Genomic DNA, 51663 nt, shown 5'->3' on the forward strand with positions numbered 1-51663 from the left:
CACCTGTATCTGTGCATAAAATCTTAGGCTATTTAACTAATTATTTTAGATAGCTTACTCTATACAAATACGTTAATAATATTTTCGAGAATCGCATGCTATTTTCTTCAATAAATCGGAAAAATTCCTTAGCAATTAATTTTATTGACTTACTTTTGACTAGCTTGAATGATTAGCAACTCTATTTCATTAGCCGAAGTGTTTACTAAACTATGTGTTCCGAATCGCTTGTTGACGACCATATCACCTGAAGTAACTTTTTTTTCTTTACCTTCGATCATCATCGTTCCCTCCCCTTTTAAGATGATATACATTTCTTGATCATCCCCATGAGTATGCTCTCCCATTGAACTCCCAGGTGGCATAACGACACGAATAGCAAAGTCCCAAGCGCCGTCAAAGTCCTTCCGACGAAATGCTCGATAAATATCAATCTTACCATCTCCTCCATGACTGTTATGGTCGACTTCTTTATCGCACGTGTAAAAATTACGTATCATTTGTTCTGAATCCTTTAAGCAGCATCTTCAGCAAATCTCGAGTACCCCATAGGAGCCGTCAAGAAGCATAGTTTTCACACTTCAATATGAAGTTATTCGTATCTAATTACTTCTTTTGATTAGCTAAATTTTTTTGGTTTGATTTTCAATAATGCATATTTATAAATTAATGCTTCGCAATCAACCAAAATATACGTGTGGTATTGCATAACATGAAATACCGCACATTTAGGAACATGGATTCTTTTTGAAAGAAGAGCTACACCGCTCTTGGAGTGGTATTAAAGTGACGCTTAAATTCGCGGCTAAATTGGGATGGGCTGGAGTAGCCGACCCGGCGTGCAGCGTCGTTAATTCGCAGGCCTTCTGACTGAATCAGCTCTTTGGCTTTGTTGAGCCTTACCTTCTTCAGGTATTGAAGGGGTGATTCAAAGGTGACATTACGAAACGCATTGTGGAAGGCAGACACACTCATGTTGGCTTCGTCGGCAAGCGATTGAACGGTAATGGTTTGATCATACTCTTCATGTACTTTAGACAGCGCTTTAGCAACACGTGCATAGTGGCCGTCGTGATGGGCGAGATCGAATAACACACGCCCTTCAGACCCTGTTAATGCTCGATAAACAATTTCGCTAACGAGCGCATCACCGAGTATGTTGGCTTCAATGTCGCAATGCAGCGTTTTGATCAGTCGAGTAAAGCTGTCTAGCATCTGCTCTTCCATGGGTGTCGACTCTAAACCACTCGATTTCTGTTTATGCTTATTACAGTAGCTTTCGAGAAACCCTTGGTCTTCTAGCTTTTTCACTAAGCTATGTAAGCGCTGAGAGTCGATGTTGATCGACAAACCAAGTAAGGGTTCACCATCGACAGGCAAGGCTTCGCACTCTAGTGGCATTGGCACGCCAACGACGAGGTAATCACCCGCGGCATAAGTTACTGGCCTTTCGCCGATATAGATGTTCTTCTGACCCTGTCCAAGCATGATGATCCCAGACTGATAGGTAAAAGGTTGGCGTTGGTTACCACCACTGCTTCGGTAAAACCAGACATCCTCGATCTCAGTTTTTCGGATCCCTTCGAGATCATTCCAACCTTTGTATTCAACGTAAGACTGCATTAACTGGGCGAGTGTATTCATAACGGGTGATATTCCATTCAAGGTGCGGAGTGTATTTGCACAAAAGCCCAAAAAGAATAACAACTTTGTAGAAATAGGCAATTAATTTAGAGAAACTGGCCTTCACCACCCTAAACTCCTGTACTAATATGCAAATATACATATTGAGCAATACATCAGAATAAAAATCTAGCTTTACACAAGGAACCTACAATGCAATTTACTTATGTTAACCCTACCGTAATTCACTTCGGCCAAGGTCAAATCAACGCTATCAGCCAAGCGGTTGATACTTCAAAGAAAGTACTTGTCATCTACGGTGGCGGTTCAATCAAAAACAATGGCGTTTACGACCAAGTCGTCGCTTCTCTGAAAGATCACGCTTGGATTGAGTTCGCTGGTGTTGAAGCAAACCCTACCAAAGAGACACTCGATAAAGCAGTCGCTCTTGCTAAAGCAGAAAATGTAGAATTCATTATCGCGGTTGGCGGTGGTTCGGTCATCGACGGTTCTAAATACGTTGCTGCAGCCGCTAAATACGACGGTGACGGTTGGGACATCCTAGCAGGTAAACACCAAGTAACAGAAGCAACACCAATCGGCGCAGTATTAACGCTTCCGGCTACGGGCTCTGAATCTAATATGGGTGCAGTAATTACTCGTAAAGAGACTCAAGAGAAGCTGGCATTCATGAACCCAGCAGTACAGCCTAAGTTTGCGGTAATGGACCCAGATGTAATGAAGTCTCTGCCTGAACGTCAACTGATTAACGGTCTAGTTGATGCTTGGGTACACGTGTGTGAGCAATACATCACAATGCCAACAGACGCGATGGTTCAAGACGGTTACGCAGAAACACTGCTGAAAAACCTACTTGTACTGGGTAAGCAATACGATGATCGCGACAACGACGCATGGCGTGCGAACCTAATGTGGACAGCAAACCAAGCGCTTAACGGCCTGATTGGTACTGGCGTTCCTCAAGATTGGGCAACACACATGATTGGCCACGAATTCACAGCACTGTGGCATGTAGACCACGCACGTTCACTGGCGATTGTTCAACCTTCACTACTTCGTAACCAAATCGAAGCGAAACGTGGCAAGCTAGAGCAAATGGGTCGCAACGTATTTGGCCTAGAAGCAGGTGCTGACTTAGCAGAGCGTACTATCGATGCAATCGAAGCGTTTTACCACAGCCTAGACGTGGCAACGATGTTCGACGATTACGAAACAAACAAAGAGACAGCAATCGACAATGTTGTTGCTCAACTTGAATCACACGGTTACCTAGAGCTTGGCGAGAACAAAGCCATCACGCCAGCAAAAACACGTGAAATCCTAGAGTCTGCGATTCACTAAGAGTCGCTTGAACTTAAAGAAAGCAAAACAGATCGAAATACAAAAGTAATTTGAATGGGAGAAGTACCTTAAACAATATTTATGGGGTTACACTGAACCTAATTCTTTGTTCTTTCGTATATCAAAAGCAGCGTTCATTTTGGCGCTGCTTTTTATTTGCCCTACAAGATGCTATTAAATTCTCATAAGCTCTTATTTTTATGTGCAATCATATTTCTATATTGGTAAGGTAAACTGCTCAATTACAAGGTATGTAAGACAATTTGAAGTCTCTGAAGGAAATGGTTAAGTTTAAGTCACTTAACAAGTGGTATGGTGATTTCCATGCCCTAAAGGATATCGATTTAAAGATTGAACAGGGAGAAATTGTGGTGATTTGCGGGCCGTCTGGTTCTGGTAAATCAACCTTGATCCGCTGTATCAACCAGCTAGAGCCCTTCGAAAGCGGTGAGCTTTCTGTGCTAGAACAAGCGCTTCCGTGCAAATTCAGCACTCCAGGTCAAGTCGGTATGGTATTTCAACACTTCCACTTATTCCCCCACCTTACGGTGCTTGAAAACCTGACTTTGTCTCCGACCCGTACGCTCAAAAAAAGCAAACAAGATGCAGAGAAAATAGCGATGCATTATCTTGAATGTGTGCATATTGCAGAGCAAGCGAATAAGTACCCCGCTCAGCTTTCTGGCGGCCAACAACAACGTGTTGCGATTGCTCGTTCTCTTTGTATGAAACCTGAATTATTGTTGTTTGATGAACCAACATCTGCCCTTGACCCAGAAATGATCAACGAGGTGCTCGATGTGATGGTTGAACTTGCAAGCGAGGGGATTACCATGGTGTGCGTGACACACGAAATGGGCTTTGCGAAACGAGTTGCTGACCGTGTCATTTTTATGGATGAAGGGCAAATAGTGGAATCCAATACGCCTCAAGCGCTTTTTGAAAACCCTCAACATGAACGTACTCAAGCGTTCCTAACTCAGATTTTGACTTACTGATGCTGCTTAAAATAGTGAAACCCGCCCTAGCCGCTTTAGTACAAATTGTTGTGCTCGCGGCTGCTGTTGTTTGGATTCTCGATTCTGGCGCACAAACCATGGGATACAGCTGGCAATGGGAGCGCGTACCGGACTATATTGCTTTCTATGAAGATGGCGAATGGTGGCCTGCAGAACTGATGGAAGGGTTACTGGTTACTATCAATATCTCTTTGATCTCTTTAGTCGCTACACTAATTATTGGTTTAACCACAGCCCTATTACGCAACTCTAATTCCGTGGTTGGTCGTACCTTAGCCACCAGCTATGTTGAGTTGATACGTAACACGCCGTTATTAGTACAAATCTATTTGCTCTATTTTGTGTTTGGCCCCGTACTAGGGTTGGACCGCTTTAGCACGGCTGTTTTAGCCTTGGCACTTTTCCAAGGGGCATACACTGCCGAAATCTTCCGTGCCGGTTTAAATGGCATTGCTAAAGGACAATTTGAAGCGGCTCAATCTTTGGGCTTATCAAAGACCTATACTTATTGGGATGTGATTCTTCCTCAGGTGATTCAACGTACGTTGCCGCCTTTGACGAATGAAGTTATCTCTCTTATTAAAAACTCTTCGATTGTGAGTGTCATGGCGATTTTCGACCTGACAACTGAAGCCAGGAACATTGTTTCTGAAACCGCGATGCCATTTGAGATTTGGTTCTCTGTGGCGATCATTTATCTTGCACTTACACTTTCACTTTCTGCCGTTGCTGCTTGGCTTGAGCATAAGCTCGGGGCTAACTGGCGAACACAATAAGGATTTATCAGCATGAAGCTATTTAAAACCGCAATTACAGCTCTACTTGCGCTTGCCGTCAGTTTGCCTGCACTTGCTTCTGAAACGCCTAACCTAGATAAAATCAACGATCGTGGCTCTCTGCGTGTTGGTATGTCGACTTTTATACCTTGGGCAATGCGTAACAAACAAGGCGACCTTGTTGGCTTTGAAATTGACGTGGCGAAGCGTCTTGCCAAAGATTCAGGCTGGAAAGTCGAATTTGTTCCTACGGCGTGGGACGGCATCATCCCTTCTCTATTATCGAAGAAATTTGATGTGATCATCGGCGGTATGTCTATCACTGAAGCGCGATCTAAAAGCGTACTGTTCACTGAACCTTACTCTCACTCTGGCGTTCAGCTAGCTGCAAACAAAGATCTGGCTGAAGGCTTTACTCAGCTCTCTGATTTCGATTCTCGTCGTGTGAAGATAGCTGCTCGTCGTGGTGCTTTCACGGTTCAAGTCGCTCGTGAAACCTTCCCGAAAGCTAAGGTTCTACAGTTTGATGACGACGCTCAAGCGTTCCAAGAAGTGTTAAACGGCAATGCACACGCGGTTATCGCATCTAGCCCAAAACCAGAACACGAAACAATCAAAAACGCAGACACGCTATTCATTCCATTTGAAGAGCGCCTATCAAAAGGTAACGAAGCGTTTGCTGTGCGCCTAGGCGAAACAGACAAAGCAGAGTTTTTCAACGCGTGGATCAAAGCTCGTACTGAAGACGGTTGGTTGAAAGAACGTTACGAGTACTGGTTCTCTACGCTGGATTGGCAGGACCAGATTGCTCAAGGTCAGTAACCTGAAGCCGAGCGCACTTTTTGAATATGGGCTCGCTATTGGTTGATTAATCAAGGCAGTGCGCTGTTTGCACTGCCTTCTCATCGACAACTTAAATCGCCTTTAAGTAGCTTTATTTGATTCGCTTTAGATCCAAACATCAAACCAATAATAATTAATGTTTAAACAGGAATAACGTGAGTAGTACTAGCGCATTATCAACGCCCAAGCCCAACCTTCACATAAAGCCTTGGTATCAACGCCTCAATCTATTAGATGGAGTGTTGTTTGCCATCATTTGTGCATTCGCAGGTTGGCTTTATTATCGCTCTGCTGTCGGTATTAATTACCAGTGGCGCTGGGAAGACGCGTTCACACTGATTTTTATTCCACCTTCTCAAGGCAGTGTCCCTTATTTCTTCCAAGGCTTGGTCGCAACACTGCGTTTAAGTTTATGGAGCATGGTGTTAGCGCTCTCTTTCGGCACACTGTTAGGGGTGGTAAGACACTCTAAGATCGCTTTATTCAAAACACCGGCGCTGATTTTCATCCAGTTGGTTCGAAATATTCCGCCATTGGTATTTGTGTTTATCTTTTACTTCTTTGTCTCCAACCAGCTGATCCCTCTGCTTGGCTTAGAAAACATTTTACGTGAACACAATGGTGAAATTAATGCTGTTCAAGCGTTTCTGTTCGGACCCGCAAACCTTTGGGAAAACTTAGCCTCTGGTGTTATCTGTATTGGCTTGCTTTCTTCGGCTTATATCGCTGAAGTGATTCGGTCTGGTTTAGAAAGCATTCCTAAAGGGCAATGGGAAGCAGCTGACTCTCTCGGTTTATCTACGCTGTCTAAGTATCGATTTGTGGTTGGCCCACAGGTATTAACCGCGATTACGCCACCTTTGGCTGGCCAAGCAATCTCTTTGGTTAAAGACACGTCGATTGTCTCACTGATTTCGATCCAAGAGATGACGTTTGTTGGTACTGAAATGGCGAACTCTTCCGGTTTGATCTTCGAGATCTGGCTGATTGTTGGCGCGGTTTACTTCGCGCTGTGTTTCACCCTCTCACGTATTTTTAAAGTCATTGAACAACGATCGAGCGTTTACCTTAACCGCTAGTGTAATAGATTGTTTGAACGTGAATTCGAGCATCTGTTCGATTATCAAGATCATGATTCACTGTGCCACCGAGTCTAAACCTAACCAGCCCTTATGGTTACTGATGCCACATATAAACAAACTGGTCGTTTTGCGAGGTGATTTCAAAACCAAATCTTAAGTACAGCTCTCCAACTCGATTACCTTGCAGATAACACAACTCAACCGGTTTATTGAGCTTGTCTGCGTAAACTAAGCAATCGGTGAGAACCTGACTACCGATACCCTTGCCATGATATTCAGGCAGCAGGAAGAAACGGCAAAAGTAGAAGTGGTCACCTTTGTCTTGCAGTAACACACTGCCAATCGATTTACCTTTATATTCAATAATTTCAGGCCGTTCTTCTACCCACTCTTCGGCGTGTATATCTCGTTGAACTTGTTCATCCCAGCCAAAAACAGCCTTGATTGGCTCAAATTCAGCCGCCTTTTTTAGCTCGAACAAAAATTCATAATCTGATGCCTGAGCGGGTCTTGTCGAATACTTCAAAATACCTCCAACAATAAATGAATGGTTACTGCTTTTTCACGTATTTCGCTGTCACCAACATCTCCCCGCCACCATCAAGCTTACAATCCAGCTGATGATCTTTGCCTTCGTTGATGCGTCTAATCACAGCTTTAGTACCAATTTTCAAGACGCTAGAGCTGCCTTTTACTTTTAGATCTTTAATAAAAGTTACTTTATCGCCAGTTTCTAGAACGGCACCGTTAACATCCTTAACGCGCGCTGCTTCTCTTTCTAAACGCTCTTCTTCTGGGTTCCACTCATAAGCGCACTCAGGGCAGATTAGGTTGTTTTGGTCTGGGTAGACGTATTCAGATTGGCATTGCGGACAAGGAGGTAAAGACATACGTTAATCCTTCATTTAAATGGAATTTGTGCTCATTTTAATGGCTCTTGCTAGGCTTAGCGAGCACAAATCTAACAATTGCTCCTAAGTGAATCTAACGCAAAAAAGAGCTGCGCCTAAAACGAACAAACACAGCCATGGGCTGTGTTTGTCTATGATAGTAATTTGTTTAAAAGGCAGCCGTAATCTAAAAAGGTCAATGTTCTACTTTTGGCGAGTAGATTGAATACGCTGTGATTTGCCCAGCCACAATCGCGGAGAACATAAACAGCGCCGATAAGCCGATACTTGGGATCGGCAAGATAGACTGCTCAAAAACCGATTGGCTAGCACTTACCAACACGCGACTACCCGGGACCAAGATAATGATCCCTTGCACGATATAGATCGATCCAGTGAGATCCATTTTCTTCGCAATCCAAGTACCATAAAGAGTAATCAACACAGTAGTTACCCAAGTACCGACAACCCAACCACTATCAAAACCTAGATAAAACGGGCCCCACATACCGAGAACAGCGACGGGTAAACCTAATAGAATGTCCGTTGGGCGCGCATTAAACATCACACCGATAGAGACAGAAATCAGCACCAATCCAGAAATGTGCATCCATATCGGCACTGCATTGATATAAGAAATAGAAACGGCCTGCCCCCATATCGCTTCGCCAATATTGAGCCCCATGACAATGCCAACAAACAGCTTAATGAGGGTTAACGCACTTTGACCGAGCAAACTAGTGCCGGAGACTAAGTCATTAAACGCCAAACACTCTAATGCGTTGGCTATTGATAATCCGGGGACGAACAAGACTATTGAAGCAATACACAATGCCCAAACAGGAATGGGCAGACCTGTACTCGCCAAGAAAGCGACGAAAATACCGGTCAATAACGCCGAAATGAATTCAACCGCGATGGCACGACGTGAATGTAGAACTTGCTGACACACCCAAACCATCAAACCCAAAAACACCGAGAAAGCAACCGCTTCTAGCGTACTGCCTACAAGCATCAAATACGCGGGCGGAATGCCCATATTGGCAAGAGCTGTGACCCATTTAGAATAACCTACAGGTTCTGGCACCGGTTCACTACTCGGTTGATTAATACGAATAATGGTATTTGCCAACAAACTCAGATTAATTGAGGCCAACTTTTGGCGTTTTAGAATAACGGCGTTGTTATCATCTGGAAACTGATAGTTAATCGCAGTTGGCGTTGCTTGGATCATCACATCAACACCATGCTTTCTTGCATAGTATTGTGTGTACTTTTCAAGCTTATAAGGAGCACAACCACTGCGGTGAAGAGTGTCCCCAATTTCAACAATTTTGTTAATTCGGTACTGAGAAGGCATGAGTGCGCTAAAGGTGGGAGACAAAATATGCGATAAATGTACCAAACGGCGGACGGAATGACGAGAGTTTTGCGCAAATTATCAACTAAATTTGTTACTTACTTCTCCAAACGATCATGATTACTTATAACGCTACTATTTTGGGATTAGTTTAATGAATTATGTAATTTATGCTCAAGTTGTATTTATGCATCTAAATTGTTATCAGAAATTCGATAATTTGGATGAAGCCCCCTTTATTTTAACATACGGATTTTCATAATTTGCTCACACCTTGAACGAAACGAGTACTCATTTAAATTTACAAATCGTAGGCTAACGCCTTCACCAAAGATATAGGTTATCTGTTATTTTAGACCTAGACTGAATAAGAGTTTAATCACACTTTACTCTTTCTAGAAGCACAAAAGGCGAGTAAAAAACTATCGGAGTGGTGATTATGCGAGCACTTAGAATAAAAATGAAAGAAAAAGGTTTCGTTTTCAGTTAGATGTGGCATTATCAAACTCGTTAAGACGATGTGCGTGCATCGTATAATGGCTATTACCTCAGCCTTCCAAGCTGATGATGCGGGTTCGATTCCCGCTGCACGCTCCAGTCTTCTTGATGCTTCAGTCTTACTCTTAAGACAGTGTGCGTGCATCGTATAATGGCTATTACCTCAGCCTTCCAAGCTGATGATGCGGGTTCGATTCCCGCTGCACGCTCCAATCCTATTCAAGCTTTATTCAGCCGAAATTCATATCCTAATAATACCTCTTCAACACAAATTTTATTTGCATCTAGCTCTATTAGATTAATCTCTACAGCGTTATCGACTTCGCCATGCCCGCTTCTGCGTGATCTGGAATATTACAAGCAAACTCGACTTGATTATCACCATGGAAATGCCACAGTAATTGCTTCGCTTTGCCCGATTTCACCGTCACTGTACTGCCAGAATCATGGTGGTGGTTACCCATCTTTTTCATCATTTCACGATGCTCTAACTGCTCTGCTGCAGAACCAATCGAGAATTCGTGGTCAATCTTGCCTGTATTCATTACTACAAACTGAACTACGTCATTGGGCTCAATATCGACCTTGTTCTTAAACGTAATTCTCATGTCGTCACTCAATAAAACATGAACCACTTTATCGGGTTTAGCGCCTTGAGCTGGCATGCCAACTTCCGACATACCTTCCATATTCATCATCTTCGAATGGTCCATAGCTGAATGATCCATTTCAGCAAAAGCGGTTGCAGTAGTCAGTGTTAGAGCGATAGCAATTAGTGTCTTTTTCATGGTCGTTCCTTAGATTAATTCAGTTTTTGATTTGTTAGTTTCACATGTTTATGTGGTGCGCCCTTACCTACTCCTTTTTCGCAAGTAAGGGCTTTATATTCAGTGCTTTATTTACTTATCTCGTTTTGGCTGTGCGTAATCTCACGCAGCTTCCAGAGCTTAAAGATCGCAGGTAGCACCAATAATGTGAGCAATAACGCAGACGCCATTCCGCCAATCATTGGTGCAGCGATTCGTTGCATCACTTCTGAGCCCGTACCCTCGCCATACATAATTGGAATAAGGCCAATGATCACGGTAAGAACCGTCATCATCACTGGGCGAACACGCAGTCCTGCGCCCTCACGAATCGCATCCGTTAAGTCTTCACTCTGAAGTGCTTGCTGGTCCTGCTCCGCATCCAATTTTTTGTAGTGCCATGCTTGGTTTAGGTAGACCAACATGATCACACCTATCTCAACAGCAACCCCGGCAAGAGCGATAAAGCCAACACCAACCGCAATGGAGAAGTTGTAATTGAGGTAATGCATCAACCACAGACCGCCCACCATGGCTAACGGCAATGTCAGCATGATCATCATCACTTCACCGACACGGCGGAAGCTCAAATACAGCAGCAACATGATGATGGCGATGGTGATAGGCACTACCACACTTAGGCGATCTTTGGCCCGTTCCATGTATTCGTATTGACCAGACCACGCCAGTGAATAGCCCGCAGGCAAGACGATCTGATCTGTAACGACTTGTTGCGCTTCTGCTACGTAAGAACCAAGGTCACGACCATCAATGTCCACGAATACCCAACCGTTAGGACGCGCATTCTCTGTTTTGATCATCGGTGGGCCGTCTTCATATCGGATATCCGCGACATCAGACAAAGCGATACGAGCACCGTTTGGCGTAACGAGTGGTAAGTTCTGCAACTTGACGACAGAATCACGATAATCTTGCGGGTAGCGGACGTTAATCGGGTAACGCTCAAGCCCTTCAACGGTTTCACCCACATTCATCCCACCCACCGCAGTCGAGATAGCCTGCTGCACTTCTTTGATGCTTAACCCGTAACGAGCAGCAGAACGGCGTTTGATGTCGATCGTGACATAACGACCACCAGCCACACGTTCGGCATATACAGAAGCCGTACCACTCACACCGTTCAAGATAGGTTCAAGCTGAGAACCAATATCCTCAATAACACTCAGATCTGGCCCTGCTATCTTGATTCCGATTGGCGTTTTAATACCGGTCGCTAGCATGTCGATACGAGTCTTAATTGGCATGACCCATGCGTTAGTCAAACCCGGGAACTGAATCAGATCATCGAACTCTTTACGTAACGACTCTGTAGTGACGCCGTCACGCCACTCATCTCGAGGTTTAAGCTGAATTACCGTTTCAATCATGGTCAGTGGCGCAGGATCGGTTGCGGTCTCTGCACGTCCGATTTTGCCCCATGTGGTTTCAACTTCTGGGATGGTTTTGATTAACTTGTTGGTTTGCTGTAGCAGCTCACGCGCCTTACCTATCGAGATCCCCGGATAAGTGGTCGGCATGTACATCAAATCACCTTCATCCAAAGGAGGAATGAACTCACTGCCAAGCTTGCTGGTTGGGTAGTACGCAGATGCCATTAAGCCAAGTGCGATAACAATCATCACCTTTGGATACTTTAGGCTGAGGTTCAGAAGCGGTTTGTACATCGCGACCAAACTACGGTTCACTGGGTTTTTATGTTCAGGTAGCACGTTGCCACGAATAAAGTAACCCATTAACACCGGCACAAGTGTGATAGCCAAACCAGCAGCAGCCGCCATTGCATACGTTTTAGTAAACGCGAGTGGCGAGAACATCTTGCCCTCTTGTCCTTCTAATGCGAATACAGGAACAAAGCTTAAGGTAATGATAATCAGCGAGAAGAACAGCGGCGCACCCACCTCTTCTGCCGCTTTACCAATTACTTGCCAACGGTTCTTATCGGTTAGAGGCGTTCGCTCAATATGTTTGTGAACGTTCTCTATCATTACAATCGCACCATCGACCATGGCACCAATCGCAATCGCGATACCACCTAGGGACATGATATTGGCGTTAATCCCCTGCCAATGCATCACAATGAACGCCCCTAAAATACCGACAGGTAAGCTAAGCGCGATAACCAGCGATGAGCGAATATGGAACAGGAACAACGCGCACACAATCGCAACCACGAAGAACTCTTCAGCCAGTTTCTTCCATAGATTTTCAACCGCAGAATCAATCAAGGTTGAACGGTCATAAGTTGCGACAATCTCGACACCATCAGGTAAGCCCGCTTGCAGCTCTGCAAGTTTACTCTTAACAGAATCAATTACTTCACTGGCATTTTCACCAAAACGCATCACGATAACACCGCCAACCGCTTCACCTTCACCATTCAGCTCAGAGATGCCACGACGCATTTGTGGGCCAAGGTTTATGTCAGCAATATCACCCAATAGCAGCGGTGTACCTTTGTCGGTCACTTTTAGCGGCAGTGATTGAATGTCTTCAATGCTTGTCAGGTAACCCGTAGTGCGAACCATGTGCTCCGCTTCAGCAATCTCAACCACTGAAGCACCCGTTTCTTGGTTGCCATCTTGGATCGCCTTATTGACCTGTTGAAGGGTTAAGTCATAAGCACGTAATTTAGCAGGATCAATCTGTACTTGATACTGCTTCACCATGCCGCCTACCGTTGCGACTTCAGATACGCCCTCAACGGTTTGCAGTTCATACTTCAAAAACCAGTCTTGCAGGCTACGAAGCTCTGCTAAGTCGTGCTTACCGGTTTTATCTTGCAGTACATAGCTGTAAACCCAGCCCACACCGGTTGCATCTGGTCCTAATGTTGGTTTAGCACTTGAGGGCAAGTTAGGCGCGACTTGGCTCAGGTATTCCAACACGCGAGAACGCGCCCAATACATGTCAGTATCGTCATTGAAGATGATATAGACGTAAGAATCACCAAAGAACGAGTAACCACGAACCGTTTCGGCACCCGGCACGGCTAACATTGCAGTAGTGAGTGGATACGTTACTTGGTCCTCAACCACTTGTGGCGCTTGACCCGGATAGCTAGTTTTGATGATCACCTGTACATCAGAAAGATCTGGAATAGCATCGACGGGCGTATTTTTAACGCTGTATAACCCGCCAAACACGATGGCGACAGTCGCGACCAGCACCAAAAATCGGTTACTGATGGACCAACGAATAATTGCATTGATCATAATGTGCCCTCACCTGCTTCTAAAGATTTGAGCACATAATCTGAACCCTGTTTCGCCACTAGAAACCGGATGCTTTGCTCCTCAGAAAACTCCGATAAATCAAGGTCGTCACTGGCTTGGAAGTTCATTTCACCCGCTTTCCAATCCCACTCTGGTACTGGCTTGTAATTCACCGTGATCATTCCGAAATCAGGCATTAGCATAGTGATGTCGCCTTTCACCCACACTTCGCCCGCCATTTGATGCTCGCTCACCTTATAATCAACGACTTCATACTGGCCTGATTCTGTTTTCATCATTTCAAAATCAACGACTTTCCCACGCTTCACGTCGGCCATATCTAAGCCTTCTGCGAAGGTGAAATTCATCACCATGCCCGGCCAATCCCATTCAGGAACAGGCTGGTGATTGATGGTTGCCATACGACTGCCTTGCATCACATCGGCAATTTCACCCTTTGCCCAAACCGTTTCGGCTTGCTCTTCAATGCCATTGATTCGTGACAAATCAGCGGATTGACTAGATTCAGAGTCCAGCATGAAGTGCGCTGAAGTCACAATGTGTTCGCCTTGTGTGAGCCCTTGCAACACCTCGGTCTTCTCGCCAGCTTCACGCCCTACTTCAATGCGTGCTGAACGGTATTTACCTTCACCTTCAGACAACACAACACGAGTCATGCCCCCAGAGTGGATAACTGATGATCTTGGTATGGTAAGAACTTGATCATCACTGATTGGTTTCAGTGCGATATTGGCGAACATATTTGGTTTGAGCTCGCCATTAGGGTTAGAGAACTTCAAGCGAACGCGTAAGGTTCGAGTTTTTGGGTCAAGAATCGGATATACATAATCCACATTGCCCTGCCACTCTTTGCCCGGAATCGCATCCAGTGTCATCTCTGCGTTACTGTCCGATGAGATCCAGTGCGCTTGGCGCTCAAACACTTCGGCATCAACCCAAACTTCGTCTAGAGGACCAGCACTGATTACCGCTTGCGCAGGCGAAAGATATCCACCTTCGCGAATGTTGAGGCTGGCGATAACGCCATCCGCAGGCGCTTTGATTTCTATGGTTTGCGAGGCTTTACCTCGGCGAGTGATAGAGCGAATCTGCGCTTTATCGACACCCAAGGTGATCAAGCGCTCAGTGGAACCTTTTATCAGTCCTTTGCGACCCGTTTTGTAAGCGCTAAGCAATTCTTCTTGTGCCTTAACCAGCTCTGGAGAATAAAGTGTGAACAGCACATCGCCCTTATTCACCTTCTCACCGACAGCATTGATATAAAGCTTCTCAACCCAGCCAGCTGCTCTTACGTTGGTTTGCCATAATGTACTTTCATCAAACGCAACATAACCCACGGTTTCAATCCGAGGAGACAGCGCTTCGAAGTTAACTTTCGCTGTTTTGACTCCAAGATTGTTTTCTACCGACGGGTCGATAAATACCGTTCCTGCTTTGTCTGAACCACCACTTAAGTCATCGGCATAAACAGGGATTAAATCCATTCCCATAGGCGACTGACCCGGCTTGTCACGCTGATAATTTGGGTCCATTGGCGCAACCCAATACAGAGGTTCATTGCTTTCGTCAGCTTGAGGTTCTGCTCCCTCCATGCCTGCCATCGCTGACATGTTATGCGCTGATCCAACGACAAAGTGATTCACACCAAAACCTAATGCGCCACCGACCAACAAAGCGATAGTCGCTACTTTTACTGTATTCATTGTCTATTCCTTTATTGATTGGCTGTTGTTTTGAGTTACGGTGGAGTTGAGTTGCGGTTGGTTAACTTGGTATTCAAAGCCACTGAACAGTGAGGCCAGTTTGCTATTTACAATGTTGAGATCGGTAATCAAACGCTGTTGTTCTAGCTTTAAAGCAAGCTCGTCTGCCGTTGCAGAGATAACATCGTTAAATTGTGCGGTGTTGTTTTGATAACCCCTTTCAACTGCACTGATCCGTGCCGTCGTCTGAGGTAATAAGGAATTTTGATAACGTTCTAAACGTTGGGTGAGGTTCGCCTTATCCACCAATAACGCATTCATTTGCGCGTTCATTTGGGAAAGTAAGGTGTCTTTTTGGGATTTAGCCGCACCAACTTGGTACTGAGCCGCTGACAAGTTCTTGTCTTGTCGGTTGCCCGTAAACAGTGGGATATCAACCGTTAGATAAGCACTGACAAGATCAGAGGCAGGTTCGCCCGCCATGTTGTTCGCTTGTCGATGGGCATACATCACTTCCACACCAAACTGCGGCGTATAAGCTTGCTCAGCGAGTTCTACTTGAGTTTGAGTAGATGAGATAGTCGCATCTGTGATCTTAACGAGCGGATGATCCATCAACAGTTGATAGTGCTTGGTTGCATCGTTGTTAGTCGCCAGCTTGCTCTCCAAGTTTGTCCAGTCAATTTGGTTGTTCGCATGAAGTATCCCTTGAGGATCAAGAGCCTGAGAATCAATAACTTGAGAGCTAATCGCTTGAGCCCCTAACCAGTCAGAACCGAGCCACTCAGACAGTTGAGAGATGAGACGGCGTTGAACTTGCTGATTGGCTTGCAGTTTCTCATCAAGCTTACTGACTTGAAGCTGAGCATTAAGCAGATCTTGTGCTTCACTTTTACCAATCGAGTAATTGGTCTGCACATAGTTTTCTAGCTCAACCAACAAGCGTCGATTTTCACGCATCACACCTTCAGCGACTTGCTGATAACCCAATTCAAGCCATAACTGCGTCATGCTGTTAGCAACGGTAAGCTCGCGAGCCTGCACTTGAAGAGCTAACCCATCCGCTTGCTGACCGGCTTTTTTCTGCTGAAGATCGAGTGTATTGCCACGCTCAAATTGCTGCATTAGACCGACCGAAATATTGGTCATTGGATCTTCATCAAACTGGAAGCTATCGACTGGCAGTCCACCAAATCCGACTTTCAATTTCGGATCCATTAAGGTTGCGCTCGCAATACCGGTTTCACGCATCGCTTGTGACTGAGCAAAGTACTGCTTGCGATTGCTGTCTTGGCTCAATGCTATCTCAATCAATGTATTGAGTTGCTGTGTTGAGCTCTGTTGATCAGCTTGTGTTGAAGCAGGCGCCGCAGCTAAAGCACTGGTTGAAATAAAAGCAGCACTCGAAACAAAGGCAGCAGCGACCACGACACGCGCGTTTATTCCAAACACGGAGGTTGTTGGTTTTATATTCACAATGAATGTCCATATCTAGCGTTAAATAACGCATATAAAAGATTGGCGTATCAGACTTATAACTCTGATATCGCTATGTTTTTAGATATAGATTTATGCGGTGGGTGGGCGTAACAAAGATTGAGCGCGTGTGACTTTCTGCCCGATAATGACAGATTGAAAACGAGCTAAGGAAGAGACATATGGATTGGCGGCTTGAACAGCCTGAATTGGATAAGAAGTTGCAGAACATACTGAAGCGCAACAATCGGCACTCGAACAATGGTTACCCATCATGTGGTCGCCGTCTTCGCTCATTGAAGACATATCGCATTGAGCCATCAAGTCATGAGCACTCATATTAGAGTGTTCAGCGTGTGCTTCTTCACTCGTCACATGACATCCCGCCATTGAATCATTAACCGACGTATCGCTGTGGTAACAAGCCGATTTGCTCGAGATCATTTCCATCATCATTACTTCAGTCATCATGGCTGATGAGCTTGAGGCATAGCTAGACATCAACATCGCGATGATGCTGAAAACAGTAATCCAAGTTGTTCGGAATGTGTTTGTCATAGCTAACCTTTAAATTTATACGGTAACTATAAAGGTTCCCCTTAGGGTAAGGTCAATGCTCATTACTCAATACCTTGAGTTAATGAACAAATGGATATTCAACACGTTTACATCAAAATGAGAGAATTGTTTGATTTAAAGAAATTTTCTTTAAAAATTATCTTATTAGCTCGCCAAACCTCGATCTGTGTATTTTACTTAAAGCAGAATAATAGAGATTCACGGATGAGAAGATGACTAAAGAAAACAACGTCAAAATAAGCACAAAGCTCAATAAAAAAGAACAACCTAAAACCCAACCCTCAGCAGCTGTAAAAGAGGGAAAAAATAAAAAAGTTCGATTACATTCGAAACTCAAGATCAATGTTCCTCTGACTCAGTCTTTAATGCTCATTCTACCGTCGCTCGCTAAACACGCTTCAGCTGAAACGTTGAGCCCGACGGATGATTCAACATTGGTTCACCAAGAGCCCATCAGCAATCAAGAAAGTGCAGTTCATTTAAGCACTGATATTTCTAAAGACGAAAATCAAAAACCAATAACAAGAAATATTCACGATTCAAATGCTATTGTTGGTCAAGAGTCCTCTTCTTCAGGAAGTGAAACTACGCTAAAACCGTCACATCACCTTTCTAGCTCATCGCACCCTCAAGCACATTACATCCCTGCAAGTTCGATTCCTTCTATCGAGTCGGGTGAAGTAACCGCACCGACCAACAATGTTCCTACAACACCCAGCCTACCAGTAACCTTTACTCCGGAAGTGATCAAAGGAATATATGGGGAGCTTCACGTTGATGCGGGCGGTAAATATACCTTTGTATTGAACCCTCTCTCACCCCAATTCATTTTGCTACACCAGAATCAACCCGGCACAGATAAGTTCGTGCTTCACTTATCAAATGGGTCTAGCGTTGTCGTTCAAATACCCGTTACTGGTAAGCAAGATGTTCCTACCATTTCTGGAGATTTGCACGGCATAGTGACTGAAGATAGCAACGTGGATTCTCACGGCTTATTGAACGCAGTAGGTAAGATTGATGTTGTCGACCCCGACCATGATCAAAGCTCTGTGCTTGCTGAAACAATTACCGGAAAATATGGCACACTAACTATCGACTCTAATGGTGCATGGCACTACCAAGTCAACAATTCACTTCCCAATATCCAAGCGCTGACCTCACTCACTAGCCTCCATGAGTCGTTTACCATTCACACCAAGGATGGCACTCCTCAAGCGCTTGAAATGACAGTTGGCGGCATTGACGACAACGCAGTGGTCACGGGGTTAGATACTGGGACTTTGATCGAAGACTCCACATTACACGCTCACGGGCAATTAACAGTTTCTGATCCGGATTTAAACCAAGATCACTTTCAATCCGAACAACTTCAAGGCCATTGGGGCAGCCTATCCATTCAGCCAGACGGTACATGGACTTATGATTTAGACAATACCAATCCGAAGGTACAATCATTATCGAAAGGATCCACAGTCACAGACATCATCACTGTTCACTCTGCTGACGGCACACCACATCAAATTAAGTTGACGATCAAAGGCACCAATGATGCCGCAACCGTCAGCAACGCTGCCGTGGCAGTCGATGAAACCGATACGGCCATTACTACTTCAGGCACTCTGACCAGCACCGATGTCGATAATCCAGACAATGCGTTTACGCCGGATTCTATTTCTGGCACCAATGGCGATTTAACGATCGACGCCAATGGTCATTGGACGTTCACTGCTAACAGCGCCTTTAATCAATTAAACGTTGGCGATAAAGTTGAAGAGACTTTCACTGTGTCTTCGGTTGATGGCACGCCATCGACCATTAAGGTCACGATTAATGGTACTAACGATGCCCCTACTATTAATGCTCAGGCTCACTCTGTTACTGAAGGCGGTAGCGTTCTCCATGGGCAAATGGTTGGTCAAGATATAGATACAAGCGCCATATTGACTTACAGCACACCGCAAATCGATGGTTTGTTGATGAACCCAGACGGAAGCTATAACTTCAATCCTAGTCATTCCGCTTACCAATCTTTGGCATCAGGTGTCACGAAAACACTCACTATCCCAGTAACAGTGACGGATGAGCATAACGCGAGCAATACCCAAAACCTCTCAATCACCATCACAGGCGTGAACAACTCTGCGAAGATCACTGGTGTCGATACTGGTGAGGTCCACGAAGGCCGCGCCTATACCGCCCCCGATGGCAGCACCAGCGGCACCAGTGTTGACGATCGCTCACCCGATCATGCACATGGCAATATCGCCGAACTTAGCAATGATCTCATTCATACCGAAGGTCACTTAACCATAGTGGATGCCGATACTGGAGAAAGTCATGCCCAAAGCGGTACCTATCAAGGCGCGCACGGCCAAGTCATCATGCAAAGTAACGGCGATTGGAGCTATTACGCCTCCATCGGACAAACCGCTACTGGCCGAGCGATTGATCATTTAGGTAAAGGTGAATCATTAACCGACTCCATTACAGTGAAATCCGCCGATGGCACCACTCACGATATTCATATCACCATTCATGGTGACAACGACCGCCCATACTGTTCATCTGAAGTGCAGCTCAATAGCGGTAAAGAAGACCAAACGCAGACCTTCACCACCGCACAATTGCTAGCCAATACCGTCGACGTCGATCACAATGACGCTGGTAAACTTACCCTCTCGAACCTGCACGCCGATCACGGCACCGTACTCGACAATAAAGATGGCACATTCACCTTTACTCCAGACCATAATTACAATGGCCAAGTCCATTTTACCTATGACGTAGTCGATGCTCATGGTGGGATGACGCACTCACGAGCAAACATTAACTTAACAGCTGTCAGAGACGCCGCTACCTTTACAGGAGACGACACTGGTGCCGTTAAGGAAGATACAGGAATATCGAGATCTGGCGGAATAGATCAATTAGTCGCTTCGGGGACGCTTGCAATTCACGATCCGGATGGACCACAGGAAGAATTCTTCGACTTCAAATCTTGGGGAGAACATGCTATTTCCGATCCTTTTGGTGGAAACCTGCATATTAGCCAAGCGGGAAGTTGGGCTTACGTTGTCGATAATAATAACCCAGCGTTACAGGCTTTAAAGGAAGGGGAGACACGTGACGTTGTTTATAGAGTAACTTCACGAGATTATAGTACTCACGAAATTACTATTACAGTAACAGGGACTAATGATGTACCGACCGCTGCCAAGGTGGTGTTAACCAATGGTACGGAAGATACCCAGTATCAAATGCAGGCCAGTCAATTTGGCTTCTTTGATATTGATACGGGCGATACCCTCCATTCTATTTCAATCACTGATTTACCCCCTACAGCTCAAGGTAAATTTGTGCTCAATGGGCTTGGCATTCACGCAGGACAAGCCATTACAGCGGCCGATATCACCAAACTGCAATTCGTACCGGCCCCTGACTTCAATGGTGACGTTGCGTTCAAATATACTGTGAATGACGGGCATGCTGATTCTGCTGAAACACAGAATACCTTACACATCGATGCGGTGGCCGATGCTGCGACATTTACCGGAGGTGATACTGGCGAGACCCACGAAGGCAGCGCCTATACCGCTCCCGATGGCAGCACCAGTGGCACCAGTGTGGACGATCGCTCACCCGATCATGCACATGGCAATATCGCCGAACTCAGCAATGATCTCATTCATACCGAAGGTCACTTAACCATAGTGGATGCCGATACTGGGGAAAGTCATGCCCAAAGCGGTACCTATCAAGGCGCGCACGGCCAAGTCATCATGCAAAGTAACGGCGAATGGAGCTATTACGCCTCCATCGGACAAACCGCTACTGGCCGAGCGATTGATCATTTAGGTAAAGGTGAATCATTAACCGACACCATTACTGTGAAATCCGCCGATGGCACCACTCACGATATTCATATCACCATTCATGGTGACAACGACCGCCCATACTGTTCATCTGAAGTGCAGCTCAACAGCGGCAAAGAAGATCAGTCGCAGACCTTCACCGCCACCGAACTCTTGGCAAACACTATAGACGTGGATAGCAACGACCTAGGCAAACTCACCGTTGCGAATCTTCACGTTGATCATGGTTCTATTCTAGATAATCAAGACGGTACATACACTTTTACTCCAACCAAAGACTATAACGGCCAAGTTCACTTCACTTATGATGTGCAAGACGCGCATGGTGGTGTTACGCATACGGGAGCGAATATCACCCTTGCAGCCGTGAATGATGCCGCAACATTTACTGGTGACTCCGGTAGCATAAGAGAAGATACAAACATTCACCACAGCGTGCATACCAACGGGGCAGCAAACATTCCAGATGTCCTTGTTTGTCATGGACACTTGGTTATTTCTGATGTTGACAGACAAGGTGAAGCAGCACTAGATCTCAAAGGGAAGCCGTATCTATCACAGGATGGAACCTATGGTCACTTCACGATCACTAGTAGTGGTACTTGGGTATATACAGCAAACAATAATAGTACGCCGATTCAAGACTTAGACAATGGACAAACACTCACAGATAGAATTGAAGTCACATCAAAAGATGGTACCAAAAATTCAATTTCAGTCACTATTAATGGGACTACCGACGATCCTATTTTGCACAGTCTTAGTGATTCAGGCATCCAACATAGTGGCCCAATAGAAGGAAACCTAATTACAGGCTTTGGCACTCATGAAGGATTAAGTGGTGCTGCAACAGATACGGATTCCAATGCACACCTAGTACTGCAAGATATTCAAATCAAAGACCCCGTTGCAGGTTATGTCACGGTCACACCTGGACACCCACATTCTATGAATGGAATTGGCACGCTCGCTATTGAAGCAGATGGGCACTATACATTCACGCCCGATGCTGGATTTACTGGAACGGTACCTAGCATGGTCTATCGGGTCGGTGATACCAATGGCAATTCAAGAAATGATTCATCTCAAAATAGCTTAACCATTGAGGTCAACTCTCCGGCTCCGCATGCGCCAGTTCAACACGATGAACCAGACTCACCTCTGACGTTTGAGGCATCTGTTACTATCGTAGAAGATAGCAATGATACAAATGAGCAACATGTTAGTGTTAGTGCTACAGACCCTCAACATCACGATGTCAGCCACCATGGTGCAGCAGCTTATCTGGATGCACTGGGCATTAAACCCGACGCGACATCGACAACAGTTGACGATCAACCTGCTGATATGGACATCGTACTTGCACAAGTCGACCAACAAGATGCAGCAACACATGACCAAGCGCACTTGGATATGTCAGACGCGCTGGAACACCATGATGCGAACGTCAACCACAACCAAGATGATGAGCATCACCATCATAACGACATAGACGGGCTGCCAGACATAGACCCTAATTCATAACATCAAGTAAGTAAGATTGGGAGTGTTGTCTGCTCCCGTAATCTCCTCTAATGAATATACAGAACAAAGAAAATGGAAACCAAAAAGGGAGCACATGATGTGCTCCCTTTTTCGGCTTTGCTGTTTTTGTACTCGTTTACTCTCAACGACTCTTCATCACGATTACCTTTCACCAAAGGCGACACTGACATTGGTGTAAATCGGCTTCCAAAGATACTGGAATACTGACTTCTCACCAGTAGTGATGTCTACCTCACCCGTCATACCAGGCAAAATAGAAAAGCTTTCCGGATTATCGCGGAAGTATGGTGTATCAACCGATACCACAACTTCATAATAGATTTCACCACGTTCGCTTTGACTTGTGGTCGGTGAAATACTCTCTACCTCCCCTTTTAGTGCCCCAAAGCGACTGTAATCAAACGCATCAATCTTAATACGAGTCGGCTGCCCCACACTCACAAAACCAATATCTCTTGGCGACAAACGAGCTTTAAAATCAGCTTCCCCTCCGACAGGAACAATTTCTACTACCGTTCCACCCGGCTGAATAACACCACCATTTTGCGTGCTTGGTAGGCTTTGCACCAAACCTTGTAGCGGCGACACCAACATGGTGTTCGTCAATTTAGCTTGGCTTGAACGAACTCTGGCATTAAGTGCTGATAAGTCAGATACGGCTTTCGAGCGATCATCACTGACTTTGGCTTTCGCCTCTGCCAAAAGCTGCTCAATTTTTTGGTCATTACTGTCTGCTTGTCTAATCAATACCGACTTCTTACCACGAGCTTCTTCAATTTTCTGCTCGATACTGGCTAACTTTTGACTCATTTCAAGGACACGCAAACGTGAAATATTGCCCGCTTTGTAGCCCTTTTCTAGAATGTTCAACTCCTGCTTGGTTGCACTCAACTCTCTCTCGTAGCTAGGTAGAGACTTTTCTACACTACGAAGCTGTTCCGCAATTTGTTCGCTCTCTTTCTCAAGTACCACACGCTTTTGAAAATAGAGAGCTTTTTGTGCATTCAACTGCGCTTTTTGTTGGCTAACAATCTCGGGATAATCGACCTCGAACTCCGCAAGATTTGGCTCACGTTGTTCAAGCAGAGCATTCATACGTTCCACACTGGCTAGAAGCGTCACTTGTTGAGATTTCAATTCTTCAAGAGCGGTACGTTGGAAGGTCGCATCAAACTCAACAAGTGGCTGACCTTTCTCGACCAACTGACCTTCTTTGACAAGAATTTGCTTTAACTTACCACCAATCGCGCTTTGCAATATTTGCTTCTCGCCTTCTGGAATTACTGCGCCTTTGGCTTTGGCAATTTCATCAACTTGGGTGACTACAGACCAAGTGGCGAAAGCGATAACACACAAAGCAACTGACCATGTCGCCATCGCTAATGTACGAGCCGTATTCTGTGATTCAACAAGTTCACCGTAGCGCTTGCCCTTCTCGATAGGTTGTTTAGCCATTAGCGACTCCTTGCTTAGACTCTAATTGTTCTTGTTGGGCTGTATTTTGTTGAACAGACGCCTCTTGAGTTGACGGCTGTAGCTCTTGAGATAACCGTTGCTCAAATAACTGCGGTTCTTGGAAAACTTGAGGCTCTGCAGGTTGTTCCTGCTCCGAAGACTGTTCCGGCTCTAATGGACCGGCATAAACCACTGCACCTTCATTTAATACCACGACTTTATCGGCAAGCTTGATTAAATCCGGATCGTGGGACGTGTAAATCACTGTTGCTTTTCCTTTTTTCGAGTGGACAAACTGACCAAATATACGTTTAGCATTTGGGTGAGCATCAGGCACAGGGTTATCCATTAAGAACATTGGGTAGTCATAAACCAGCGCTTTCGCGTCAATGAGGATCTGCGCGACACTACCAGACAACATGTCAAAAAGGCTATCCGGCTGAATACTACTAATAGAGGTATCTAGTCCGCCTGACAACGACTCGAACCAACGCTTTCCTCCCACTATTTCAATCGCAGAAATCATTGTCTGATCTTCGACTTGATGGCCGTCGTTTAACCACTCTCGAATACTCAGTGTGAGCAAATCAGGATAAGCCGCTCTAATAAAACACCAGTGACGATAGAGTTGCGGATCGTATTGAACGAGGTTAACGCCTTCAAGCTCGACCATTCCATTTTGAATAGGCTGTAAGCCAGACAACACTTCAATCAATGTTGATTTGCCACTCCCAGAAGGGCCGGTAATCGCGACAATTTCACCGGCTTCAATATCAAAACTAACACCACTCAAGGCGGGCCGACTCTGCTTAGGATAACGCAGTGTCACTTGGTCTAATTTCAAGTTAGGCGCTACTGTCGGTAAGGGATGATGCTGGTAACTGAACTCACGCTCAGACGCTTGAGACAAAATACGGTTCACTTGCAGCTTGGATTGATTAAAGCTATTAAAACGCATCGCGCTGTTTGCCAACACCTGAGCAGGACCCGTCACTTTAGATATCAACATCATTGAAGCGATCAAACCACCGGGCGTCATCACTTGCTCAAAAATGAGCCCTATTCCCAACCCCATAACCGCGAGTGTAGACCCCACACCAATGAAGTAATAAATCGAAGTGTACCGACTCTGGAGAACCGATTGATTAAAAGTCACTGTAGAAGCAAGAAGATTGGCCTTTTTGAAGCGCTGAATCCAGTGTTCTGAGAATCCGGCACTGCGAATAAAGGCAAGTTTAGATGACAGCTCATTGGTCATGTTTTGACGATTAGTTCCTGCCACCGTTGATTGTATTGAGCGTTTGCTGCTAGAACGTATCGAACGTTTTGCTAGCAAGTAGTAAAGCACCAAAGAGACAATAGGAACCAACACCAACCATCCACCTAAAACACCAATCGCAAGTACAAAGATAAGAATGAATGGCAGATCAAACAGCGCATTTCCTAATGGCCCCGATAGCACACCTGAAATACGCTCAGACAGCATCACTTGGTTTTGTTGACTAGAAGAGGCTGTTTGCTGATTTTGAGCATAACTATTTCTAAGCAGACGCTGAACGAGAGATTGAGATATTTCACGACTTACTCGATTTGCCACCGAAGCAAACACTCGGCTGCGCAATGTTCTTAACCAACCCATCATCAAAAACAACAAGGCCGCGCCAATGGCGATACCTTGCAACTCATGGCCTGCATCACCACCAATCACATGGTCATAAATCGACATCGTGATGAAGGGAACGGCAAGTGCAAACAAGTTGGTGATAAAACTGACCAACAACAATTTTGGAATAATGGGACGAAACGCATCTAACCTTTCACCAACCCAATCAGGAGAAGCCTTCTCTAACGGTGGGCCTTCGATAACGATGCAAAACTGAGGGACATCGGTGATGTCGTCATTGGCGTTAAAAGAAACAAATTGTTTGGATTCTAAGTGACCAGGGACCAGTTCATTTTCACCAAGCACCAGTAAAACCAATTTATGCTCGCCAACTTCATCTAGGTTGGCAACCAAGCGATAGGGCAATGCAAGCCTATCGAACAGAGCAAACATATCGTCGATTGATTCAATCCCATTTTCATCGACCCATTGATGTGCGAACAACTGGATATTCGCATTCACTTCCAACTGTTTAAGAACCGAAAGGCTTTCATTTTCTAAATGGTTCATCACCTCTTGTTGACCATTCGTGCCTGCTCGGTTGCTAGCATCTAAACGATTCATACGATGGCCTCCTGATTGATCTCACTTTGTTCGGTAATAGATCGACTTTCCATTGTAATGATTCGATTAGCTAATTCGCGAAGTTTCGAATGATAGCTCACCATCAATATCGTGCGTCCTGCCGTCACTTCTTCTTCCAACACCTTAGCTAGATTTCCAAGGGCATCTAAATCAAGTGAAGAATCCGGTCTTTCTAACATAATAATGGGGTTGTCACTGGCTAGTTGAGCCGCGATATTGAGCATTTTAACGTTGCCCATACTCAATAATGAAGCACTCGAATGACCAATTAGTGTCTCTAATCCGTCAGGTAATCGAGTAATTTCCTTGGTTAAACCCAAACGCTTAGCATAGTCACTAGCGCTATGCGTTCTCTCAGGATCAAACCCACACAAGTTGTCGAGAATAGTGCCTGACACCAGTTGCCCTTTTACTCCACAGTAAGCTGTAATATTTTTTAAGGATGTAATTGAAACGGACTCCCCGTTAATAAAGCACTCACCCACCTTCAACTCATCAATACCTGCAATCGACGATAATAAATGACTGTTAGTGTGGCGGTCTTCACTCTCTAACAATACCAATTCACCTTTATTCAGTGTGACATCGGCATGAGCGAGTTCACCGTATCTTTCAACGGTCGCTTGCTTGATTTCTAACGTCTCAAAATCAGACACATGGATCTCAGGTTGCTTAAAATCCGAAGACTCAAATAGCGATAAGTCACTCAATTTTTCTATTGCCTGATTGGCGCTGTGTATTGAATTAAGCTTGATTCGAACCCCAACCAGAGCGCTTAAAGGCGCAACCGCTCTGCCTGATAAGATAGAGCATGCTGCCAACCCTCCTGTGGTCAATTGACCATCTAACACCCACAAGCTACCAGTAATCACGAGTAGAACTGAGGTAGCTAATGCCGCAAGCTGAATACATTCTTGGGCGAAGGCATTCTGTTCCTCTTCTCTCGCTTTAGACTGGGAGCGAACATTATTAAGAGATTTAAACTGATTGAAGATTCGAGACTCTACTGCCTGACGTTTGATTCCCTGAATGGTTTGGCTCAGCAAAATCAAGAACGCTTTCCGCTCCTGCTCATCTTGGGAAGCTTCTTCACTTAGGCTTTTAACACGAATAGAAGATAACCAAACAATGCCAAGCGTGATGAGCCAAACTGCCAAAGGTATCACCACTAGCTCGCCGCCGATATATGCCACCAGCCCCAAAAAAATCAATGCAAAAGGCAAATCGATAAAGCCTGCGATCACCCCACCAGAATACCAATCCTTAACTTTGGATACCGATCCTAGCCCCTCTTCTACACCACCTACACCGAGCTTGCGAAGGTGACCTGATGAAGCCGTTGTTACTCTTTCAACCAAGGTTTGGTAAGTCGCTTTCTCGGTGTTACTGGCTGCGGCAGACAAAAGCCAAGTTCGCACAAACCGGATTAGCGCTTCCATAACGACAGCCAACGTCGCACCCGCTAATAACAGAGTGGCAGTCCCATAACTCTGGTTGGGTAAGATACGATCGTAAATTTGCAAAACCGTTAGCGGAACGGCGAGAGAGAGAAGATTTATGAGTAAAGAAGGCAGTAGAACTTTTCCTACTACCCCTTTGTTTTTCATTGAACTTGCGTGCATACACAATCCTTATCCATGCTTATGAAATAAGATTGGTACACCATGTTGGGGATTGCAAGGTAACAAACTGATTTAACGTGTTTTTCAGTATAAATATGACGCAAGTCGTTCTATGTTTACTGGCTTATGCACTTGCACTTCAAAATTTGATGTCGTAATCCGCTATCGCCTACTTTCACTTTGAAAGAGCTAAGTTACATAAATACGATTCCGGGTTTCAAAAGTTATCAAAACGGCCCTTAGCAACTTTCACAGCCTCAAATATAGACTCAGCTATAAACTTAGGCTCACGCTTAGACCTAAGGCCAGCGACTACATGCGAGAAAGCTGCACTTTTCTGTCTTTGTTGACCACGCAGAAGTTACCGCGCTTGGTACGACACTTAGAGCATCGTTCACATTCCACTGGACTTCGGTCACCCTTTTTCCAACGCTTAACTAAATGAGGTTCAGAAAGCAGAGGCCTTGAAAGCGCGAAGTATTCAATACCCGTGTTGTTAGCAATAGCTTCAATGGCATCAAAATCAGTTAAGCCGCCTACCGTAATAACTGGGATCTCGACGTCTTGGCTGATCACGTGGCCATACTCATGGAAGTAACCTTCAGCTTGAATGGTAAAGCCATCGTGCGACTCGCCAATCATAGTGTCGGCTTTACCATGAATGTTGCCAGAAATCACAATGCCATCAACACCCATTTCTTCGAGCTTTTTACACACCAAACGCGTTTCATCGAAGGTCACACCGCCCTCGAAAAACTCAGAAGCGGTCAGCTTAACCAAGATAGGGAAATCCTCACCCACCAGCTTGCGTGTGGCCGTGTAGATCTCAAGCAAGAATCTCATTCGGTTTTCTAGGCTACCGCCGTACTCATCTTCACGCAGGTTATAATAAGGACTTAAGAACTGGTTGATTAAGTAGGTGTGAGCGGCATGAATTTCCACCCCATCAAAGCCTGATGTTTGTGCTCTCAATGACGCTTGAGCAAAGGCATCAACAATGTAGTTGATCTCACCTTTGGTCATCGCTTTACCCAGTGTTTGAGTTCCTTTTTCTGGAACGTCACTTGGTGCAAAGATCACTCGCTCGCCAAGTTCATACGTGGTTTTCGTGCCGCCATAAGCCAATTGCATTACGATTTTAGAATCGTTGTCGTGGACGAGTTGAGTCAGCTTTTTGTATTCATCGATAAACGAGTCGTTATACATGCCCATCATGCCTGCGTTCGGCTTCTCTTCTTCAACGATGTTCGCGTAACCCGTCACGATCAAGCCAACCTCACCTTGAGCCAACTCTTCATAGATAGCGTAAAGTTTATCTGTCATATGGCCATCTTCTGTCGCCATATTTTCCCACGTTGCACTTCTCATGAAGCGGTTTTTCAATGCCATGGTGCCAATGCGGGTTTCTGTAAACAAAGTACTCAAGTCTAATCCTCATTAAAATCGTTTTGCGAGTTACCCATTAAGCATGGGCCACAGATTCAGGCGGATACTACAGAGAATAAGGCAGGGGAAACTTAATCTAGATTAAGAGAGCGACACTTTAGTATAAGAAAAACGTTCATTTCCATAAACAGCTTTGTTCGGTTTGACTAGGTTCATTACCAGTTGTTCAGAAAAGGTTTTTTCTTGTAGATGCCGACTTTAAAAGCACAACTAACGATGACTCCTATACCATTAATTACTATTTAAATTTCCTCGCTACATAAGAACGTGGTTTGTCACGGTTCATTTCACGCTGAGCGGCAATCGCCCTGTTCTTACCTAGACCTACCTTTATCTGATACCAAGTCTCGTAAAATACAGCCATGCCAGGGCTTGACCACCAGGTCTTGTTGTAGAGTTTCTTGTTCGCAGCGACAACATCTGGCGATCGGTTCGCGCATTCCAGTGCCAAGGCATAAGCTTCAGCATAAGGATCTTCGGCTATTTTTGTGACAAGCCCATACTCCTTTGCGGTTTTACTGTCGATCACCTTGGCGGTCATCGCCATTTCTAGGGTGTGATCTTTTCGCATCAGTTCTCGGAAGGCAATCGCACCTCCCATATCAGGAATCAAACCCCACTTAGCTTCCAATATCGAGAAGTTCGCATCAGGGCTAGCAATTCTAAAGTCGCCACCACTGGCTAATTGAAGTCCACCTCCCCAGCAACGACCATGAATCGCAAAAATAACGGGACACGGAATATCTCGCCAACCCTGAGAAAAGCGCTGCGCTGCATTGGGTAATGTGGGAAACCATTTGAACAAAAGCTTCATTGCGCCAGACTTACTGGTCAACAGAGATTTAATATCAAGCCCTGAACAAAAATCGGCCCCATTGCCTTTCACTATCACGGCGCGAATCTCGGTGTTCTTTTTCAGCTGATTCACCATGTTATTCACACCTTGGAACATTGCCATATCAATAGCATTGAGCTTATCGGGTCGATTCAGCACAACCGTGGCAATTTGATTTTCATCGATGGAACAAGTAATACGATCGAGGTTTGGCATGATGGCTACCTTCTAAGTGGTCAGACCTTTAGGTTATACATTTTATTAACATATGCCAAACTTGCACATTAAGAAGCGAGACCTGTGTTGCTTAACACCTCTCCCTTGCACGGCAGCATCAATAAAAAAGCAGTGATGGATTACCCCACTCACGGCTTTTCATTTGTCCCTTTGATTGCCAAAGACTTTCAATTAATCGATGACGCTATCTTCTCCGAGATTTGAGTAACAAGAAGATGAAGTAGCTGCCACCAATAATGGAAACTAACGTACCCGCCGCGAGTTGAGCCGGAAACACCACCACTTGACCTGCCCAATCGGCAAATAACATAAGAGCAGAGCCAATTAAAAACGACAAAATAATTTGTTCTCGAACCAAACGAGCACCCACCATGGCCGCGATATGCGGAGCCAGCAACCCGACAAATGCAACAGGCCCCATGGTGGTGGTTACTACCGAACATAAGATGGCGACGAGACACAACAGAGAAGCATACGCTATTGAGATATTTAGCCCTCGAGCGCTCGCAAACTGACGGCCTGTGGCTATTAACGTCACCCAACGACTCAACAGTACAGCAGCACCAATACAAACGGTGACCACGATAGCCATAATCGTTGCCGACTCGGGTTCAACACGATATGTGGATCCTGCTAACCAAGCCAATAAGGTATACTTCCCTTCTCCCACTCGCGTTAAAGAGAATTGTACCAAAGCCTCTAACACTGCGGTCAGCGAAATACCCGTCAGTATTAGGATAGACGGCGCAAACTGATGTTTCTTACCAAGAAATAGTAATAGACACAGCGCCATCGCACTGCCTAAAAACGCAATCCAAGGGCTCAACGAGTGAATCGAATAACCCATGAATAAACTGCTGAAAATCAAAGCTAAAACAGCGCCCGCGGATACCCCAAGGATGTCTGGACTCGCCAGTGGGTTGTAGACTAACCTTTGCAAGATCACTCCTGCTACAGCCAAACCGCCACCAGCGAATATCGCGGTTAACATTCTAGGCCAGCGAATAGACCACTCAAACGCGTCTGGAATAACAAAGTAGCCCAAATCAGAAGAAGGCTGTGAGAGCAAGCTTAATGCCAGTAACCCAAAGATCATCGTGCCCAATAGAGAGTAAGCCAAAGGTGAAATAGACTTTGGCCCTTCAGGCATCGAGAAAAATAACTGATCTTGAGCAGACATTTGCTTGCGAGCAATAATGATCAAAGCTGGAGCGCCAATCACCGCGGTTGCGGTACCCGTTGGAATCATATCCACAGACCATTGAGCCAAAAAGATAGCTAAACTGTCTGTAGTACAAAGTAGCAAAGCACCTAATAAACAACTTGCGATCAGTTCGGACTTCGCCTTTAAGAAGCTCAAGTGCCTCGCGATATTAGGGGCGATCAAACCGATAAAACTGATCACGCCTACCGAGGTAATCGATACCGACACCAACCAAACGCCGACGGCCATTAATACAAAAAATGTTGCACCAATATTGAGGCCGCGCGCAGCAGCCCCTTCCGTACCGATTGAAAGCAGGGTCAAAACTCGTGGTGCCAACAAAAATATGGCCAAAATCGGCACTAACTTAGGCATTAACCACAACACTTGTTCCCAGCCATTTTGTCCTAAATCACCCGCCCCCCACACAAACAGGTTCTGTGCGTACTGGTCGTTAAGCAGAATAATCGCCGTTGCAAATGCCCCTAGCAACAAGTTAACCGCCATACCCGCCAATACAATTGGCAATCCGCTCATGTTTTTGATGCCAACAATGGAAACAATAAGCCCCATTGCCAACAGTGCCCCAATCAACGCAAACCAGACTGAATATTGCGCCACCAGCATAGGAGCGACGACATTCAATATGACCAGGCCAAGCCAGGCCCCTGACGATGTACCTAACGTTAACGGAGACATCATGCGATTCTGAGTCAACTGTTGAAAAAGGCTTCCTATTGTGCCAAGTGTGCCGCCTACCAAGATAGCCATAACTAACCGAGGCAAGTTGACATAGAACAAGGCCATCAGCTCAAATGAGTCATCAACCATTGCGTTCAACGTAGCGCGATCACTCACCTGTGAGAGTAACAAGATAAGCTCACCAATCGGGCCAAATTCCGACTGTCCTAACCATAAATGAGCAAGGGCAGCGAAAAACAAAGCTGCCCCGACCATTAAACCACTGATTTTCATTACTACTCAGCTAGCTTCAATAGCGATTTCGCCATGGCTTCTGCGTTATATAGGATCGACATCGCGCCACCATAGCTCCAACTTGCTTCTACCGCACTCACTTGATGATTTCGCACAAAAGGCATGCTCTTCCATATTGGCGAACGGTTTAACTTGTCTTGATATGGAAAGGGTTCAAAGTAAAGTGCAACACCACTTTTCACGTTCTTAAGATCGGTCATCCGCTTTTGGTTGATACCCCACTGACTGGCAGGAAGCTCCATCGCGTTGTCAAAACCGAGCTTCTCCAATGCGTATTGTGGAATCGAGTTGTCGCCATAAATGAACACCGAAGTGGTGCTCGCAAAACGGAAAGAAGTGACTTTAGGTTTGTCGCCCGGATACGCTTTATCTAATTCAGCCTTCAGAACTGCAATACGTTCTTCCATCGCTGCGAGTTTACTATTCGCTTGTTCTTGTTTGCCAAGCAAGTGACCAATCTTCTTGAAGTTTTCAATGGCAGCCACGTCATTGCTGTGGTGTTCACTGTATGTTTGGTAATAAAGTACTGGCGCGATTTCAGAAAGACGCGCCTGAAGATCTTTTTGAGGAGAAGCGATAAGAATCACATCTGGGTTGAGCTTCTTGAGCGCAGAAAAGTTGGGTTCAGTTCGAGTCCCTACATCGGTCACACCTTCAGGAATCGCAGGTTGAACAACCCAATCGCTGTAGCCTGCAATATCAGGCACCGCGACTGGCGTAACTCCCAGCTCGATAACTTGCTCTGCGATATCCCAGTTAAGCGCAGCCACTCTAACAGGTTGAGCTTCAAGGGTTTTGACCCCTTCACTGTCTTCGACTTGGAAATCCGCCATCGCGTTAAACGATAAAGCACTCGCTAACATCGTTAGAACGAGTTTTGTATTCAAATTTTTTACTTTAGAAAAATGAGAAGCTATTGGTTTTAAGCTCATATATTTGCCTACTTAATCTAAATTCGATATTTCTACAAACGACAAAAGCAGCCTAGTGAAGGCTGCTTTAAAATTAGGAACGCTAACTTAGTTAGAATTCATAGTTCACGCTTAGCTCTACAGACTGCTCAGCACCAAACCAACAATTGGACTGGTCGTAACACGCATAATATTCTTCATTGAAAATATTGTTCACTGCTAGGTTGGCAGTCGCTCCCAATAAAGTCTCACTTGCTGCACCCAAGTCATAACCAATAGACAAGTCAACCACAGTATACGACGGTACTTTACCTTGAGTATTTGTTGCATCCATTTGCATTTCCGCAACGTAGCGTGCACCAGCACTCAACCGAGAACCGGCTAATATTCCACTGAATACGTTGTAGTTAGCCCACACGTTTGCAGTATGTTCAGGTACGTAGATTGGTGTCGTTCCTTCTAAGCCATTGCTAGAATCTTCTGTAATTTCCATGTCAGCGTAGGTATAAGCTGCCGCAATATCGAAATTTTCCGTTGCGAACCAACGTCCTGATAATTCAGCACCTTGCGATACAACTTCACCCACTTGAATTTTGGGCCCATAAACATTGGTTGGATCTGTCATCAACATGTCTTGCTTCACAATATGGAATAAAGAAACGGTGGCTTCTTTAGACATATCGTCAGACAGGTATTTGACGCCAATTTCAGCTTGCTGAGCATTTTCAGGGTCAAACTCATTACCAGATTTATCAACACCCGGAGCTGGTTCAAAGCTAGTCGCGTAGCTTGCAAATGGCGCGAGTCCATTATCAAACTGATACAAACCACCCAAACGATAAGTAAACTGTTTATGGTCAGACTCATGAGCATAGTAGTCACTTTCCGATTTGTAATGGTCAAATCGTGCACCAGCAATAAGTACTAACGCGTCTAAACGAACTTGATCTTGAACGTAGAAACCAAGTTGGCTCGACGTTGTGTCATCCAGGTACTCGTTCCCCTTAGTAACGTCATTACGATCTAGTAGGTCGTTGTTCGGATTCAATGGGTCAAAACTATTAAAACCGCTTCCACTAGCGCTGTAAGAGGAGTAGTTAACATTACCATCCATATCTTGGTAATCTAAACCAAGTAATAAGTTGTGTTCTACCGAACCAACATCAACGATACCGCTCAACTGGTTATCAATGACAAAACCTTTAAAGCTTTCATCTGTTGAATAAAGAGCTCGAGCTAATTGATTTGGTGTGCTTGGATCGTAACTAAGGTGATATGTGTTCTCTTGATATAGAGATGCATCGGTATAGCGAGCGTTCTGTAAGAATGTCCAATTGTTATTGAAGTCATGGTTAATTTTATAGCCAACCATCAACACTTCACGTTCAAACGTACTCCAATTCTTATCCCCCACAGAAACTGATGGATCACTCGCCTTAAGCACCTCTATAGGCATTGAAGAGTTGATACCCATTGAAGGATCGTCTTGATAATAAAGATTAAAGTTGATTAGTGTTTTTTCATTTACTTGCCAATCAACAGACGGTGCAATTAAGTAGCGCTCTTCTTCAGCGTTATCGACTTGGCTATCTTGCTTACGAGCCAAAGCAATCAGACGATATGAAAAATCACTGTCACCAAACTGACCCGTGGTATCAATAGAAGCTTCTTGCAGATTTCGAGAGCCTGTCGCAACACCAACCTTGGTTGATTGTTCAGTTTGTGGCGCTTTGGCTATCATGTTCACCATCCCACCCGGCGGCATCGCTCCATAAAGCACAGAAGTAGGCCCTTTGAATATTTCGACTTGTTGCATTGCAATCGGATCAATTTGTGGCTGCAAGTTCCAACCATTCAAATGTTGAAGTGAGAGGCCATCGTAATAGTTGACATTATTAGTCTTAAAACCGCGGATTGAGTACGAGTCAAACATAGCGACTGAACCACCACGACTTTCAGTCACAACACCAGGCGCATAACGAAGGGCTTGGTTCAAAGATTGAACACCTCGTTGCTCTAACTGTTCCTCATCAATAACCGTAATGCCCTGCGGCGTTTCTTCTGGCTCAAGTGCCGATTTCGTAGCTGTATTTCGGTAGGCTTTGCCCAGAACAGTGACAGTTTCTATATTAGACTTTGCCGTCGTAACGGTTTCTTCCGCCAACGCTTGTGCAGAGAGCGCCGTCAGCAACGCAACAGCAAGTGATGAATACTTAAAACGGGTGTGAGTGGTCATAATTCCCTCGGATACCAATGCTTAATACAAATAATAATAAATCTCATTTGCATTGTATGTATCTATGAATGGGATAATTAACAATTTGGTGCAAATTTAAAAAGAACTTGATTTAATTTGATTAAAAATCAGCCAATTGACAGCAAAAACCACAATTGGCCTCATTGGGAGGAAGGCTTTACAGGAAGATAATGAGTAAATATATGATTATGGTTTAATAATAGGAACCCAGTATTCCATTTCAGCATCAGCGGCATTTGCTTGGTAGCCAAGTGGGTACACTTCGAGTTCATAGCCGTCCACACCACGATATCCTGAACTTGGAAGCCAATTCAGCACAAGCCAGCTTAAAGTATGCCGCAAATTCTCAATAGGCCCACAATGTTTAACAACTGCGTAGGTTTGCTTCGGGATAGTCAATATCTCTAATTTATCAGAGATAATACTCGGTAATTGAGGGATTGAAATTCCATCAAGTAACTCAACCCCAGCCCAATAATGAATATTCGTGCCATCAAAACAAGATTGAGTAAGATCTACGACCCCAACAAATTGAAGTGCGCTATCGTGAGGAAGGGTAACTTCATATTCCAAGCGCGACCAAAGCCGAGGGACTTTTTGGGCAAAATCTTGCGTCAATGAAAACAAACCGCTGATTTCAGAGGTTATCCCTTTAACGAGGAAAGGCTCTCTTTCATCAATTCGCACTTCCACAAAGCTTAACGCCCTTTTTTCTGAAGTACTTTCTATTTTAGACACTTGTATCGGTTTTCTTAGTCCTACTCTTTTGCCCGCTTTTCTATACTGGCTTGGGCTAGACCCAAACATTTGCTTAAACGAGCGGCTAAAGCTTATTTCTGAATTGAATCCGAGCCCCAGTGCAATATCGATAACGCGCTCTTTTCCATCAAGCAGGAGTTCTGCAGCTTGGCTTAGCTTTAGCTCTCTCACATAGTTAGCCACTGTCAGCCCAGTTTCAGCTTGAAACACTCTTTGCAGTTGCCAGCGAGACCAGCAGCTTTGTTTCGCAATATCTTCAAGCGATAACGCTGAGCTAAGGTTTGAATGGATATAAGCCAAAACGCGACTAATACGATCAAATGCTGGAGTGTTCATATTCAAGGTTTCATATTCTCTATAGTTGGCAACGACATATTACCATCTATTTTTAGAGACCAGTACATGGTACCTGCTTTTATTAAACGGCTTTATTGGTCTAGAGACAGGGCTGACATGTTTCAGCTTTCAAGCATTGAAATCGTAATAATTTAATGGCTTTTTTGAACTTTCAATCACTAGCTTAGCTGAGCCTCTTTTGCTTCTTGGCAACTGAAACCACGCAAAATATTCAACAGAGAAATCAGTGTGAACACTATGATCACAAGCGATAGGTGCCACGCTTCACCCAACCCTAACTGAACCAACCCCATACTCACCATTGAAGATACCACCATCTGCCCACCACCTGACATCGCAGCCGCCGCGCCGGCATTCTTGTGATATGGCGACATCACCAATGCCTGAGCACAAGGCAACGCGATACCATTACCTAAGATCATCAGAAACTGACCTAGCATTAAATATAAAGGCTCTAATGGACAAAAGAATAGCCACAACGCAGCACAAACATGCAGCACAGGTGTACAAAGCAACGTTTTCTTATTGCCGAGTATTGGACGAATACGATTACAAAGGGTCGTTCCCCCGAGCATCCCCAACGCAGGAATCACCGCCCACATGGCGTATTGATCTGACGTCATACCAATCTGGTTTTGCATAATAAATGGCATCACCGACACTGTGGTAATCATCAAACTAAAGTTAAGCCAACCGATACTCGCAAAACTCATGAAATAACGAGAAGTTAATAAAGTCTTGTATTGATAAAGCATTTTCTTTGGAGAAAGAATAGCCGAAACCTGAGTGATGGTTTCCTTAAACTTAAGTGCCAATACCACCCAAGCCAATGAAACATAACCAAGTAACGAGATGAACACCATACTCCAGCCGAAGTGAAAGTTAATAAATCCGCCGATAACAGGGGCAATCAAAGGTGTAATGGAGGCTACCATCGCGATATAAGACATCGCCAATGGCAAATCAGCTCCGCTGAATCGGTCTCGAGTCGATGCCCGAGCAAGCACCGCACAACAGCCAGTACCTAGACCTTGTAGAAAGCGCCCCATCACCATACCGGAAAATGAATGACTGAAGAACATGATCATCAGTAAGCCGAGCAAGGCAATCAGCAAACCGCTCAACAGCACTTTTTTGCGTCCCAAAGCGTCTGAAATAGGACCATAAATAAACTGAGAAGGGCCAAAGCCTAACAAGTACACACTCACCAGAAGCTGAGCTTGTTCTAAAGAGACATCGAAGTCCTTGGCGATCCAAGGTAACGAAGGAAAAACCAAACCCATGCTAAGTTGGCCGATACTGATGACCAAACACGCGAGTAAGATAGATTTAGAATCGAATCGGCGACTCATGATGTAAAGAGCGTGAACGAAGGGATTGCTTGGATATTGACCTGACAACATAAAACCCGAGAAAATAGCGAAGATGTTGCGGGGGTAGTATTCATTGTGCTCCGAGTTGATCGAATAGAGAATGGCAGGATAAACATACGCCAGCTTGTTTACTCATACAATACTCGTTGAACTAAATTCCTGAATAGTCACTTTTCACCTAACCGAGCTTTCCTCCGGTCAACCACAAGCTAAACTATTATCATGTTAAACAATCAAGAGGCTCCCATGAATAATCCTCACCGTATCCTTTCTTTTGCTTTGGCACTCACCATATCGGGTCCAATGGCATCAACTTCAGCGTTTGCATGGCAGGCAGAGAAGATCACAGACGGGCTCGATATTCCATGGGGTCTGACTTATGTGAACGATGGCTCGATGCTGGTCACAGAAAAAACAGGTGTCATTAAGCACGTTGATTTGAAAACAGGCGAGCAAAACACACTTTTCAGACTGCCAAATGTGTGGAGTAAAGGCCAAGGTGGCGCGTTGGATATCGCTTTCTCCCCCTTTGAAAAAAATAAGATCTATGTCACTTACAGTAAAGACATCGAGGGCCAAGGCACGACAACGCTCGCCTCCGCTCATTACAAAAACGGCGAGATTTCCAATTGGACCGACGTGTTTGTGTCCAAATCCAGAACCGACACAGGGCGCCACTTTGGCAGTCGCATAACCTTTGATGATAGCCACCTGTACTTTTCGATAGGCGATCGCGGTGACCGAGATAACGGCCAAAACACCTTAACTCATGCGGGAGCAATATTACGGTTGAATGCTGATGGAAGCACACCAAGTGATAACCCTTTCAAGGATAACAACAAGGTTTTAAATGAGATTTGGAGTTATGGTCATCGTAACCCTCAAGGCCTGTTTTACGACTTCCCGACTCAAAGACTCTGGTCGATCGAACACGGCCCTCGCGGTGGTGATGAGATAAACCTAATAAAAGCAGGTGCTAATTACGGGTGGCCTGTCACATCACACGGCAAAGAATATTGGGGGCCTATCAGTGTGGGGGATTCAAAAACCAAAGATGGTATTGAGTCTCCAACAAAAGTTTATATTCCTTCAATAGCTCCAAGTAGTTTGGTCGTATACCAAGGTGAAAAGTATCCTGAATTAAAAGACAAACTATTGGCGGGAGCACTTAAACTCACCCACATCAATATTGTGACGGTTAACGAACAAGGTGAAGCAATAAAAGAACAACGTATTCTAGAAGACTTAGGTGAGAGGATAAGAGATATCGAGACTTCACCAAACGGCGATATATTCTTCAGCACTGACAATGGCAACCTTTATCGTCTAACAAAGTAGCCTGACTCTCTTTAAAATTGAGATGCAACACTTACAACGAAATTTATAAATAAAAGCCGTTAAAACTGAGCTCAAACTCCAATTAGCGGCTGACTAACTGCAAAATAAAATGTGCCAAAACAGTGCAATCACTCCAAATTGGTCATCAATTTCGACCGTCTTTTTCACAAAAACTACAACAAATCACCATATAACTGTAACTCTATGATATCCAAGGAATGCAAAGTTTGACTACCTCCAAGTTTCTGCAACCTTTCACTATGGATTCGATTGACTATCCCCGGATTTGATTTAGACTCCACTTCAGCTAGAAAGAAAGTTCTTTGTATATAAACATTTCGTTGGATTACTAGTAACCCCGTTGTGTTGTACACAATAGCAATAAACTTTTCCATGCTATCAGTGCCGCAATTGGCTCACTATAAAAAATTTAATTTTAGGATATCATCATGTCTAACACAGTTACTGGTACAGTAAAATGGTTCAACGAAACTAAAGGCTTCGGTTTCATTCAACAAGAAAACGGTCCAGACGTATTCGCACATTTTTCTGCAATTACTGGCGACGGTTTCAAAACTCTTGCTGAAGGCCAAAAAGTTGAGTTCACAGTATCTCAAGGTCAAAAAGGCCCACAAGCTGACAGCATCAAAGTACTTTAATTTAGTATTTTAAAGCTTTCTAAGAATAGCCAGCCTCTGCTGGCTATTTTTTTGCCCACAATTCGGAAATTTAAGGTAATATTCTCCTCCATTACTTCTACCTTAGACACCTTCTCAATGGCTCTTAAACCGACAATCTATAAGTTTCGACTCTCTCTAACTGATATGAATCGCGACTATTATGACTCTTTTAATTTAACGATTGCACAGCACCCTTCAGAAACAGAACAGCGAATGATGGCTCGTATCATCGCTTTCTGTATCAATGCTTCACCGGAGCTTCAGTTCACCAAAGGTTTGTCGACTATTGAAGAACCGGATTTATGGCAGAAATCGTTAGATGACCAGATCCTAGAATGGATTGATGTGGGTGAACCTGACCCAGAACGCGTTAAGAAAGCGACTCGCTTATCTAAGTCAGTACGTGTATTTAGCTTCAACACTAAGTCGAATGTTTGGTGGGAGCAGAACAAAGGCAAATTCGGTTATCTGAAAGCTCAAATTGTTCGTCTAGACAACGATGGTATAGAGCAATTAACAGCTATGACACAGCGTACAATGGATCTTTCCGTAATGCTGTCGGGTAATTCGGCGTTCGTAAATAGCGACACGCAATCTGCAGAAGTGACGTGGGAAGAGCTACAAAGTCATGACTGATCTTCGAACTAATACGGAGCCGCAAACCAAACTTCACCTATGTTTAAAAGAAGCAGGTTTAGACTCAATAAAAGCGATCACGACAGGCTATGAGAAAGAGCTGCAGTCATTCATCGAAGAAAACCACTCTCTTTTCAAACACGCATGTAAGAACAAGTCCGATAACTCTGCACGTCAGACTTTGCTCGGCTTACTAACGAAAGTACATATCGATGTAAGCTATCGCTTTGAGAGTCATAAAGAAGCCAGTGAAGCGATGCAAAACGTATTCGATAATACCGTAGGCAGTGAACATAGCGGCAAATTTCAAAACGCTAACGCTCAACAGTTAAAATTAGTTACTCATTTGTGGTTGTTCATTCAAGGACGACTAGGAATGGACTACAGCCTAGCCAATGATCATGCGGCGGCTACGTCAACATTGCTATCTCGCGTATCCAGAAACACGGACGATGAGGTTCGAGTAGAGTTTATGAGTAGTTTCTATGATGGCCTCAATATTTACCAAACCGAGAATAAACCATCAGGTTTTATTCATCGCTTAAAGCGTTTGTTTAACCTCTCTTAAACGCTTACCTATTTTCTCTATACGCTCTATATTTCCTTTAGAGCGTATCTACACCAAAGATAACCATTCATTAGACTTACCTTAGTTAAAACTAACCAATACACCTTTGTACAAATACTAAAAAGCCCCACCGATAGGTGAGGCCTTAAAATCTTTTTAAACGACGTATTAACGCAGGCCATGTAAGAATTCGTGGCGCGTTGCTGGGTTTGATCTAAAAATACCACCCAGTGCAGTTGTTGTCGTTTCGCTGGTTGCATCCATCACACCACGAGACTTCACACAGTAGTGAACCGCATCCATAGTGACAGCTACATCATCAGTTTCTAATAGCGTTTGCAGTGCAACAAGAACCTGCTGCGTCATGCGCTCTTGAACTTGGGGGCGTTGTGCAAAAAACCGGACGATTCGATTGATTTTTGAAAGGCCAATGATTTTACCTTGAGGGATGTAAGCCACCGCCGTCTTGCCATCAATAGTAACCAAGTGGTGCTCACAAGTACTGGTCACAGTAATGTCCTTCACCCGTACCATTTCACGAACACCCATCTTATTTTCAATGACGGTAATCTTAGGAAAATTGGCGTAATCCAAACCAGAGAAAATTTCATCCACATACATCTTAGCAATACGCTGTGGCGTTTCTTCTAGACTATCGTCCGTAAGATCAAGTTCAAGGAGAGTTAGAATCTCACGCATATGGTGTTCGATTCGTTCCTTTTTCTCTTCTCGGCTAACCTGGTTAGGACTCATTGGTGTCTCTAACCCACGGCTTGCTAGCGCATCTTTAACTAACTTCGCTGATTCGCTAAGACCTGACATTGAACTTCCTCTTTCTATTACCCCGTCTGGATGGCAAACAAGGATACTCGTAATTTTGAATAAATACACCCATATTTTAAGGGAGGTCATTATTTACGGGGCTTAAACTATGCTAAGGTGGCTGCAATTTCGTTGGCGAGTTTTCATAAACTCAATAGACCCAACCATCAAGTCAAAATAATAACGATTAAAGGATTTCAATTATGGGCTGTTGCGACGCTCCGGGCTTAATGCCAATTGAAGAAGCACTAGATAAGCTGCTGTCACCAATCAAACCAATCCAAATGACTCTGTCTCTTCCTCTTGCTGAAGCACTAGGTTATGTACTTGCTGAAGATATACTATCCCCTATTTTCGTACCTCCTTTTGATAATTCAGCAATGGATGGTTACGCGCTGCGTATTGCCGATTTAGAACACAACAAAACTCTACCTTTAGCGGGAAAATCGTTTGCCGGCCAACCGTTTGAAGGCGAATGGCCAAGCAACACCTGTATTCGCATTATGACAGGCGCAAAAATCCCTGAAGGTTGTGATGCCGTCATCATGCAAGAAAATACCGTCGAGACAGACGCTGGAGTTGAGATCCTTCAAGACGACATCAAACTAAATAACAATATTCGCCCGACGGGTGACGACATCAAACGAGGCGACATCGTTCTTAGCCGCGGTGAACGCTTAACGCCCCGTGACATTCCAATGATTGCTTCATTGGGTGTAAGCCACGTGACTGTGTTACATAAACCTAAAGTCGCTTTCTTCTCTACTGGCGATGAGCTAAAGCCATTAGGGCAACCGCTTGAAGATGGTCAGATTTACGACAGCAACCGCTACGGTATTAAACCGCTCATCGAAGCGTTTGGTTGTGAAGCCATCGATCTCGGCATCATCCCTGATTGCCCTAAAACACTGAAAGAAACGTTTGAGAAAGCTCAGGAGTTGGCAGACGTTGTCGTGACTTCTGGTGGCGTAAGTGTGGGGGAAGCGGATTACACCAAAGATATCCTAGAAGAGCTTGGTCAAATCGGCTTTTGGAAATTGGCAATCAAGCCGGGGAAACCATTCGCATTCGGTGAACTGGATAACGCATGGTTCTGCGGCCTACCGGGTAATCCTGTCTCGGCAATGATGACTATGTACGTGTTAGTACAACCTATGCTCGCGAAACTTGCAGGTCATACTGCGTGGGCAGGTCCGAAATCTATTCCTGCTATCACGAAATCGGCATTCAAAAAAGGCCCTGGCCGCACAGATTACCAGCGTGGTATTTACTCAATCGACAACGGTCAATTTGTGGTAGAGACAACAGGCAACCAAAGCTCTGGCGCTTTCCGCTCTATGAGCTTAGCAAACTGTTTTGTGGTGCTTGAACGAGAACGTGGCCGTGTAGAAGTAGGCGAAACGGTTCAGATTCAACTGTTTAACTCGACGCTTTACTAACGAGGCTTATTGATGGAAATACTGTCTGATGCAGAGATGCTTCGCTACAACCGCCAAATTATTCTCAAACAGTTTGATTTTGAAGGCCAAGAAGCGCTGAAACAGAGCTCAATCCTAGTATTAGGCGCAGGAGGCTTAGGTTGTGCGTCCTCTCAATACCTTGCGACTGCAGGTATTGGTAAGCTAACTCTTATCGACGATGATGTTGTTGAACTTTCTAACTTACAACGACAAGTACTTCATACCGATGCCGACATTGGTAGGAAAAAGGTCGATTCAGCCGCAGAATCACTGCAGGTATTGAACCCTCACCTAACGGTTGAGACCGTTGATCATCGACTGAATGACGAAGCGCTTGCGAAGTTAATTGAAGCGCACTCCTTAGTTCTTGATGCCTGTGACAACGTTGAAACACGCAACCAACTTAACCGCTTATGCTACGCCTCAAAAACGCCATTAGTATCCGGCGCTGCGATTCGCATGGAAGGTCAGATTAGCGTGTTCACTTATCAAGATGAAAACGCACCGTGCTACCAGTGTTTAAGCGCCCTATTTGGCAATGCAGCGCTAAGCTGTGTCGAAGCCGGTGTAATGGCTCCCATTCTCGGAATGGTTGGTGCTGCACAAGCTTTAGAGGCCATCAAAGTTATTGCTCAATTTGGACAACCTAAACAAGGCAAGCTATTGATTCTCGATGCTATGTCACACAGTTGGAGAGAAATGAATTTAATGAAGATGCCTAATTGCTCAGTGTGTGAAAAAGCCGACAAACCTTCATCCATCATCTAAATGCGTAGGTTTTAATTGCTAGGTTTTCATTGCTAAGTATTGATCACAAGGCCTTGACCCCATCATAGTCAGGGCTTTTTTACACGCCCAATGCAGCTTTCTATACAGCACGAGCCAACGGGACACTAAAACCGGGCTACTAATTCATAACTGGTTCTGTATAAATTTAAAGTAAGTCGAAATATTCACTTTGTGTGTTATTCAAATAAGAGGCCGAATGTTTTTTTCTGCTTGGCTTCATTCACTTTACCAGTAATCTCACTTACTCTTTTAAAGATAACCTTCAAAGACTTACTCTCATGAAACAGTTAAAAACAGGGCTATTTATCTTAATGTGTGGTGCGGGCTTATTATTGACTCTCGCCTATTTCCCTCTGACTTCAGAGACAGGACAGCGCATTCAAGCAAAAGTGATTTCGAACACCCTTACTCAATCGCTAGATGGGCACAGACGTTACCTCACCGTTCAGACAGAAGATAATCAAGTATTCCGTGTTTCCATTGCACCGACTACAGACTGCCCTATTGATTCTGTGGTCGCACTTGATACATTAAACAATCAAATAACCGGACAAAGCAGTTATCAATTCATCCACTGTCGAACTGCACATTAATCGATATAGCGACACTTATCGATATCACTACAGTAATCGATATAACTTCACAAATAGCTATAACAACAAAAATGGACACAAGAAGAATGAATCAGCCACTCATTTCACCGGAACAACTGCAACAACGCTTGCTAGCAGAAGACAACATCGTCACCCTAGATGCCAGTATCGAATTTCAGATCCCAAGCGAGTCAGAAAAGATCAAAGGACAAATGATTCCTGGCGCGATTCGTTTTGATTACGACAAAGACTTTTGTAATAAGCACACCCTACTTCCTCACATGTTCCCGTCCGAAAAACACTTCAACGCACGCGCACAAGAAATTGGCATCAACCAAGACAGTACGATTGTGGTTTACGATAACTCAGGAACCTTTGCTTCCCCTCGCGCATGGTGGATGTTTATGGCTATGGGACACAAAAGCGTTTACATCTTAGATGGTGGTTTACCTGCATGGATAGAAGCCGGCTACCCAACGGACACCGACTACAAAACAGAAGTACAACCGGGCAACTTTGAAGGCAACATTCAAGACAACTACTTTGTAAATGCTCAACAAATCCAACGTTTTTCCGATGACAAGAGCGCCAACATTCTCGATGCCCGTTCACAAGCTCGTTTCGATTCAGAAGTACCGGAACCACGTAAAGGCTTACGCAGCGGCCATATTCCCAACTCGATTTGCCTGCCATTTGCACAAGTATTAAGTGCAGGTAAATTGAAACCTCAAGAAGATCTAGTCGACCTCTTTTCAACGTTAAATTTAACTCCCTCTCAGCCTATGTTCTTTAGCTGCGGGTCGGGGGTAACGGCTTGTATCATTCTATTAGCCGCTAAACTCGCTGGGTATTCAGGTGAAATGGGCGTTTATGATGGATCGTGGACGGAATGGGGCGCCAACGAACAACTCCCTATTGCGATTACAAATCAGTAATTCAACTTCGTTTACTGCTGCCATTAGAATACAGTACGCGACTGCAAAGAGTTTACTCAAAATGACGATTTGAAGTCCCATGGAGTAAGTTCTTTGCGACGTAATTAGCGATTACCGTAATGTAAAACCAAAATATTATGAACACTGTTGCATCGAGCGCGACATTGTTGACTAACATAAACTGTGATCGATCATAGGTTAATAGTGATCACTATTCTGAACGCTAATATTTTTCTCAAGAATATCAGCTCGTAGTCGTTATACTATTCAGTTATCGATACTTTAATTGTTGGTGTTTGTATCCTTGACTACATGCATCACCCTAACAAACCAATATATTGTCCCTTTCACTCTGTTAAAAACAGTAACTAACAAAAGGCATGCCATGGCTCTATTTAAGAAAAATATCTGGTCGCTGTACGCTCTGATCGTACTGTGTACTCTGATACTTTTCTCCGGGCTGGGCGTAACGAAGTGGCAATCAAACAAAGATGACTTCATCGAGCAGCAGCACATTCAAGTTGAACTTTTTTCTGGCTCAGTTAGCTCTCTCTTAACAAGCCAAGAAGCTTTATTGGAAGTGGTTGGGCATCAGCTCGCCCAGCAGTCAGACTTTACTCGAACAGCTGCAATTCAAATCCGTCCACTTTTGGATAAGTTACTTGATACCCACCCTGCTATCGCTGCATTTGGGCTGCTCAACGCTCAGGGTGACTACATTTCTATCAGTTCTAACCTTCAGCTATCAGATCAAAAAAACTTACTCCAAGACCCGCACACGAGGCATTCATTTTTAGAGACGATGGCAAGTGACAAGATGGTTTTGGGACGGACTTATTTTCAAGAATCTTTAAACAGCCTAGTTATCCCGTTGAGAAAATCAATTTCAATCGATGGCAAGAATGTTGATGCCGTCATGAGTGCTGGTTTACGCTTAGACAGCACGATAGTGTTCGAAGACAATGCACACGCAGGCAGTTACAACACGCTAACTTTGCTGAGGTCCGACAACTATCGTCAGTTTTTTTCTAGCGATATAGAATCTCTCGACGCTTATTCGAAGCCCGTTGATGATGATGTTATGAAACGCATCATTGAAAGTTTTTTAGAACAAATTCCTTTCAGTATCGAAGAAGCCAAAGCCAATAAAAAGACATACTCTTTCAGCATAAACGATGACACATACCACTCATTAATCAGCGCTAAATTCATCCCTGATTACAAACTCTGGGTAGTCGGTCGCACAGACCTTTCTCATATCAATAACATCTTTGTAGAAGAGTTTGGTATTATCTTCGGCGCCTTTATTTTTCTTCAGATCGGTTTCTACGTTTTAGTTAAATCAATCGCAAAGAACGAGCAACGCACCCGGAGCCAACTGATTTACCAAGCCAATCACGACCCATTAACTTCCCTACCCAACCGCCTATACATGCGAAGAAATATTGGCAAATGGATTGAGCAAGAGTCAGAGCAATTCTCATTATTGTTTATCGATATAGATAACTTTAAATGTGTCAATGATACACACGGCCATGACTATGGCGATAAAGTACTCAAACAGATCGCTTTGCGTTTAATGAGGTTTCGCTCTCAGCTAAGCCTATTGGTACGAGAATCCAGCGATGAGTTTTTATTCCTAACACCACTAACAAACGATACCGAAATTAAACGGCTAGCAGAACGCATCATAGAAGTACTGTCCCAACCTTACGATGTTGATGATTCTCAATTTTTATTGGGGTGCAGTATTGGTATCGCGATATTCCCTGAACACGGAAAAGACTTAGATAGTTTGCTTCGCTCTGCTGATATATCAATGTATAAGGCGAAGCAACATCAAAACTCATACAGTATTTTCACGCAGGAGATGCAAGAAGCGCACCTTTACAAAATGAAGGTAGAGCAAAGACTACGCATTGCTATCGAGAAACAAACTCTATTCATGGTTTTTCAACCTCTGGTCCGTGCCGATGATAGCATTCATGGTGTAGAAGCACTCGTACGCTGGGTTGATGACGAACTGGGTTTTGTTCCACCCGATGTATTTATTCCGATCGCTGAAAGCACTGGTTTAATGCAAAAACTAGGCACTTTCATTATCGAGTCTAGCGTTATGCAAATCGCTCATTTACGTCAGACAACTGATCAAAAAATAGGGTTATCGATCAACATATCTGTCCGTCAATTTTCACATAAATCTTTCTCCGATCATTTGCTTACCGTACTCGAAAAATATCAGTTGCCAGCAAGCTGCCTAACACTAGAGATCACCGAAAGCCTGTTCATTGAAGATGTAACCTTGGTGAAGCCAATTTTCGAGGCCCTCAAAGAAAATGATATTAAGATCTCTTTGGATGACTTCGGTACTGGCTATTCTTCATTGAGTATGTTGAAGGTACTCCCTATCGATGAACTAAAGATAGATAAGAGCTTCATTGAAAACATTACTGTAGACCTGCAGTCGCTCACAATGGTGCAAAACATCATTGCAATAGGTAAGAACTTTGGGATGGTGGTATTGGCGGAGGGTGTAGAAACGAATGAACATTTCTCTACCCTCAAGTCATGTGGCTGTGACTTGATGCAGGGCTATTACTTCTCTCGTCCTGTTCCATATGATGAGTTATGCAAGTATCTATCTTCGACTCAAACATTGAAATAGAAAGCAATAAAATCAAGACGTCAGACATCAATCTCATAACTCATTGCACAAAAGGGAGCCTAAACTGGCTGTCTCTGAGATTTAGAAACTAAGAAGATAACGTGGATCTATTGCTCTACAATTGTAAAACAATCATGAGTCTTGGAGTTCAGCATGCTTCATCTGCTCATCCAAGTTAAGTACCGTTAACGCATTACTTACACTCGTCGCAATCACGTCTACCACACCAGTTCTTAGTGCACCTAGCAGAGCTAATGGCTTACTGTTCTCGGCAGCGATGGCGATCACCTCTGCGATAGGGCGAAACTCTTCTAAGCCTAAGCCGATGACTCGGTCACTCATTACCGTGTTTGCCGCTTTACCATATACATCAAAAAAATCATAGCCAGCAAAGTCCCCTACCACACCTTGTAGTAAACGAGATTGAACCACCTCTCCCGCCGTAAACCAACCTAGGTCGACCATGTAGCTGTTTTCACTCATATCACCGATACCCACTAATGCGACATCAGCCTTGCGGGCAAGATCGAGTGTCTGCTTAACAGTACTGTTTTCCATGAATGCGGTTTTTTGCGCTTTATTCTCTGCATAAGCAGGCGCGTATAGCGTTTCTGATGAACCGCCGTACTTCTTGGCTAGTTGTCTACATATATGGTCGGCATTAAACATACCGCCTCTTGGGTGAATACCTCCAATACCACATACAAACTTACAGTCACGTGGCGTGATTACGCCAGTATGGTGAGCGACTGAAGACACATTACGACCTTGTCCAACCGTTACCACCATGCCGTTTTTCAAGGTACTGGTCAGATAGTTGGATACTAAGCCTGCTACTTGCAGTCTTTGTTTATCTTCATTCGGTTGGTCTAAGGCTACAAGCGCACGCTTTACACCAAAACGCTCTATCAAACGTTGTTCGATTTTCGCGCTAAATACGGGATGGTATTTCACGGTGATTTCAACAATACCTTCATCTCGGGCTTGCCTGAGCATTCGACCAACCTTTGCACGAGAGATAGAAAATTTTTTAGAGATCTCTTCTTGGGTCGCCCCATCTTGGTAATAAGCAACCGCTACTTCAGTTAGGAGATCAGTGTTTTCTTCGGAAACATCTTGGATATTGTTACTCATATACCACTCAACCAATATTTAACAATTATTTTACCTGCTGTACTTCCTAATATAGGAGGTTTCAGTAAGCGATAAACAAGCTTACACCCCGAACATATGTAACAGCAAGAAACATTTGCTCAGCATAGTAACCTTGGTTTTGCGATTGATTAGTTAGGCTCAATTTGACCGTTAAACGTTTGCTTACATACCCCATAATTACTAGAGCGAAATATATTTGACTGAAGTCACCATACAGTACTATTTACCGTTGACTTTGACGCTAGATCGGATAAATATGGCTACATCATTTACTCATCGAGCGATCATATGTTCCGTGCAAATGTTCGTTCGGAGAAAAATTTAAATTAATGTAAGTTTAATTCACTGGTACAACCTTGAGAAACTTCATTAGTTAGCTTGCAAATGCCCGCACCTCTCCCATTAAAGAGGTCTTCTGCGATACATAGGATGATCAAAATGAGCAATAAATTAGAGCAACTTCGTAAACTAACCACTGTTGTAGCTGACACTGGCGATATTGAAGCTATCAGCAAGTACACTCCTGAAGATGCAACAACTAACCCATCTCTAATTCTTAAAGCCGCTCAAATTGCTGAGTACGCACCTCTAATCGATGCTTCTATCGAATACGCTAAAGCACAAAGCGAAGACAAAGCACAACAAGTTCAAGACACTTGCGACATGCTTAACGTGAACATTGGTAAAGAAATCCTGAAAGTTGTACCTGGCCGCATCTCTACTGAAGTAGATGCTCGTCTTTCTTACGACATGGAAGGCAGCGTTGCTAAAGCGCGTCAGCTTATCAAAATGTACAACGACGCTGGCATCACTAACGACCGTATCCTTATCAAACTGGCTTCTACTTGGGAAGGCATCCGTGCAGCTGAAATCTTAGAGAAAGAAGGCATCAACTGTAACCTGACGCTTCTATTCTCTTTCGCTCAAGCACGTGCTTGTGCTGAAGCTGGCGTATTCCTTATCTCTCCCTTCGTTGGTCGCATCATGGACTGGTACAAAGCGAAAGAAGGTCGTGATTTCGAAGCTCAAGAAGATCCAGGCGTTATCTCTGTTTCAGACATCTACAACTACTACAAAGAGCACGGTTACAAGACAGTTGTTATGGGCGCAAGCTTCCGTAACATCGGCGAGATCCTTGAACTTGCTGGCTGTGACCGTCTAACTATCGCTCCTCAACTTCTAGCAGACCTAGAAGCAGCGGAAGGCGAAGTCGTAGAGAAGCTAATCGACTCTAACGGTACTAAAGAGCGTCCTGCTGCAATGACTCACGCTGAGTTCCTATGGGATCACAACCAAGACCCAATGGCTGTAGAGAAACTGGCTGAAGGCATCCGCAATTTCGCCGTTGACCAAGGCAAACTAGAAGACATGATCGCAGCTAAGCTGTAATCACTAAGAATTAAAAAAGGGGGAACGTTTGCGTTCCCCTCTTCATATCAAATTTACTATTTCAAACTTTAACTCTATTTGGAAGCAATTATGACTCAATCTAGAAAGCATCTTGCTAACGCTATTCGTGCTCTAAGCATGGACGGTGTTCAACAAGCAAACTCTGGTCACCCAGGCGCACCTATGGGTATGGCTGACATCGCTGAAGTTCTTTGGCGTGGCCACTTGAACCATAACCCGGG

Annotated in this window: 39 protein-coding genes and 2 tRNA genes; 19 read left to right on the plus strand and 22 right to left on the minus strand. The window is 44.4% G+C overall.

What is annotated here, in order from left to right; all coding sequences use genetic code 11:
* Positions 1-149: 149 nt before the first annotated feature.
* Together OCT63_RS17265 and OCT63_RS17270 are read right to left on the minus strand one after the other, a co-directional pair.
* Entirely contained in the window at positions 150-500 is a 351-nt protein-coding gene (locus tag OCT63_RS17265) for a cupin domain-containing protein (RefSeq protein WP_161679482.1), read from the minus strand.
* Positions 501-759: 259 nt separating this feature from the next.
* Positions 760-1644, minus strand: coding sequence for an AraC family transcriptional regulator (locus tag OCT63_RS17270; RefSeq protein WP_060469609.1), 885 nt, complete (start codon positions 1642-1644; stop codon positions 760-762).
* 192 nt (positions 1645-1836) lie between these two features.
* Between OCT63_RS17270 and OCT63_RS17275 the strand changes: the two genes are divergently transcribed.
* The 5 genes from OCT63_RS17275 to OCT63_RS17295 all read left to right on the plus strand — a co-directional run bounded on the left by OCT63_RS17275 (position 1837) and on the right by OCT63_RS17295 (position 6702).
* On the plus strand, positions 1837-2985 hold the full coding sequence (locus OCT63_RS17275) for an iron-containing alcohol dehydrogenase (RefSeq protein ID WP_269984159.1): 1149 nt from the start codon (positions 1837-1839) through the stop codon (positions 2983-2985).
* 281 nt (positions 2986-3266) lie between these two features.
* A complete protein-coding gene (locus tag OCT63_RS17280; RefSeq protein ID WP_161685071.1) occupies positions 3267-3983 on the plus strand; it encodes an amino acid ABC transporter ATP-binding protein in 717 nt (238 codons plus the stop codon).
* A complete protein-coding gene (locus OCT63_RS17285) occupies positions 3983-4780 on the plus strand; it encodes an amino acid ABC transporter permease (RefSeq protein WP_269984160.1) in 798 nt (265 codons plus the stop codon). The genes OCT63_RS17280 and OCT63_RS17285 overlap by 1 nt, the downstream gene beginning before the upstream one ends.
* A gap of 12 nt (positions 4781-4792) precedes the next feature.
* Positions 4793-5602 carry a transporter substrate-binding domain-containing protein gene (locus OCT63_RS17290; protein ID WP_269984161.1) on the plus strand — a complete coding sequence of 270 codons (810 nt, stop codon included), beginning with the start codon at positions 4793-4795 and terminating at the stop codon, positions 5600-5602.
* 176 nt (positions 5603-5778) lie between these two features.
* Positions 5779-6702: an amino acid ABC transporter permease gene (locus OCT63_RS17295; protein WP_269984162.1), complete on the plus strand. Its 924-nt coding sequence runs from the start codon at positions 5779-5781 to the stop codon at positions 6700-6702.
* Between the two features lie 97 nt (positions 6703-6799).
* Here the strand turns inward: OCT63_RS17295 and OCT63_RS17300 are convergent, their stop codons facing one another.
* The 3 genes from OCT63_RS17300 to OCT63_RS17310 form a co-directional block, all read right to left on the minus strand.
* Complete coding sequence (locus tag OCT63_RS17300) at positions 6800-7231, minus strand: GNAT family N-acetyltransferase (RefSeq protein ID WP_161673718.1); 432 nt, start codon at positions 7229-7231, stop codon at positions 6800-6802.
* 25 nt (positions 7232-7256) lie between these two features.
* Positions 7257-7595, minus strand: coding sequence for a zinc ribbon domain-containing protein YjdM (locus OCT63_RS17305; RefSeq protein WP_046224897.1), 339 nt, complete (start codon positions 7593-7595; stop codon positions 7257-7259).
* 196 nt (positions 7596-7791) lie between these two features.
* Complete coding sequence (locus OCT63_RS17310; RefSeq protein ID WP_017058138.1) at positions 7792-8955, minus strand: threonine/serine exporter family protein; 1164 nt, start codon at positions 8953-8955, stop codon at positions 7792-7794.
* 522 nt (positions 8956-9477) lie between these two features.
* Between OCT63_RS17310 and OCT63_RS17315 the strand changes: the two genes are divergently transcribed.
* Together OCT63_RS17315 and OCT63_RS17320 are read left to right on the plus strand one after the other, a co-directional pair.
* Positions 9478-9552 (plus strand) — tRNA-Gly (locus OCT63_RS17315).
* 38 nt (positions 9553-9590) lie between these two features.
* A tRNA-Gly gene (locus tag OCT63_RS17320) sits at positions 9591-9665 on the plus strand.
* 93 nt (positions 9666-9758) lie between these two features.
* Here the strand turns inward: OCT63_RS17320 and copI are convergent.
* The 5 genes from copI to OCT63_RS17345 form a co-directional block, all read right to left on the minus strand.
* Positions 9759-10241: a copper-resistant cuproprotein CopI gene (gene copI, locus OCT63_RS17325; RefSeq protein WP_269984163.1), complete on the minus strand. Its 483-nt coding sequence runs from the start codon at positions 10239-10241 to the stop codon at positions 9759-9761.
* A 107-nt stretch (positions 10242-10348) separates the two neighbouring features.
* Positions 10349-13492 carry an efflux RND transporter permease subunit gene (locus OCT63_RS17330; protein ID WP_269984164.1) on the minus strand — a complete coding sequence of 1048 codons (3144 nt, stop codon included), beginning with the start codon at positions 13490-13492 and terminating at the stop codon, positions 10349-10351.
* Positions 13489-15216 (minus strand): efflux RND transporter periplasmic adaptor subunit, encoded by a 1728-nt coding sequence (locus OCT63_RS17335; RefSeq protein WP_269984165.1) that lies wholly within the window; start codon positions 15214-15216, stop codon positions 13489-13491. The genes OCT63_RS17330 and OCT63_RS17335 overlap by 4 nt, the downstream gene beginning before the upstream one ends.
* 3 nt (positions 15217-15219) lie before the next feature.
* A complete protein-coding gene (locus tag OCT63_RS17340) occupies positions 15220-16686 on the minus strand; it encodes a TolC family protein (RefSeq protein ID WP_161685073.1) in 1467 nt (488 codons plus the stop codon).
* A 99-nt stretch (positions 16687-16785) separates the two neighbouring features.
* Positions 16786-17250 carry a hypothetical protein gene (locus OCT63_RS17345; RefSeq protein WP_269984166.1) on the minus strand — a complete coding sequence of 155 codons (465 nt, stop codon included), beginning with the start codon at positions 17248-17250 and terminating at the stop codon, positions 16786-16788.
* Positions 17251-17483: 233 nt separating this feature from the next.
* Between OCT63_RS17345 and OCT63_RS17350 the strand changes: the two genes are divergently transcribed.
* A complete protein-coding gene (locus OCT63_RS17350) occupies positions 17484-22670 on the plus strand; it encodes a VCBS domain-containing protein (RefSeq protein ID WP_269984167.1) in 5187 nt (1728 codons plus the stop codon).
* A gap of 162 nt (positions 22671-22832) precedes the next feature.
* On the opposite strand, the gene OCT63_RS17355 is transcribed toward OCT63_RS17350, so the two are convergent.
* The 10 genes from OCT63_RS17355 to OCT63_RS17400 all read right to left on the minus strand — a co-directional run bounded on the left by OCT63_RS17355 (position 22833) and on the right by OCT63_RS17400 (position 38370).
* Positions 22833-24146, minus strand: coding sequence for an HlyD family type I secretion periplasmic adaptor subunit (locus OCT63_RS17355; protein WP_269984168.1), 1314 nt, complete (start codon positions 24144-24146; stop codon positions 22833-22835).
* On the minus strand, positions 24139-26373 hold the full coding sequence (locus tag OCT63_RS17360) for an ABC transporter transmembrane domain-containing protein (protein WP_269984169.1): 2235 nt from the start codon (positions 26371-26373) through the stop codon (positions 24139-24141). The genes OCT63_RS17355 and OCT63_RS17360 overlap by 8 nt, the downstream gene beginning before the upstream one ends.
* Positions 26370-28016 carry an ABC transporter transmembrane domain-containing protein gene (locus tag OCT63_RS17365; protein ID WP_269984170.1) on the minus strand — a complete coding sequence of 549 codons (1647 nt, stop codon included), beginning with the start codon at positions 28014-28016 and terminating at the stop codon, positions 26370-26372. Before OCT63_RS17365 ends, OCT63_RS17360 begins: the two co-directional genes overlap by 4 nt.
* Positions 28017-28328: 312 nt before the next feature.
* Positions 28329-29441: an NADH:flavin oxidoreductase gene (locus tag OCT63_RS17370; protein WP_269984171.1), complete on the minus strand. Its 1113-nt coding sequence runs from the start codon at positions 29439-29441 to the stop codon at positions 28329-28331.
* A gap of 259 nt (positions 29442-29700) precedes the next feature.
* Positions 29701-30513, minus strand: coding sequence for a crotonase/enoyl-CoA hydratase family protein (locus OCT63_RS17375; RefSeq protein ID WP_269984172.1), 813 nt, complete (start codon positions 30511-30513; stop codon positions 29701-29703).
* A gap of 205 nt (positions 30514-30718) precedes the next feature.
* On the minus strand, positions 30719-32713 hold the full coding sequence (fhuB, locus tag OCT63_RS17380; RefSeq protein ID WP_269984173.1) for a Fe(3+)-hydroxamate ABC transporter permease FhuB: 1995 nt from the start codon (positions 32711-32713) through the stop codon (positions 30719-30721).
* Between the two features lie 2 nt (positions 32714-32715).
* Positions 32716-33666 carry an iron-siderophore ABC transporter substrate-binding protein gene (locus tag OCT63_RS17385; protein ID WP_269984174.1) on the minus strand — a complete coding sequence of 317 codons (951 nt, stop codon included), beginning with the start codon at positions 33664-33666 and terminating at the stop codon, positions 32716-32718.
* 91 nt (positions 33667-33757) lie between these two features.
* The gene (locus OCT63_RS17390) at positions 33758-35881 is read right to left on the minus strand and encodes a TonB-dependent siderophore receptor (protein WP_269984175.1); all 2124 of its coding nucleotides are present in this window, start codon (positions 35879-35881) and stop codon (positions 33758-33760) included.
* Positions 35882-36088: 207 nt separating this feature from the next.
* Entirely contained in the window at positions 36089-36997 is a 909-nt protein-coding gene (locus OCT63_RS17395) for an AraC family transcriptional regulator (protein WP_060469587.1), read from the minus strand.
* Positions 36998-37176: 179 nt separating this feature from the next.
* On the minus strand, positions 37177-38370 hold the full coding sequence (locus tag OCT63_RS17400) for a multidrug effflux MFS transporter (protein WP_269984178.1): 1194 nt from the start codon (positions 38368-38370) through the stop codon (positions 37177-37179).
* Positions 38371-38637: 267 nt separating this feature from the next.
* Here OCT63_RS17400 and OCT63_RS17405 point away from each other — a divergent pair, with 267 nt between their 5' ends.
* The 4 genes from OCT63_RS17405 to OCT63_RS17420 all read left to right on the plus strand — a co-directional run bounded on the left by OCT63_RS17405 (position 38638) and on the right by OCT63_RS17420 (position 41613).
* On the plus strand, positions 38638-39729 hold the full coding sequence (locus OCT63_RS17405; protein ID WP_060469586.1) for a PQQ-dependent sugar dehydrogenase: 1092 nt from the start codon (positions 38638-38640) through the stop codon (positions 39727-39729).
* A 449-nt stretch (positions 39730-40178) separates the two neighbouring features.
* Positions 40179-40388: a cold-shock protein gene (locus tag OCT63_RS17410; protein WP_017058122.1), complete on the plus strand. Its 210-nt coding sequence runs from the start codon at positions 40179-40181 to the stop codon at positions 40386-40388.
* A 117-nt stretch (positions 40389-40505) separates the two neighbouring features.
* Positions 40506-41045, plus strand: coding sequence for a YaeQ family protein (locus OCT63_RS17415; protein WP_046224907.1), 540 nt, complete (start codon positions 40506-40508; stop codon positions 41043-41045).
* Positions 41038-41613 carry a hypothetical protein gene (locus OCT63_RS17420; RefSeq protein WP_161684556.1) on the plus strand — a complete coding sequence of 192 codons (576 nt, stop codon included), beginning with the start codon at positions 41038-41040 and terminating at the stop codon, positions 41611-41613. Before OCT63_RS17415 ends, OCT63_RS17420 begins: the two co-directional genes overlap by 8 nt.
* Before the next feature lie 168 nt (positions 41614-41781).
* Here the strand turns inward: OCT63_RS17420 and folE are convergent, their stop codons facing one another.
* Positions 41782-42435, minus strand: a complete 654-nt coding sequence (gene folE / locus OCT63_RS17425) for a GTP cyclohydrolase I FolE (protein ID WP_161679500.1) — start codon at positions 42433-42435, stop codon at positions 41782-41784.
* A gap of 203 nt (positions 42436-42638) precedes the next feature.
* Here folE and moeA point away from each other — a divergent pair, with 203 nt between their 5' ends.
* The 5 genes from moeA to OCT63_RS17450 all read left to right on the plus strand — a co-directional run bounded on the left by moeA (position 42639) and on the right by OCT63_RS17450 (position 48877).
* Positions 42639-43874, plus strand: coding sequence for a molybdopterin molybdotransferase MoeA (moeA, locus tag OCT63_RS17430; RefSeq protein ID WP_269984176.1), 1236 nt, complete (start codon positions 42639-42641; stop codon positions 43872-43874).
* A 12-nt stretch (positions 43875-43886) separates the two neighbouring features.
* A complete protein-coding gene (moeB, locus tag OCT63_RS17435) occupies positions 43887-44663 on the plus strand; it encodes a molybdopterin-synthase adenylyltransferase MoeB (RefSeq protein WP_161684560.1) in 777 nt (258 codons plus the stop codon).
* A 299-nt stretch (positions 44664-44962) separates the two neighbouring features.
* Positions 44963-45277, plus strand: a complete 315-nt coding sequence (locus tag OCT63_RS17440; RefSeq protein WP_161679503.1) for a hypothetical protein — start codon at positions 44963-44965, stop codon at positions 45275-45277.
* A gap of 86 nt (positions 45278-45363) precedes the next feature.
* On the plus strand, positions 45364-46212 hold the full coding sequence (locus tag OCT63_RS17445) for a sulfurtransferase (protein WP_161684562.1): 849 nt from the start codon (positions 45364-45366) through the stop codon (positions 46210-46212).
* Positions 46213-46597: 385 nt separating this feature from the next.
* Positions 46598-48877, plus strand: coding sequence for a putative bifunctional diguanylate cyclase/phosphodiesterase (locus tag OCT63_RS17450; RefSeq protein ID WP_269984177.1), 2280 nt, complete (start codon positions 46598-46600; stop codon positions 48875-48877).
* Positions 48878-49009: 132 nt separating this feature from the next.
* On the opposite strand, the gene OCT63_RS17455 is transcribed toward OCT63_RS17450, so the two are convergent.
* Positions 49010-50011 carry a sugar-binding transcriptional regulator gene (locus tag OCT63_RS17455; protein WP_017058113.1) on the minus strand — a complete coding sequence of 334 codons (1002 nt, stop codon included), beginning with the start codon at positions 50009-50011 and terminating at the stop codon, positions 49010-49012.
* A 459-nt stretch (positions 50012-50470) separates the two neighbouring features.
* On the opposite strand from OCT63_RS17455, the gene tal reads away from it, so the two are divergent.
* Both tal and OCT63_RS17465 read left to right on the plus strand, forming a co-directional pair.
* Positions 50471-51421, plus strand: coding sequence for a transaldolase (gene tal / locus OCT63_RS17460; RefSeq protein WP_060469580.1), 951 nt, complete (start codon positions 50471-50473; stop codon positions 51419-51421).
* 90 nt (positions 51422-51511) lie between these two features.
* A partial coding sequence (locus tag OCT63_RS17465) for a hypothetical protein (protein ID WP_269984179.1) occupies positions 51512-51663 on the plus strand: 152 nt, incomplete at its 3' end.

The organism is Vibrio sp. RW (assembly GCF_027587105.1).
GTDB lineage: Bacteria > Pseudomonadota > Gammaproteobacteria > Enterobacterales > Vibrionaceae > Vibrio > Vibrio toranzoniae.

Coding starts and splice junctions, on each gene's coding strand:
- OCT63_RS17415 (WP_046224907.1), top strand. CDS start 40,506: ATGGCTCTTAAACCGACAATCTATAAGTTTCGACTCTCTCTAACTGAT.
- OCT63_RS17375 (WP_269984172.1), bottom strand. CDS start 30,513: ATGCCAAACCTCGATCGTATTACTTGTTCCATCGATGAAAATCAAATT.
- OCT63_RS17350 (WP_269984167.1), top strand. CDS start 17,484: ATGACTAAAGAAAACAACGTCAAAATAAGCACAAAGCTCAATAAAAAA.
- OCT63_RS17275 (WP_269984159.1), top strand. CDS start 1,837: ATGCAATTTACTTATGTTAACCCTACCGTAATTCACTTCGGCCAAGGT.
- OCT63_RS17270 (WP_060469609.1), bottom strand. CDS start 1,644: ATGAATACACTCGCCCAGTTAATGCAGTCTTACGTTGAATACAAAGGT.
- OCT63_RS17405 (WP_060469586.1), top strand. CDS start 38,638: ATGAATAATCCTCACCGTATCCTTTCTTTTGCTTTGGCACTCACCATA.
- OCT63_RS17285 (WP_269984160.1), top strand. CDS start 3,983: ATGCTGCTTAAAATAGTGAAACCCGCCCTAGCCGCTTTAGTACAAATT.
- OCT63_RS17310 (WP_017058138.1), bottom strand. CDS start 8,955: ATGCCTTCTCAGTACCGAATTAACAAAATTGTTGAAATTGGGGACACT.
- OCT63_RS17355 (WP_269984168.1), bottom strand. CDS start 24,146: ATGGCTAAACAACCTATCGAGAAGGGCAAGCGCTACGGTGAACTTGTT.
- OCT63_RS17400 (WP_269984178.1), bottom strand. CDS start 38,370: ATGAGTCGCCGATTCGATTCTAAATCTATCTTACTCGCGTGTTTGGTC.
- OCT63_RS17445 (WP_161684562.1), top strand. CDS start 45,364: ATGAATCAGCCACTCATTTCACCGGAACAACTGCAACAACGCTTGCTA.
- folE (WP_161679500.1), bottom strand. CDS start 42,435: ATGTCAGGTCTTAGCGAATCAGCGAAGTTAGTTAAAGATGCGCTAGCA.
- OCT63_RS17335 (WP_269984165.1), bottom strand. CDS start 15,216: ATGAATACAGTAAAAGTAGCGACTATCGCTTTGTTGGTCGGTGGCGCA.
- OCT63_RS17390 (WP_269984175.1), bottom strand. CDS start 35,881: ATGACCACTCACACCCGTTTTAAGTATTCATCACTTGCTGTTGCGTTG.
- OCT63_RS17395 (WP_060469587.1), bottom strand. CDS start 36,997: ATGAACACTCCAGCATTTGATCGTATTAGTCGCGTTTTGGCTTATATC.
- OCT63_RS17290 (WP_269984161.1), top strand. CDS start 4,793: ATGAAGCTATTTAAAACCGCAATTACAGCTCTACTTGCGCTTGCCGTC.
- OCT63_RS17345 (WP_269984166.1), bottom strand. CDS start 17,250: ATGACAAACACATTCCGAACAACTTGGATTACTGTTTTCAGCATCATC.
- OCT63_RS17440 (WP_161679503.1), top strand. CDS start 44,963: ATGAAACAGTTAAAAACAGGGCTATTTATCTTAATGTGTGGTGCGGGC.
- moeA (WP_269984176.1), top strand. CDS start 42,639: ATGGGCTGTTGCGACGCTCCGGGCTTAATGCCAATTGAAGAAGCACTA.
- OCT63_RS17360 (WP_269984169.1), bottom strand. CDS start 26,373: ATGAATCGTTTAGATGCTAGCAACCGAGCAGGCACGAATGGTCAACAA.
- OCT63_RS17265 (WP_161679482.1), bottom strand. CDS start 500: ATGATACGTAATTTTTACACGTGCGATAAAGAAGTCGACCATAACAGT.
- OCT63_RS17385 (WP_269984174.1), bottom strand. CDS start 33,666: ATGAGCTTAAAACCAATAGCTTCTCATTTTTCTAAAGTAAAAAATTTG.
- OCT63_RS17330 (WP_269984164.1), bottom strand. CDS start 13,492: ATGATCAATGCAATTATTCGTTGGTCCATCAGTAACCGATTTTTGGTG.
- OCT63_RS17280 (WP_161685071.1), top strand. CDS start 3,267: ATGGTTAAGTTTAAGTCACTTAACAAGTGGTATGGTGATTTCCATGCC.
- OCT63_RS17365 (WP_269984170.1), bottom strand. CDS start 28,016: ATGCACGCAAGTTCAATGAAAAACAAAGGGGTAGTAGGAAAAGTTCTA.
- OCT63_RS17305 (WP_046224897.1), bottom strand. CDS start 7,595: ATGTCTTTACCTCCTTGTCCGCAATGCCAATCTGAATACGTCTACCCA.
- OCT63_RS17410 (WP_017058122.1), top strand. CDS start 40,179: ATGTCTAACACAGTTACTGGTACAGTAAAATGGTTCAACGAAACTAAA.
- fhuB (WP_269984173.1), bottom strand. CDS start 32,713: ATGAAAATCAGTGGTTTAATGGTCGGGGCAGCTTTGTTTTTCGCTGCC.
- OCT63_RS17455 (WP_017058113.1), bottom strand. CDS start 50,011: ATGAGTAACAATATCCAAGATGTTTCCGAAGAAAACACTGATCTCCTA.
- tal (WP_060469580.1), top strand. CDS start 50,471: ATGAGCAATAAATTAGAGCAACTTCGTAAACTAACCACTGTTGTAGCT.
- OCT63_RS17420 (WP_161684556.1), top strand. CDS start 41,038: ATGACTGATCTTCGAACTAATACGGAGCCGCAAACCAAACTTCACCTA.
- moeB (WP_161684560.1), top strand. CDS start 43,887: ATGGAAATACTGTCTGATGCAGAGATGCTTCGCTACAACCGCCAAATT.
- OCT63_RS17450 (WP_269984177.1), top strand. CDS start 46,598: ATGGCTCTATTTAAGAAAAATATCTGGTCGCTGTACGCTCTGATCGTA.
- copI (WP_269984163.1), bottom strand. CDS start 10,241: ATGAAAAAGACACTAATTGCTATCGCTCTAACACTGACTACTGCAACC.